This is a genomic window from Myxococcus sp. XM-1-1-1 (genome assembly GCF_020037095.1).
GTDB lineage: Bacteria > Myxococcota > Myxococcia > Myxococcales > Myxococcaceae > Myxococcus > Myxococcus fulvus.
The window spans coordinates 115,344-173,014 of record NZ_JAIQDH010000010.1 but is presented as its reverse complement, the minus strand read 5'-3'; the positions used below and the strand labels follow the sequence as shown (position 1 = coordinate 173,014).

Here is a 57,671-nt window from a genome sequence, read left to right as displayed (position 1 = left end):
CGCGGCTGAGCAGCGCGTACTCCTTCGGGATCCGGATGCGGTACTTCACCGCCAGATCCAGCAAGTCCCTCAGCAGCGAGCGCGTGTCCACCTGACCCAGCGTCGTGGGCAGGTGCTGCCCCAGGATGCTCTCGATGTCGTTGCGGAAGCCCACCAGGTTCGCCCGCGCGTCCGGCACGCCCACCCGGTAGAGGATGCGCGCCACCGAGTCGCTGTCCTTCAGCGCCACCGCCAGGCACAGCATCACCAGCGTCTCCTGCATCGGCCGCGTCAGCCGTCCCACCACGCCGAAGTCCAGCAGCGCCAGCCTGTTGCCCTCCAGCAGCAACACGTTCCCCGGATGCGGGTCGCCGTGGAAGAGCCCGTCGTCGAAGAGCTGCCGGAAGCTCGCCTCCAGGATGTGGTTGGCGATGGTCTTCCGGTCCTCGTCCGACAGCTCCGCCTGGCTGATCTTCACCCCCCGGATGAACTCCAGCGTCAGCACCGTCCGGCTCGACAGCGCCGCGTAGACGCGCGGAATCTTCATGTACGCGCGCTCCCGGTGGTTCTCCAGGAACGCGCGGACGTTGGCGGCCTCGTTGATGAAGTCGAGCTCCTCGTGGATGGCCCGGTCGAACTCGTCGACGATGCCCGTGGGCGTGTAGATGCCCGTCTCCTCCACCACGGCTTCCAAGAGACGCGCCAGGTTGCGCAGCACCACCAGGTCCGAGTCGATGCTCGCGGCGATGCCCGGCCGCTGCACCTTCACCACCACCTCGTCGCCCTCCAGCGTCACCGCCCGGTGCACCTGGGCGATCGACGCCGCCGCCAGCGGCGCCTCGTCGATGTGCTTGAACAGCTCGCGCGCATCCTTGCCCAGCGACTCGCGAATCTGCGCGTGCACCTGCTCGAGTGGAATCGGCTCCACGTTGTCCTGCAGCAGCGCCAGCTCGTCCACGAACTCCGCGGGCAGCAGGTCCGCCCGCGTGGAGAGCACCTGGCCCAGCTTCACGAAGGTGGGGCCCAGGTCGTTGAGCAGCATCCGGAAGCGCCGGGCCGTGGAGGCTCGCTGGGCCTCCGGCGAGACCTCGACCTTCTCCTGCCGCCCGAGGATGCGCCACAGCCCCGCGCGCTCCAGCACCTCGCCGAAGCCATGCCGGGCCGCGATGACCGTAATCTGCCGCACACGGTTCAGGTCCTGGAGGTTCACGGAAACGCTTTCTCCTCGCGACGACGTTAGACCGCGACCGCCGGCTTCGCCACGAAGCGCAGCAGGACATACCCCACCAGCGCCGACAGCAGCGAGCCCACCACGATGCCCAGCTTCGCTTCGTTCAGCACCGCGGGCTGGTCCCCGAAGGCCAGCCCCGCCACGAACAGCGCCACCGTGAAGCCGATGCCCGCCACCACCGCCACCCCGTGCAGCTGCGCGAGGCTCCCGCCGCCCGGCATCGACGACACGCCCAGCCGCACCGCCCCCCACGTGAAGGCGAGGATGCCCACCTGCTTGCCCACGAAGAGGCCGACGATGATGCCCAGCGGCACGGGCGACAGCAGGTCTCCCCAGCCCATGCCCGCCAGCGGGATGCCCGAGTTCGCCAGCGCGAACAGGGGGACGATTCCGTACGCCACCCAGCCCTTCCACAGGTGCTCGAAGCGGTTGAGCGGCGGCTCGAGCTCCTCCAGGCGCTCCTCGATGTAGAGCAGCTGCGCGCCCCGCATGGACTCGTCCTCGGCGCGCCCGGTGCAGTCCCGGATGTAGACGGACAGGTCGTCGAGCACCTCGCGCCCGGGCCTCGTGGGCCGCGAGGGGATGCACAGCCCTATCACCACGCCCGCCAGCGTCGCGTGGATGCCGCCGTGGTGCATCGTGAACCAGAGCGCCGCGCCGGCCAGCAGCCAGGGGATGCCATTGCGGACATAGAAGCGGTTGAGCGCGACCAGCACCGCCACCACCGCGCCCGCGGCCAGGAGCCAGCCCCCGTGCACGCCGGTGCCGTAGAACAGCGCGATGACCAGGATGCCGCCGATGTCATCGAAGATGGCGAGCGCCGTGAGGAACACCACCAGCCCGTGGCTCACGCGTGAGCCGACGAGCGACAGACAGCCGATGGAGAACGCGATGTCGGTGGCCATGGGGATGGCCCAGCCCGCCTGCGCGGCAGAGCCCGCGTTGATGACGGCGTAGAGCAGGCCCGGCACCACCATGCCGCCCAGGGCCGCGATGAGCGGGAGCACGGCGCGGGCCGGCGTGCGCAGCTCCCCGGCGCTCAGCTCGCGCTTGACCTCCATGCCGACGAGGAAGAAGAACAGCGTCATCAGCCCGTCGTTGATGAGCTGGCGGACGGTGAAGGTCGCGTGGGTGCTCGCCACCCCGAAGGACAGCCGGGCGTCGAAGAGGCCCTCATAGGACGCGGCCCACGGCGAGTTGGCCCAGGCCATGGCGAGCACGGCGCACACGGCCAGCAGGATGCCGCTGCTGGTCTGGAGCTGGAAGAAGGCCCGGAGCGGAGCAATCGCCACCCGGAAGAGCGCGGGTACGGGCGTCGGGCTGCGTGTCCTGGGGGCGGTCGAGGGGGGAGGCGACTCCATGGCGGCGCGGAAGATGCACTCGCCCATGGACGGCTGCATCCGTTTTCGCGACGGCGCGAGCGGAAATGTCGGTGGTGGATGATAGGGAAACCGGGCGGGTAGGGTCAGCGGTTCGTTGATCCAGGGGTGGGGGCATGAGAGAAGGGCGGGGATGGCCGTGACGCAGCAGATGAAGGCAGCCAAGGCAGCAGCGGTGGAGCTTCCCGTGGACCCGACGCAGGACGTCGCGCCGGACGGGGACAAGGCGAGCGAAGGCTCGGGCGCGAGGGAGATCGCGTCCCTGACGCCGATGATGCGCCAGTACCTCGAGGTGAAGGCGCTGCACCCGGACACGGTGCTCTTCTTCCGGCTCGGGGACTTCTACGAGATGTTCTTCGAGGACGCGGTGAAGGCCTCGGAGATCCTCCAGATCACGCTCACCGCCAGGGCCAAGGGCGCCGACAAGGTGCCCATGTGCGGCATCCCGTACCACTCGTCGCGCCGGTACATCGCGCGCCTCATCGGCGAGGGCCTGAAGGTCGCCATCTGCGAGCAGGTGGAGGAGGCCGGCAGCGGGCCGGGCATCGTCCGGCGCGAGGTGACGCGGGTCATCACCCCCGGCATGGTGCTGGACGAGGAGGTGCTCGAGCCTCGCGACAGCAACTTCCTGGCCGCCGTGTACTGGAACGAGAAGGGCTTTGGTGGGGCGCTGCTGGAGGCGTCCACCGGCGAGTTCCTCGCGATGGAGGCGGGCTCGGCGGCGGAGCTGGCGGAGTCGCTGTCTCGCGTGGAGCCTCGGGAGCTGCTGGTGCCCGCGGGGCAGCGCAACTCGGCGGAGGTGGCGCAGCTGTGCTCGCGGCTGCCTCGCGTGCCGGCGGTGGCGGAGGGGGAGGTCGCGGCCTTCGAGCCGGCCCGGGCGGCGGGCTACCTGCGCTCGCACTTCGCGGTGCAGTCGCTGTCGGCGTTCGGGTTGGATGACGCGCCGCTGGCCACGGGGGCTGCGGGCGCGGCGCTGCGGTATCTGAAGGACACGCAGAAGACGCCCGCGGCGCACGTGGACCGGCTGAGCCGGCAGGAGCGCTCGGGCAGCCTGCTGATGGACGAGTCCTCTCGCGCGAACCTGGAGGTGCTGCGCTCGCAGCGGGACGGTGGGCGCAAGGGTTCGCTGTTGGGGGTGCTGGACCGGACGGTGACGAGCCTGGGGGCGCGGAAGCTGGCGCGCTGGCTGGCCTCTCCGCTGGGGTCGCTCCCGGAGATCCACGCGCGGCTGGACGCGGTGGAGGAGCTGTCCGCGAAGAGCGTGTGGCGTGAGGAGCTGACGGGCATCCTCAAGGAGGTGGCGGACCTGGAGCGGCTGACGGGCCGGCTGTCCCTGGGCGCGGGCAACGCGCGGGACCTGCGGGCGCTCGGGGTTTCGTTGGCGCAGCTGCCGCGGTTGGGCGCGGCGCTGGCGCGGTGTCAGGCGCCGTTGCTCCAGTCGCTCGCGGGGCCGCTGACGGCGTTGCCGGAGCTGGCGAATCTGTTGGCGCGCTCGGTGGTGGACGAGCCTCCCGTGGCGCTGAAGGAAGGCGGCTTCATCCGGCAGGGGTACCACGCGGAGCTGGACCGGCTGGTGGAGCTGTCGACGTCCGGCAAGGACGTGCTGCTGAAGATCGAGGCGCGGGAGAAGGAGCGCACCGGCATCGGATCGCTGAAGATCCGCTACAACAAGGTCTTCGGGTACTACCTGGAGGTGACGAAGTCGAACCTGCACCTGGTGCCGGCGGACTACATCCGCAAGCAGACCACGGTGGGGGCGGAGCGGTTCGTCACGCCGGAGCTGAAGGAGCACGAGGAGCAGGTGCTGACGGCGGAGGAGCGCCGGTGCGCGCTGGAGCTGCAGCTCTTCGAGGAGCTGCGGGCGAAGGTGGCGCAGGCGGCCCCGCGCATCCGTTCCGCGGCGGAGGCGGTGGCCACGGCGGACGCGCTGCTGTCCTTCGCGCGGTGCGCGTCGGAGTACGGCTACACGCGGCCGGAGGTGGACGCGTCGGAGGTGCTGAGCATCACGGCGGGACGGCACCCGGTGGTGGAGCGGATGCTGGGGGCGGGGGAGTCCTTCGTTCCCAACGACGTTCGGATGGACCCGGAGGACGCGCAGCTGCTGGTCATCACCGGCCCGAACATGGCGGGCAAGAGCACGGTGATGCGGCAGGTGGCGCTGACGGCGCTGATGGCGCAGGCGGGCTCGTTCGTTCCGGCGAAGGCGGCGCGCATCGGCCTGTGTGATCGAATCTTCACGCGCGTGGGCGCGGCGGACAACCTGGCGCGCGGTCAGTCCACGTTCATGGTGGAGATGACGGAGACCAGTCACATCCTCCACCACGCGACGAACAAGAGCCTCATCATCCTGGATGAGATTGGCCGTGGCACGTCGACGTTCGACGGTCTGTCCATCGCGTGGGCGGTGGCGGAGCACCTGCACGACCACGTGAGCGCGCGCACGCTGTTCGCCACGCACTACCACGAGCTGGTGGACCTGGCCCGTGAGCGGTCCAAGGTGAAGAACCTGTGCATCGCCGTGAAGGAGCAGGGCGGCAAGGTCATCTTCCTGCGGAAGCTGATTCCGGGAGGGGCGAGTCGCTCCTACGGCATCGAGGTGGCGAAGCTGGCGGGCCTGCCGACGGAGGTGGTGGGTCGGGCGCGCGAGCTGCTCCAGAACCTGGAGTCCGGGGAGCTGGACGACGCGGGACGGCCTCGGGTCGCGGTGCGGCAGAACCCGAAGAAGGCGGCCGTGGCGGCGGGACAGCTGGGGTTGTTCGGTGAGCCCGTGGCCCCGGCTCCCGCGCTGCCTGCGTCGCATCAGAAGGCGCTGGAGGCGCTCAAGTCAGCGGCCATCAACAACCTGACGCCGCTGGACGCGCTCAACCTGTTGGCGAAGCTCCAGCGCGAGCTGGAGTAGTCCACCGTCTGCGCGCACAGCCCTCGGGGGTTCCAGTGACCCACGACAGATGGGGCACCGCGAGCAGGCTGTCTCGCTGCAGGTCCGCGTGGACCTACCGACACCTGGCGCGGGAGGATGTATGGCCACCCGCACTTGAACCTTGCATGCTGTGGCCTCCATGCGGACCGCACAGTCCCAGGCGCGGCAGGAGGCCGCCCGCCACCTGCTGAGTGCCCGGGATATCAGGACACTCGCTCTCGCATCCTTGGGGGGCGCGCTCGAGTTCTACGACTTCATCATTTTCGTCTTCTTCACCGTGGTCATCGGAATGCTCTTCTTTCCGGCGGACATGGTGGACTGGCTGCGGCAACTCCAGGTCTTCGGGGTGTTCGCGGCCGGGTATCTGGCTCGCCCCCTAGGGGGCATCATCATGGCGCACTTCGGCGACCGGGTTGGTCGCAAGCGCATGTTCACGCTCAGCGTGTTCATGATGGCGGTGCCGACGCTGCTGATCGGCCTGCTGCCCACCTATGCCATGGCGGGCCATGCAGCCCCGCTGGCGCTGCTCGTGCTGCGCATCCTGCAGGGGGCGGCGGTGGGGGGAGAGGTTCCGGGTGCCTGGGTCTTCGTCGCAGAGCACGTGCCGGAGCGCCGCGTGGGGCTGGCCTGCGGCACGCTCTGCGCGGGGCTCTCCTTTGGCATCCTCCTGGGCACGCTGGTGGCCACCGCGGTGAACAAGGGCATGGCGCCCCAGGACGTGCTGACCTTCGGCTGGCGGCTGCCTTTCCTGGCAGGGGGCGTGTTCGGCCTGCTGGCCGTGCTCCTTCGCCGCTGGCTCTCCGAGTCGCCCGTCTTCGAGGAGCTGCGCCAGCGCAAGGCCCTGGTACAGGAACTGCCGTTGAAGGTGGTGCTGCGAGGCCATGGCGCCGGGGTGATAGTCTCCGTGCTGCTCACCGCGCTGATTGCTGGCGGCCTCATGGTTGTCATCCTCATGGCTCCCACCTTGATGCAGAGTCTCTACAATCTGCCCGCCATCGAGGCGCTGGAAGCCGGAAGCGCGGCCACGTTGAGTCTGACGTTGGGGTGTGTCGCTTTCGGCCTCCTGGCGGACCGCTTGGGCCCTGCACGGGCGCTCGGGTTGGGGTGCCTGGCAATGGCGGCTTCCACCTATGCGCTGTATCTCGGTGTGGGCTCGACACCAGAGCGACTGACGGCGCTGTCGGTGATGGTGGGCTTCTGCGCGGGCGTGGTGGGCGTGGTTCCCACGGTGATGGTGCGGGTGTTCCCAGCGGCGGTGCGCTACTCGGGGCTGTCGTTCTCGTACAACGTGTCCAATGCGCTGGTGGGCGGGCTGACACCGCTGGTCATTACCCTCCTCATCAAAACGCACCCGCTGGCGCCCGCGCACTACATCGCGGCGCTGTGCGGGCTGTCGCTGGGGGTGTCCCTCTACCTGGGAACAGCGGGTCGGGCGAGGTTCGCGGACCTCTCCCCCCACGGCCGCCATCGCGACTAACTGAAGTTGCTCCGTTTCCGCGGAGTCCCACTCGCTATGCGAAAAGGACCCCACGATGGTCCCCTCAAGTCGGATTATTTGGTACTGCGGATTGTCCAGAGGTCAGAGGCGAGGCGGCTGTTGGTGAGGTAGGCGTAGGGCATGCGGAAGTAGCCGTCCAGGCCCCAGTTGGGGCCCCACGAGTTGCGGACGATGAATTGGCGAGCTTCGTCGTCGTAGCCAACGGCGAGTACGGCGTGGCCACCGACCGGCTGCTCGCTGGAGCGGGGCATGGGCATGATGCCTGTACGCTCGACCTCAGGACTTTCGAAGGACTCGTATACTGTAAAGCCGAAGACGAAGGGGTAGCCGGAGGCGAGGCAGCCTTTGAGGGTATTGAGTTCTTGGATGAGGCGCTGGTAGAGAACCACGAGGTGCTGTTTTGCGTTTGTAAAGGCGGCCTGCGGCGGCTTCTCGGCGAAGTTGTTGATGTCGTACGGCCAATCGGACTCAGGACATGCACCGAGATTGGCGACGCTCTTGATGCCGTCGCGGATCATGGCCCCAGAGTCGATGTTGACAGTGCCCTCGATGGTGCGCTCGTTGAAATAAATGAAGAGCCGGGAGGGAATGAACTCAGTCAACTTCTCCATCTTCTGGTCGAACTCGATAGCACCGGCGATGGCGTTCGCAGTGCAGCTGCCGAGCTGACCCTGATCGTAGACGGGTGGGCACTGCGGTGTCAGGTCGACTTTGGCCGGCAGATTGCTTTGGATTGGTGTGGGAGCCGCATAAAGGAAATCTCGCTGATCGGGAAGGTCGGGGATCCAGCCGTACTTCTTGAGCTTGTGCGATCGAATGAGAGACATGGCGTGTGTTGCTCCTTGTACGTGACCGCTTTGGCGGTCTCAGTGAGTTGTTTGGTGTGAGTTGTTGCGCAGAGAGCGGGGTCTGCGACGGAAGTTGGCACCCAGGTGTTGCCGCGAGAGCGTTTCCGTGCAGACAGTCGCTACTTTACGGTTGGCAGGCTCGACGGGGCTGCCAATGATTTGACGATGACTGCCAGCAGCCCCTCGGTGCGAAGGGTCCTGATCGTCGCCTATCCCGATGTCCAGCTCCTGGACATCGCCGGCCCATCCTCTGTGTTCCAGATGGCCTCGTGGGTGGTGGGCCCGAATGGCCCTTCCTACCAGGTGGAGATCGCCGCGACGCAGCAAGGCGCGGTGAAGACCAAGGGCGGGCTGCTCATCCATGCCACGGTCGCGCTCGACAAGCTCCGGGAGCCCGTGGACACGCTGCTCGTCCCCGGAGGGGAGATTACCCTCAAGCCGGAAGCCGTGTCAGAGCTCCCGCCTCAACTGCGACTGCTGGCCCATCGGGTCCGCCGCATCGCGTCCGTCTGTACCGGCAGTTTTCTGCTCGCTCGAGCAGGACTTCTCGATGGCCGACGCGCAACGACTCACTGGGTCGCGGGCGAGGAACTCAAACGGCAGCACCCCCTGTGCGAAGTCAGCCCGGACCAGATCTTCATCCGCGATGGCAACGTCTGGACGTCCGCAGGCGTCACCAGTGGAATCGACATGTCGCTCGCATTGGTGGAGGAGGACCTGGGCCAGAAGGTGGCGCGGCAGGTGGCCAGGATGCTGGTGGTCTACCTGCGGCGCCCTGGGGGGCAGAGCCAGTTCAGCGTGCAGATGGCTTCCCAGTGGGCCTCCAGCAACCCCATCCGCGAGGTCCAGGAGTGGCTGCCGGAGCACCTCAAGGAGGACCTGTCCGTCGAGGCTCTGGCGCGGCGCGCGGCGATGAGCCCGCGGAACTTCGCCCGTGAGTTTCACGCCCAGATTGGTGCGACGCCCGCGAAGTACATCGAACGGATTCGGGTGGAGACGGCGCGGGGATTGCTCGAGACGACACGGTGGACCGTGAAGGAGATCGCCCGTGAAGTGGGTTTCGGTACGCTGGAGACGCTGCACCGTGCGTTCAAGCGCTCTCTCGGAGTGACCCCCTCCGAATACCGGCAGCGGTTCGTTTCCGACTCATAGGGACACGACCACCCAGGGGCTTCCGCTGTCTGCAAGCCCACTTCCACGCCGCCTGCCCAAGAGTCCCTTTTGGCCTGTCCCGGTGCAGAGGGCGGCGACGCTGCGTCCGGCCCGCCCACCGCGCCTCCCACGCGTCGAGGCAGGCCTGTGCGGCCTGCAGGGACTCGAAGTGCAGGCCTTTGAGAGGCGTGCGCTACGGATGCCCCTCCGCCGACTCCACCTTGCCCTTCCTGTCCGGGTGGAGGACCGGGCCGGGCGAGGTTCGCGGACCTGCACCCGGCGCCGCAGCCCACGCGGTTACTTCTTCTTGGCGACGCTCAGGGGGACGGAGACCTGGGTGTTCTCCCAGGCGAAGTTGAGCGCGGGGGCCTTCACATCGATGGTGATGGTGAGGGCCTCGTAGGTGTCGGCGGACTTCTTCGTGGGAACGTCCACGCGCAGCACGTCTTTCGTCTTGTCGTACTTGTACGCGCCCCACTGGCCCACGTCCTTGCTGACGATGAGGGTCCACTTGTCGGCCTGGGGAAGGGTGAAGAGCGAGTAGGTGCCGGCGGCGAGCTTCTTGCCGGCGAGCTCGATGTCACCCGTGGTGGTCAGCTCCGTGGCCTGGTTCGCGCCCAGGCGCCACACCTCGCCATAGGGGACGAGCTTGCCGAAGATCTGCCGCTTCTCGCCCGTCTTGGGGTCCTGGATGCGGGGCGAGTGGTACGTCACCTTCACGTAGGTGTTGTCGTCCAGCATCTTCGCCGTCATCGCGAGGGGGCTGGCAGGTGCCTTCTCGGGAGGAATCGACTTCTGGGCCACGGCGGGCGTGGCCACGAGGAGGAACAGCGCGGCGAGGGCGGGGATGCTCAGGTGCCACGAGAGTCGATGGTTGGTCATAGGGGCGCCCATAGTACACACGTGCGTTCCGCGTGCCCGAGAGGTGGCGGGCCTCCCCTTGGAGTCAAAAAACTGCAATAATTGACTAGTCTGCTTTCTCCCAAGGGGTCCTCGCCATGACGTCCTCCTCCTCGTTTCCCCTCCTGTTCCTTTGCGCTGCCCTGATGGGGGGCTGTGACGCGGGACAGACGACCACGCCCACGAGCGAAACCAGCCGCCTGCCCACGGATGATCTGCAGACCGTCGAGAGCCGCTCGACCGTCGGCTGCTTCCCCTCACCGCAGGAGAGCTCCGTGCTTTCGCTCATCAACCAGCAACGCGCCGCCGGTGCATCCTGCGGTGGGGTGGCGAAGGTGCCGGTGCCCCCGCTCTCCATGAACGGGACGCTGGTCTGCGCCGCACGCGCGCACGCCCAGGACATGGCCACGAATGGCTACCTTGGATACATCAGCCTGGATGGTCAGACGCCTTTGCGTCGTGTGACGAGCAGGGGCTACACCCCGCTGTCATACATGGAGGAGAACATCGCCGCGGGCTACATCTCCGCGGAGGCGGTGGTGACTGCCTGGATGGCCAATCCTCGCGACTGCAACAACATCATGAGCCCGGCGCACACTCACGTGGGCGTCGGTAACTCCATCGTGCCGGGCAGCACGTACAATTATTGGGTTCAGGACTTCGGCCGGCCCTGAGGCGTTCTTTCCTGCTGGGGGAACAATGAGGGTGCATTGCGCAGCCGTGCTGCTGCTGGCCTGGGTGACAGGTTGTGCCTCGGGGCGCATGGCGCGCCTGGAAACGGGCCGGGAGCCGCCAGTCATCTTCGCGCTCTCCAGCGGCGAAGCCGCGCCGGTGGAGGTGGAGCGGCGCGAGTTCAAGGACGCCGTTGCGCGGCTGGCGCGGGCGATGCGACCTCCGGTCAATCCCGAGCAAGCCGCGCGGAACGTGATGGGAGTGGATGACCGAGGTGGTGTCTACCTCTTCAATCAGAGGACTCGGCAGTTGACGCCACTGGACGGGGCCGCAGTGGCCTCGGACATGTCCCCAGCGGAAGTGGAACTGACGCAGGCGTATCTGCGTTGGTGCGAGCGCACCGGGCGCAAGGGCGATTGTCTGCGCCTGCTGGTGGATGGCTCCGGCGTCACCGGAGACGGGCGCTACACGCTGGCTATGGCCTTGGCCCACGGCGTCGTCCTCGAAGAGATGCTGGACGCCTTCAAGAGCATGGCCGACCCGCACGCGGCGCTGTCTGCCGCGCTGTGGACAATGACCCTCTACATGGTCCTTTGGTCGGTGCCCGAGCCCGTGAGCAAGGGGCTGGCTGCGGTCATGACCGCAACAGCCATCGTCTACCTGGGAGTGGACACCTTCTGGACGCTGATAGCGGGCTTCAAACGGTTGGTGGAAGAAGCCGACCGGGCGACCACGTTTGACGAGTTGCGCGACGCGGGCGAGCGCTACGGCAACGTCATGGGCCAGAATGCGGCACGCGCCTTCGTGCTGCTGGCGACGGTGGCCGTGGGCAACACGGCGGCGGGCTTCGCCAGCAAGGTGCCCACGCTGCCCGGTTCAGCCCAGGCGGCGGCACTGGCCGGGGGCCGCGCGGGCATCCGCCTTGCGGCCGTGGGCGAGGTGGGAGCGGTGGCTGTGTCGGGCGACTCCGTCACCGTCGCACTCGCCCCCAACGCCATTGCCATGACGGCACGGGCCCTGGGCGGCACGGCTGCCGCTCCGGTAGACACGGAAGGCCATGACCACCACATCGCCACGAACAAGTGGTGGAAGTCCACGAAGGATGCAGGCCCGTGGTCACCTCAGTTTCAGGAGATCTTCGACAAGGCGGGCATGTCGCTGGACGACTCGGCCAACATTGTCCGCGTCAAGGGACACAAGGGGCCTCACCCGTCTGACTACCACAAGGAGGTTTTCCGGCGTCTGACGGACGCAACGGAGGGCTGCCGCACCATGCAGCAATGCCGCGAAGCACTGACCGCGGAGTTGCGCGATCTGGCGGGGGAAGTCGCCACGCAGGGGTCCGACCTCAACAGGCTGGTGACGGGCACCTAGGACCGTCAAAATGGCCCCCCATGCCAATGCGCTACTTCGACCTGAGCGACAACATGAGCATTCCGGGCCGTTGGATGCTCGGCACTCCGACCGACGCTCACGGCCAGAAGGTGGAGGATCCGTGGATGTTCTATCGGGGCCAGCGGCTCACGGATCTGGGGCCCTTGAAGCTCCCCGTGACGGTGCCCGGCAAGGCGCTTGATTTCTCACTCGCGGCGTTCGCGGCACCCGTAGTCCATGCCCGCGTGGCTTCCGTGCTTTCGGAACTCGCTCCGGAAGAAGTGCAAACCGTGCCTGTGGCGATTGAGGGCCAGCCCGACTCGTTCTTCATTCTCGTGTCGACCCAGCTCATTCAGTGCATTGACGAACAAGCGTCAAGGCACATCAGGAAATGGACCCCAGAAGACGGACGGCCCGAGAAGGTGGGCAAGTACAGGAACGTGCGGGGAATGCGTATCAATCCTTCGCAGGTGGGTGACGCCAAGGTCTTCCGCCCGCAGGGCTGGGCTATCGCGCTGATTGTCCGTGAGGACATCAAGGAAACCCTGGACCGTATCGGTGCAACAGGGACGACGTTTGAAGAAGTCTAGTAGACGTAGGCACCGCGGCTCAGGTCCCTCGCGCTCAGCTCCCGTGGTCGTGCAGGCACGTCTTGCACGTCTTGGAGAATGGGCTCGAGGCGACGAACAGTGAGCAATCACAGCCCATGACGAAGCAGGAGTGCGCGTTGTCGTAGCGCCCGCCGAGCGGGTGCTGCGCGAACGTCTGCATCGACACCTTGCCCACGCTGCTGGTCGGCGTGGGGAACGACGACCCTCCGTAGCCGATGAACAGCGGCTGGGGGATGGGGTCCTTCTTCAGGGCCTTCGGCCCCTGGCTGCGTGGGCTGGCCCACAGCAGCAGCTTCACCTGGGGCGCGTCGTTCTGGCCGGGGTTGGGCAGACGCACCGCCACGCGGAAGTACAGGGCCCTCGTCTCCCAGTGCTCGGGGGACTGGAAGTCCCAGAACAAGTCACTGACCGTCGCGACGGTGGGGTGGACCGAGGTGCCCTGGTACGCGCCGAGGCCCTTGTAGTTCTGGATGTGCATGACGGCCTTGGAGCAGCGGTCCATCACGAACATCCACTGCTCCTCCTCCGCGTGCTCCAGCGACGTCTGGAACTTCGCGGTGCTGGCCTTCACCTCGAAGAAGGCCCAGCGGGGACTCGTGGGCGTGTGCTTGAGCTTCGCCGTGATGTCCACGCCGTTGCCGGTGTTGTTCTGCACCGGCCCGCGGATGTCGAACCCGAGCTGCTCCAGGAACTGCATCGCGATGCGCTCGCCGATGTCTCCAATCCAGCTGCTGTCCATGTACGTGATGCTGTTGCACTGCGCCAGGAGCGTCATCTCGGTGCCGCCGGTGACCCTCGTCTCGCCCCAGGGGTAGCGGACCGCGGTGACCGGCGCGCCCTGGGTGTACTCGTCGCTCCCGAAGCGGGGCATCGACACGCGGATGAGGTGCAGCTCGAACTCCGCGCCCTTGTTCATGGCGCGCTCGACCTCACCCGCGCCCGCCAGGGCGTCGTCGCCGTATTCTCCCTTCAGCGCCCGCTTGATGCGGTCATTGACGAACTCCTGGGCGTTCTTCTGGGCCTTGGAGCACTGCGCGTCGTTCACCTTCACCTCCACGCAGTGGATGACGCGGCCTCGCTTGACCTCGATGCGCGACTTGCGGTCCCGGGAGGGGTAGCGCGAGGTGCTGACATGGACCGTCTTGGCCGCGCCGATGCAGTTCGTCAGCAGGTCGTAGTCGTCATCGCCGTTCGTGATGAAGACCAGGTCGATGCCGTTGTTCCTGCTGACGCAGATGGAGTCGATGTTCGTCTGGGCCTTGATGAAGTTGCGGAAGAGGGTCTCCGCGTAGACGCCGCCATGGTACTGGGGGACGTCCAGCTTCACCTGGCTCATGGTGATGACCCGGTCTCCCGCCAGGCCCTCGTAATGCTGCCGCGAGTAACAGTCCGCGCAGGTCGTCCGGCTGGTGCATGCCCAGAACAGCCGGGTGCAACCCGTCGTCGAGCAGGTCTTGATGTTGGAGGACTGCTTCATCGCGCAGGAGCCGCAGATGAACTGGTTGAAGTCCGAGCTGCTGAACCAGTCGCTCCCCGTCCCGTACTTCTCCAGCTCCAGCGGCGTCGTGCACACCGTGCACTTCTTCCGGTCATCCCGGAAGACGAAGCCCTGGGTGAAGGTCACCTGCGGCGTCTCCAGTTGACTGCGCCGCTTCTCCATGTACGCGATGACCGTCCCCGAGACGGTCTCGTTGCCGAAGGACTTGAAGCGCAGCGCGGTGATGGCCTGGTCGAGCTTCCAGGTCTCCGCGCAGGTGTCGATGGCGCGCGCGAGGGCGTCCTTCTGGGAGGTGTCGTCGGTCTCGTACTCGATGCCGTCGAAGGTGATCTTCATGGGAGGACTCACGCCACGCGAAAGGGTGGGGCCCCGGAGACCGCCTCCACGGGACCATGGCCCCGCTGTTGAGCAAGGGACGTACCGGCCCAGCGCCCGTGGTCCGGAGCGGTCTCAGGCCGCGCCGCGCGTTCCAGGACGACGCAGGTGCGTCACGCGGTGACGCTCGCTGGCGATGGTGCGGGGAACTGTCACTCAACCCACAGTCACGTCATGGGGGCTTCCCGGGCGCCTGGCTCGTGACGAGATCTGGGGGTCTATGAGGCTGGCCTCCATCATCCTGGGAATCTGCGTGACGGGCTGTGCGGCCCGTGGTGTGTCCTCGACGCCAGAGAGTGCTCCGGCCGCGGGCGGGTCGGGGCGGGATGTCCTCGTGTTCGAGGGCATGTGTGATGCCTCCGGGGCCGTGGCCCTCGGGGGCTCGCTGTTCGTCGTGGGCGATGACGAGGACAACATCCTCCGCGTCTACGACGCCCGGCGCGGCGGTGCTCCCGTGCAGAGCGTGGACCTGTCGCCCGACCTGGAGCTCCCCGCTCACAAGAAGAAGCCCCCCGAGGCGGACATCGAGGCGGCGACGGGGCTCGGCACCTACTCGTTCTGGCTCACGTCCCACGGGCGCAACAGCTCCGGCAAGAAGGCGCCCAGCCGGCTTCGCTTCTTCGCGACCGAGGAGGTCGACGGCAAGCCCCAGCTCGTGGGCCGGCCCTACACCCAGCTCCTCGATGACCTGCTCGCGGCGCCGCAGCTGTCGGGCCTCCGGCTCGCGGAGGCTGAGCCGCTCGCGCCCAAGGCCGAGGGGGGGCTCAACATCGAGGGCATGACGGCGATGGCGGATGGCGCGTCCATATACGTCGGCTTCCGCAGCCCCGTTCCGCAGGGCAAGGCGCTCCTCGTCCCCGTGCTCAACCCCGTGCAGATGGTGCTCGAAGGGCAATCCGCGCAGGTGGGCGAACCCCGCCTCGTGGACCTGGGCGGCATGGGCATCCGCTCGCTGTCCTGGTGGCATGGCCGATACCTCATCATCAGCGGCGGCACGGATGGCTCGGGCACCTCGCGCCTGTTCACCTGGCTGGGCGGGGACGACGCGCCCGTGCTCGCGAGCACCGTCGACCTCGCGGGCTTCAACCCGGAGGCGTTCTTCACGCCCGAGGACGCGGAGGAGATCCTCCTGCTCAGCGACGACGGCACCGTCCCTGTCGATGGCACCGCGTGCAAGAAGCTGAAGGACCCGGCGAAGAAGCGCTTCCGCGGCGTCTGGGTGAAGCTCCCCGCGCAGGGCTGACCGCGTCGACGAAAAGCCGCGCGGGGCTCACCGTCCCGCATCGAGGGCGTGACCCAAGCACCTCGCTGAGGCTCCTTTGCTCGTGCCCGTGCGCGAGCGGCTGGCGCCAAGGCGGATCGCGTGTAGGCTCGTGGCGCCATGCAGCTCGCCATCCCTCATGCACCTCGGAAGGTCCGTCTGACGCAGGTCCCCGGCGCGGTGGGCCGCCTCGCGCGTGACGCCGTGCTCGGGCTGGCCTTCGTGGCGCTGCTCGGCGCGGTGGCCCTGTGGGCCGGCCGCCACTTCGTGGAGGAGCAGGGCTTCACCTCCCGCGCCGAGGAGGTCGACGGGACCATCGTCTCCACCCGGCTTCCTCCCGTCGATGCCCGCGTCGGCGCCGAGGCCACCCTGGAGGTGCTCTACACCTTCCAGGACGTGGAGCACTCCGTCTCCGGCGTCAGGACCTTCGCCGAGGACGCCGAGGGCCTCGGGAAGGGCGCGACAGTGAAGCTGCTGGTGGACCCCGCGGCTCCGGGGCAGCCCCGCGAGGAGCGCTTCGCCCGTTCGCAGGCCCTGCGCACCAACCTGGTCCCCTGGGGCGTGCTCCTCGGGCTGATCCTCGCGGGCATCTTCTTCACCCGAGAGGCGAAGCGGCTCGTGCGCTCCGAGGTGGAGCCCCTGCGCCTGGGCGCGCTGGTGTGGCTGACGCCGGACGGGCCGCTGCCGGAGGAGGGCGGCGAGGTCGTCTTCCCCGCGCATTACTTCCGTCAGGACGTGAAGATGGAGGTCCGCGCGCGGGTACGGCCGGGCAGGGCGCCCGTGCGCAACGGCACCAAGGTCCTCGCGGCGGTGGTGCCCCGGGAGCCCGGCTGGGCGCGGGTCATCGACCAGGACCTGGCCGGCGTGCTCGGGTGGCTGCGCTGACGAGCCCTCGGAGGGGGTCGAAAATTTGCCGGTGACGTGGGGCTGTGTGACACACGCCTGTAGCTCCCAGCCCGCCGGAGGTTCTTCATGTCCCCACGCCTTTTGCTCGCGCTGATCCTCCTGCTGCTCGTCCCGGGCACGGTGGGCGCCGCGAAGCGGAACGAGGCCGAGGACGCCTACCAGGGAGCCCGGCGCGCCTACTACGCGCTGAAGGACGACGCCGCCCGGCGCAAGCTGCGCCACCACTGGCTCAACGTCGTGCACAAGTTCCAGGCGGTGGCCAAGGCCCACCCCAAGTCGGACCGCGCCCCGGATGCCCTCTTCACCGCGGGCGAGCTGCTCCAGGAGCTCAGCCGCATCTCCTTCGTCGAGGAGGACCTCAAGGCCGCCATCGCGGACTACGACAAGCTGCGCACCGAATACCCCAAGCACCGGCTCGCCGATGACGCCGCCCTGGCGCTCGCGCGCATCCACGTCCACCGCACGGATCGCCCCGAGGAGGCCCGTCGCGTCCTGACCGAGATGCTCGCCGTCAACAGCAAGGGTGACCAGACGAAGGAGATGAAGGCGCTGCTCGCCTCGCTCCCCGCGTCCAAGGTCACGCCGCCCCCCGCGCGCAAGCCGACCCCCACGCCCGTCCCCGCGAAGGAGGACAAGGGCACCGCCGTGGCCCACGTCGAGACACCGGCCGAGAAGCCCGCGTCCGCGCTCGTCGGCGCCATCGAGAAGCTGGCCCGCGAGCCGTCCCCGATCATCCCTCGCCTGGACCCCACCACCCCCGTGGGCGGTGAGCCGTCCGGTGAGAGCAAGGGCGGCCTCGACGCCGCCGTCGCCTCGGCGCTGGCCGCCAAGGAGTCCCAGACGTCGAAGCCGGTGGAGACGGGCAAGGTCGCCTCCGTGACGAAGCCGGCCGAGCCGGCGTCGCAGCCCACGCCCGCGGTGGACGTGAAGCCGTCCGCGCCGGTGGAGGTCGCCTCGGCGAAGTCGGAGACGCCTCGCGCGCAGGAGCGCCGTCCGGAGCCCGAGCCCGTCAAGGTCGCAGAGGCCCCGAAGGCCGAGCAGAAGAGCCCGGTCGAGCCCCCCAAGCCCATCACCCGTCCCGTCGACGACGAGGTCGCGCAGGCGCGCCTCAAGGCCGTGGCGAAGCAGTCGCGCCGCGCGGAGCTGACGCTGGCCGAGCAGCTGGGGCTGAAGGTCCGCCGCGTCATCATCGACCCCGGTCACGGTGGTCACGACACGGGCGCCATCGGTAAGGAGGGGACGCGCGAGAAGGAGGTGGCCCTGTCCATCTCCCTCAAGCTGGCGGACCTGCTGCGCGAGAAGGGCCTGGAGGTGGTGCTGACGCGCGAGGATGATCGCTTCATCCGCCTGGAGGACCGCGCGAAGTTCGCCAACACCGAGCGCGGTGATTTGTTCATCTCCGTCCACTGCAACGCGGCCACCAGCCGGAAGCTGCGCGGCATCGAGACGTACACGCTGAACACGTCCGCGGACCGCTACTCCATCCGCCTGGCGGCGCGCGAGAACGCGTCGTCGGAGAAGGGCATCAGCGATTTGCAGTTCATCCTCGCGGACCTGGCGACCAAGGCGAACACCGAGGAGTCCTCGCGGCTGGCGAACCAGGTGCAGCGCAGCCTGGTGACGGAGCTGTCCCGCAAGTACTCGGACATCAAGGGCCTGGGCCACAAGGAGGCGCTGTTCTACGTGCTGCTCGGCGTGAAGATGCCGGCCATCCTCGTGGAGACCGCGTTCCTGTCCAACCCGGAGGAGGAGAAGCGGCTGGCCTCGGGCGCGTACCAGACGGACGTCGCCAAGGCCATCGCGCACGGCGTGGAGGAGTTCCTCGGCGACCGCAACCGCGTGGCGAAGGTGGACTGACGCCTCAGTCCCGCGACAGCACCAGGCTCACCAGCGCCCCCAGGCACGCCAGGGTCCGCACGTGATTCCAGGCCGTCCACTCCGACTGGTAGCGCGCCCAGTACGCCGGTGCCTCCGCGCTCTGTGCGGAGAGCCTCGCCAGCGCATCGTTGCGCGGGACGTTGAACCCGGCCGTCACCCCGAAGCAGCCCACCAGGTACAGCATGCCGCCCAGCAGTCGCAGGCGCGCGGCCGGCTGGGCCCAGGTGAACACCGAGCACACCACCAGCCCCGCGCAGGCGAGGGCGGTGGCCATGAACACCCCCAGGAACACGCTCGGCATCACGGCGGTGTTGATGCCTTGCATGGCGGCGATGCCCGTCGCCGGAGGCACTCGCTCCAGGCCCTTCATCACGAAGGTGGAGAAGGCGAAGAACACGCCCGCCATCAGGCCGCAGCCGAGCAGGGACGCCCACGTCAGGAGGGGCAGCAGGGTTTCGAGCATGGTGTTCACCGGAGCGTGGCGACGAAGTCCTCGAACCGCGTCGGGGTCGTGTTGTCGGGAGTCCTGCCCGCGCGAGGCTGGATGCGCCCCGTGTTGAAGGCTTGTGTCATCTCGACATAGAGCCCGGCGAACGTCTCGGAGATTCCGGCCTGCATGAGCGCCTGTTGCATCGCCTCGGGCGGGAGCTGCACGTAGTCGAGACCGGGGCGACCCAGTCGCTCCCCGAGGATGCGGGTGGCCTCGCGGTAGCTCAGGTCCCGGGGACCGAGCAGCTCGCGGACGACGACGCCCGTCCAGTCGCGTCGAACGAGCGCTCGGGCAGCGACCTCCGCGATGTCGCGTGACGCAATCATCGGCAGGGCGAGGTCCGGCGTGACGGAGTCCGCGTTGACGCCCTCATGCTCGATGACGGGGAGCGCGTCGAGGAAGTTCTCGAAGAAGGACACCGGACGCAGCAGCAGCACGTGCGTGTCCTTCAGCGTCCGGAGACGCTGCTCCTGCGCATGCAGCGTGGCGAGCAGACCCGTACCCTCGGCCAGGTCCGCGCCCAGGCTGCTCAGCGCGACGACGTGTCGCACGCCGCTGTCACGCAGCGCCTGGACGATGGCCTCGCCCTTGCGGCGCTGGGCTTCGTGGTAGCTCGCGGACTCGCGGTCCGTGGGGAGCAGCGTGTAGACGGCCTCGGCGCCACGGAAGGCCCGCGTCAGATACGCCGAGTCCTCCGAATCGCCCGCGAGCACCTTGGCGCCTTTCGCCGCCAGCTCGCCCAAGCGCTCCTCCGAGCGTCCCAGGGCCAGCACGTCCTGGCCCGCCTCCAACAACAGCTCCACCACCTTCTTGCCGGTGTTCCCGGTCGCTCCCATCACGGTCAGCATGTGTTCTCCCGGGGCCCGAGGCCCCACGGCATTGGCTTGCCTGGAGTCCAATATCGGGCCCAGGACCGGGACTCTCAATGACACCAAGTCGCTGGTTCATGCTCGTTCGTCCAGGAGGGGCTGGACTTGGAGGAGGGCAGGGCGCATCGTCACGACATGGCTGAACTCAGACCCCCGGTCGACGCGCTGGGCGAGGCGCTGCACTTCCTGCGGATGAGCGGCACGTTCTATTGCCGCTCGGAGCTGACGGCGCCGTGGGGGCTCGATCTGCCCGCGACGGAGGGGAGCCTCATGTTCCACGTCGTCACCACGGGACAGTGCTGGCTCGAGGTCGAAGGCGTGGAGGCGCGGCTGCTCCAGCCGGGCACGTTCGCGCTCGTGCCGCACGGCGCGGGACATCGATTGGTGCACGAGCGAGGCGGACCCGCGCGCAGGCTCGAGGAGCTCTCCGAGGAGCTGGTGAGCGAGCGCTACTCCATCCTGCGACACGGTGGCGGTGGCGCGCCCACGACGCTCATCTGCGGTGCCGTGCGCCTGGACCATCCCGCCGCGCGACACCTCATGTCCCTGTTGCCGGGCATCATCCTGGTGGAGCCGTCGAACTCGCCGCGCATGGACTGGCTCCAGAGCACGCTGCGCTTCATGGCCGCCGAGGCCCAGGAGCTGCGGCCCGGCGGAGAGACGGTCATCACGCGGCTCGCGGACGTGCTCGTGGTGCAGGCCCTGCGCGAGTGGATGGCGCAGGACTCCCAGGCGAAGTCAGGTTGGTTGGGCGCGCTTCAGGACCCCGACGTGGGCCGCGCGCTCGCGCTCATCCACCGCGAGCCCACGCGTCCGTGGACGGTGGCCTCGCTGGCGTCGAGCGTGGCCATGTCCCGCTCCGCGTTCTCCGCGCGCTTCACTCAGCGGGTCGGCGAGCCGCCCATGCACTACCTCGCGCGGTGGCGGATGTACGTCGCGCACTCGGCGCTCAAGGACGAGCGCCCCGGACTGGGGGAGCTCGCCACGCGCATGGGCTATCAGTCCGAGGCCGCGTTCAGTCGCGCCTTCAAGCGCTTCATGGGCGTGTCTCCCGGCGCGGTCCGGAAGACGGGCTCGCCCACGCTCCGGGCCTGAGGTCAGAGGCCGATGGCGCTCATCGGGATGCGGTACATGTCCCCGGTGCCGTTGCCGATGCCCTGGAGGCTTGCATCATCCCTGGGCGTGTCGAAGCGCTCGCCCACGTCTCCGGAGAACGGCCGCGTGCTGCTGAAGTAGAGCCACTTCCCGTCCGGCGACACGCTGTGGTTGTACTCGCTGTCGCGCGTGTTGATACCCGCGCACAGCCTCCGCGCGGGCTCCCACTTGCCGTCGACCTTGCGGCTGAGGAACAGGTCATATCGGCCCAATCCATCGGGTCGGCGCAACGCACTGAAGATGAGGTAGCTCTCGTCCGGGGCGATCCACGGCTCCAGCTCGTGCATCGAGGAGTTGATGGCGGCCCCCAGGTTCTCCGGCGGTTGGTAGGCCCCGTCGACCCAGCGGGAGACCCACAGGTCGCTGCCTCCGTGCGTGCCCGGGAGGTCTCCGCCGAAGTAGAGGTTGCCGTTCGCGGCGACCGCCGGAGACCACTCGTCACGGCTCTTGTCGTTGACGGGCGCGGGCAGTCGGCGTGCGTCCTCCCACTCACCATCGGCGCCCAGGGACGCGGACCAGATGTCGTAACTGGCACGAGGTCCGGGCTCGCCCGGCTCGGGGCGGTCCGAGATGAAGAAAACCGTGCGCCCGTCCGGCGACAGATGCGGGTCCGCGTTGCTCCACTCCCTGGCGAAGCGCGGGAGCTCCGGCCGCGACCAACGTCCCTTGGCGTCGAGCCGCGTCTCGTACATCGTGAAGCGCTCGAAGGCATCATCCGCGCGGCCGAAGATCACGCGCCGCTGGTCCGGCGAGAAGGCCATGAAGAAGTCCCAGGCCCCGGTGGTGAAGAGGCCCGCGCCGTAGAGCTCCGGCGTGCAGCTGTCGGCGCGCTTCGCCGCGGTCATTCGCTCACCGCCTGGGTGCGCGCCGCACCCCAGGCCCAGCAATCCCAACGTCACCAGCACGCCGCGCATCGACCCCACCATGTGCCACTCCTCCTGAACGACGGTTCCGTCCCTCGGAGGTCGGAGTAGCATCGGCCCATGACGCGGAACTTTGGGAATCTTGCCGTGCTCCCCGAGCGCGCCCCCGGCTACCACGTGCTGGGGGAGGGCGAGGCGTTCGACGTCAGCGACTGCGTCTGTCGCGCGGGCTGCCACAGCCCCGTGGTCGAAGGCGCGCACGCGCGGGTCTGCGTCAGCGTCGTGCTGTCCGGAGCCTTCCACGCGCGAGGCCCCGAAGGGGACGCGGTGGTGGGGCCGGGCGCGCTGCTGCTCGGCAATCGCGCCGCGCCGTATGAGTTCCGCCACGTCGATGACGGAGGAGATCGCTCGCTCGTCATCGAGTACTCGGACGCGATGCTGGACGAGGCCCTCCTGGGTTCGCGGGCGGAGGACACGCGCCCCTTCGAGCGGACGAGCGTCCCCGCGTCGCTCGGGTCGCTGGAGGCGGTCCTCCTGGCGCGGCAGGCCCTGGAGCCGGGCGACGCGGAGGAGCTGCGCGAGGTGGTGCTGTCCGTGCTGGACGTCGCGCTGCGCCTGGGCGGTGCGCCCGCCGCGACACGGGTGGAGCTCTCCGAGCGACAGGCCCGAAGCGTGGCGCGCGTGCTGCGCTACCTCGAGGACCATGTCTCGGACGACTGCTCGCTGGAGACGCTGGCGAGCATCGCGGGGCTGACGCGCTTCCACTTCCTGCGCGTGTTCCGAGCGGTGACGGGACAGACGCCCCGGCAGTGGGTCATCGCCATGCGGTTGCGCCTGGCGGCGAATCTACTCAGGGCAAGTCGGACCCGGGTCACGGACATCGCACTGGAATCCGGCTTCGGTGACCTGTCCCATTTCACGATGAGCTTCACGCGAGCGTTCGGTATTTCACCTCGGGCCTACCGGGTGCGTGCACTTGAACGCGGGTGAATCCCCGCCTTGGAATCCATCGGCACCGGCGGGATGATTCCCGGGCACCCTTCGAGATGTGAGGATCCGTGGCGAACCGTGCCCCGTCGTTGGATGAGTCCGTGTCCCGCCTTTCCTCCTCGGACCCGCGAGGCGTGTCGGAGGCACTGGAGACGCTGGGCGACGCGCTCTGCGCGGAGGACCATCAGGTCCGTGAGCGGGTCGCGAGGCTGCTCCTGAAGGAGCTGGAGCGTCCGGAGGCGACGAAGGCCTATGCCCCCATCCTCCACCTGCTCCAGACGACCTGGTGGCCGCCGCCCGTGTCCCTGACGCAGCCCGCGATGGAGGCGGTGCTGTCCGCGGTGTCCCGCCTGGATGCGGAGGCGCCCGCGCTGGATGACGCCGCGCTGCTCGTGGCGAACCTGTACCGCATGGCGCCCTTGCCGCTGAGCGCGCTGGAGCAGGCGCTGGGGCACGAGCAGCCCTCAGTCCGACGCGTGGCCGCCGGCGTCGTGGGCCGCGTGGGCGAGTCCGCCGTGTCGCTGCTGCCGCGCCTGCTGACCGCGTTGGAGGATGTGGAGCCGGTGGCCGGGGCCGCGCTCGAGTCGCTCGGTTCGCTCGCGCCCGCGGCGCCGCGGCTGGCCGTGCCCGCGCTCGTGGACCAGGTGGGGCGCGCCGAGGGCACGCGTCAGTACCTGGCGCTGATGTCCCTGCGCAGCCTGCTGGAGGACGACCGCCGCGAGGGCCAGGCCGCGCCCGAGCTGGCCGCCCTGGAGCCCGTGCTGCTGAAGTCGGCCGAGGACCCGCAGGCGCCCATCCGGTTGGAGTCCGTGTCGTTGCTCGGACTGGGGCGACTGTCCTCGCTCGCGACGGTGGCCACGCTGCGCAGGCATCTGCTGGACGAGAGCCCTCGTGTGGCCGCCAGCGCCGCGGTGGCGCTGCTGCGGGTCGGCGCGCCTCCGCTGGAGGCCGCCACGCTGCTGTCGACGCTGCTCACCTCGGAGGACTCGGAGAAGGACACGGCGGCGCTCACCGCGCTGGAGGGCGTGGAGTCCGCCACGCTCGGGCGCATCCGGGACTCGCTGGAGCAGGCCGCGAACAAGGCGAAGGGGCTGGTCGCCGAGGCCATCCGCGAGCTCCTGCTGGCCTGAGATATTTCCGGAAATTCACAGAATCCTGCTTCAAGTCCTCCGCGTGAAGTGATGGAGTCCCGGGTCGCAGCGCCCGGCGTGTGTCCGCGACCGACCGGCCGGGAATCACCCGTGGTCGTGGGGGCGAACGTCATGCGCCAGCAAGCGATTCTTCGTGTCGTGGTGGGCAGTGCCTCGCTGTGCCTGGGAGGCTTCAGTGATGCGGCGTGGGCCGGTGGGCCGACCGCGGAGCCCGCCAGCAGTAGCAGTGCCGCGCGTCCTCGGACGTTGGATGAGGCGCTGCTCGAGGTGGAGCGCTCGGCGCCGGGCTTCGCCGGCATGTACCACGATGAGAAGGGGCGTCTGGTGGTGCGGCTGGTGAATGCCTCCGCGGCCCCGGCGGCGCGCGGCGCCATCACCTCCGTGTTCGGCGTGGACAAGATTCCCTCGGCGGGCGTGGTGACGGAGCCGGCGACGCGGACGTTCTCCCAGCTGAAGGCGATTCAGGAGCGACTCACGCCGGAGGTGCTCGCGCTGCCGGGCGCCGTCTTCACGGACGTGGACGAGAAGTCGAACCGCGTGGCCATCGGCATCGAGCGCGCCGAGTCGCGTGCCCGCGTCGAGTGGACGCTCGGGCGGCTGGCGGTGGACCGCGACGCGGTGGACGTGGTCGAGGTCGGCCCCGTCCGTCCCGCCAGCGTGCAGGGCGGATGGACGCCCGTGGCGGGCGGACTTCAGATTGAAACGCCGGGCAAGTACTGCACGCTGGGCTTCGCGGCGCTGCAAGGCGGGACGCTGGGCTTCGTGACCAACTCCCACTGCACCACGGTGCAGGGGGGCGTGGAGTCGACCCTCGCCTATCAGGCCGTGTACCCGTGGCAGGTGGGGACGGAGACGACGGACCCGTTCTACGCGACGGGAGGCAGCTGTCCCGCGGGGCGTCGTTGCCGCTACAGCGACAGCGCCTTCTTCCGCGCGGATGCGGCCATCAGCTCCCGCGTGGTGCAGACGCCTGGGGCGTTCAACCTGAACATCTCCGCCTGGAATGAGGTGACGGGGAAGGTGCTCTATCCGTCGCAGGGGCAGACGGTGTTCAAGACGGGCCGGACCTCGGGCACCACCAGCGGCACCATCCAGTGGGCCTGCGCCACGGTGAACGGCGGCGGAGTGCCCGACACGTTCTACTGCAACTACATCGCGACCAGCGGCGCGCAGAATGGCGCGGGCGGTGACAGCGGCTCTCCCGTGTACGTCTTCACCGCCAATGGCGTGGCGCTGACGGGCCTCATGTGGGGCGCGGGCTCCAACCCCTGGAACTTCGCCTTCGCGCCCCTGGGCGGCGTGGAGTTCGAGCTGGGCATCGTCCCGTACTGCTGGGGCAACGTGGGCTGCTGAGCCCCCGGAACGACACGGGCCCGGGACGTCCTTTCACGGACGTGGCCCGGGCCCGTGGGCCCTTCATCGACGCGTGACGCGAGGACTCAGCGAGGGCGCTTGCTCTCCTGGAACGTGACCTCGAGCGGCAACTCCTTGCCGTCGCGAATCACGCGGGCCTCCACCGTCTCACCGGGCTTGGAGGCGTTGAGGACGAACATCAGGTCCTCCACGCCGCCGATGACGTGCTTGCCCAGCTTCACCAGGACGTCGCCGCGCAGCATGCCGGCCTGGTCCGCCGCGCCACCCGCGCGCACGCCCGCAAGCAACATGCCCTTCAGCCCGTTCGGTGGGCCCGCGTAGTCCGGCACCGTGCCGAGCGACGCGTTGAAGCTGCGCAGGTCTCCGCGCGGCGTGGGGGAGGGGACCTTGCGGTACGTCAGCGTGGTGGCACCATCCAGGCCCAGCGCGACCCCGGACGCGACCTGCGCGACCTGCGCGGTGCCCACGGCGTTGAGCCCCTCCACCGTGTCGGAGGGCTTGTGGTAGTCCGTGTGCGTCCCCGTGAAGAAGTGCAGCACCGGCACGCCCGACGCGTAGAAGGGCGAGTGGTCGCTGGGGCCGTAGCCATCACCGCTCGGGTTGCACGCGACGCGCGCCTCGGCGCACGCGCGGGTGAGCAGCGGGGCCCACTCACTCGCGGACTCGGCGCCCAGCACGGAGAGCCCACCGGAGCGCAGCCGGCCCACCATGTCCAGGTTCAGCATCGCGGCCACCTGCTTCATGCCCGCGTCGCCCCGCTGACGGGTGAAGTGCGTGGAGCCCAGCAGGCCCGACTCCTCACCCGAGAAGGCCAGGAACAGCACGTCGCGCTTCAGCGCGGCGCGGCGCTCCTTCAGCGTGCGGGCGATCTCCAGCAGGCCCGCGACGCCCGAGGCGTTGTCATCCGCGCCGACGTGCGGCTCGTGCCGGTCCGGCGTCAGCGAGCCACGGCCCCCGAAGCCCAGGTGGTCATAGTGCGCGCCCACCACGACGACGCCGGGCGCCTTGCCCTCGCCAGCCTCCAGCAGGCCCGCGACGTTGAACGCCGAGCGCTGCTCGACCTCCAGCTTCACGCCGACCGCCGCGTCCACGCGCTGGCCCTTGGTGAGCGAGGCCCACACCGGCTCCAGCGCCGCGCGCTTCACCACGACGACCGGCAGCCCCGCGTCGCCAGGACCCTCGGGGTGCAGCGCGGGCAGGGTCGCCTCGGGCGGCATCTGCCACTCCTTGGGCGTGGGCGTCGGAGCCTGCGGCCAGTCCACCACGATGAGCGCCTTCGCCCCCCGCTGCGCCGCCTGCCACGCCTTGTAGCGGAGGTCACCGAAGCGCCGCTGCTTGTCCGTGTCGGCGAACGCCGCCGTGTCCGGGACGAAGCGCCGCACCACGACGATCTTCCCCTTCACCGACAGCTTCGCGTAGTCGTCCACGGAGAGCGACGGCTCGACGATTCCGTAGTTGGCGAACACCAGCGCGCCCTGCGCCTGCTGCTGCGCGGAGAAGCCGAGCACGCTGAATGCATCGCCCGTCAGCGCCGTCTTGCCGATGCGCACCTCGGTGCCGACGACGGGCTTCACCGCGGTGACGACGGGGAACGCCTGACGGAAGGAATCCGAGTCCCCCGCGGGCTTCAGGCCCAGCTCCTGGAAGCGCTTCTCGATGTAGCCGCCGGCGGCCTCGATGCCATCCGTGCCGATGCCGCGGCCCTCGCGCTCGGACGCGGCCAGCCAGGTGACGTCCTGACGGACGCGGTCCGCGGCGGACGCGGTGGTGGACACGGGCTTCGCGTCCTCGACCCACCGGGCGATGAACAGGTTGGTGTCGCTCTTGCCCGGCGCGGTGGCGCGGTTGCTGGAGAACGCCAGCCACTTGCCGTCCGGCGAGAACATCGGGAAGCCATCGAAGCCCGGCGCGTGGGTGATGCGCTCCAGGTTGGAGCCGTCGATGTCCACCGCCCAGATGTCGAACTCACGGCCCTTCGGGTCGCCGTGGTTGGACGAGAACAGGATGCGCCGGCCGTTGGGGTGGAAGAAGGGCGCGAAGGCGGCGCCGTTCAGCCAGGTGATCTGCCTGGCCTCGGAGCCGTCCGCGTTGGCCACGTACAGCTCCAGCTTCGTCGGCCGCACCAGCCCCTTGTCGAGCAGGGCCTTGTAGTCGTCCAGCGCCTTGCCGGGCGCCGGCCGCGACGCGCGCCAGACGATCTTGGAGCAGTCCGCGTTGAAGAACGCGCCGCCGTCATAGCCGGGCGTGTGCGTCAGCCGCTTCACGTTCTTCCCGTCGCGGTCCATCCGGTACAGCTCCAGGTCTCCATCCCGCACGGACGTGAAGAGGATGGAGCCGTCCTTCGCGCAGACCGTGCCCTCGGCGTCGTAGCCCGGCGTCTGGGTCAGCCGCGTCAAGCCGGAGCCATCCGCGTTCGACTTGAAGACGTCGTACGAGTCGTAGAGGGCCCAGACGTAGCCCATCGAGTGGTCCGGCTTGGGAGGGCACGTGGCGCCTCCCAGGTGCGTGGACGCGTAGATGACCTCCTGGTCCCCGGGCAGGAAGTGCGCGCACGTGGTGGCGCCCTCGCCGCTGGAGACGGGGGACACCTTGGCGGCCGCGCCGCTCGCCGGGTCCACCTCCATGCGGTAGATGCGGTCGCACCCCATGCCCTCGTGACGGGCCTGGAGCGAGAGCTGCTTGCCATCGAAGGACCAGTACGCCTCCGCGTTCTCACCGCCGAACGTCATCTGCCGCAGGTCCGCCAGCCGGACCTCTTCCGGCAACGCGGGAACCTGCGACGCGGTGGAGTCCGAGCCCGGTGCCGTGGTGCTCGAGGAGGTGGCGCACGACGTCAGTGCCAATAAGGACAGGAGTGAACGCTTCATGGGGCGCGACCATGTCAAAGGCCGCGCCCACACTCAACGTTCCGCCCCGGTTTCGTGAAGCGTCCCTACTGGAGCACCGCGAGCAGGTCACCGCCCTGGACCGCGGCCTTCAGCGTGGTGGCCACCTCCGCGATGGTGCCCGCGCGAGGCGCGCGCACCACCGTCTCCATCTTCATCGCCTCCAGCGTGACGAGCGGCGCGCCCGACTCCACGCTGGCCCCGGCCTTCACGTGCACCGCGATGACCGTGCCCGGCATGCTCGCGGCGACGTGGTTGGGGTTGGCGCGGTCCGCCTGCCGACGGGCCTCCACGCGCGCGGCGCGGCTCCGGTCTCGGACCTGCACCGTGCGGTTGTGGCCGTTGAGCGCGAAGTAGACGGTGCGCAGGCCATCCTCGTCGGGCTCGCCCACCGCGGACAGGCTGATGACCAGCGTCTTGCCCGGCTCCAGGTCCACCCAGATCTCCTGGCCCACCTCCATGCCGTAGAAGTAGTTCGGCGTGTCGAGGATGGACACGTCCTCGAACCGGCCCGCGTCGTCCAGGTACCCGGCCATCACGCGCGGGTAGAGCGCGCTGGAGATGGCGTCCGCGTGGGAGATGGGCTGGCCCGTCTTCTTCGCCAGCTCCGCGCGCAGCGCCTCCAGGTCCAGCGCGGGCATGCTCGCCGACGGGCGGCCCTCCACGCGCGGCAGGCCCTTGAGCACCGCGGCGCGCAGGTCCTCGGGGAAGCCGTTGGGCGGCTGGCCCAGCTCGCCGCGGAAGTAGCCCACGACGCTGGAGGGGAAGTCGAGCCGGGGCGCCTCGGCGATGAGCTTCTGGTGGGTGAGCGCGGCCGCCTCCGCGAGCGTGGCCGCGCGCACCATCAGGTCGTTCTTCAGGAGGAAGATGGCGAAGTCGCCCACCATCTTCGACGACGGCGTCACCTTGGGGATGTCCCCCACCAGCACGTTGACCAGCGCGAACGCGTCCTTCACGTCGTTCCACCGGCTCAAGAGCCCCATCTCCGCCACCTGCGGCCGGAGGTTGGAATACTGACCGCCCGGAATCTCGTGGTAGTAGACCTCGCTCGTCGTGCTCTTGAGGCCGCTCTCGAAGGGGGCGTAGTACTCGCGCACGTCCTCCCAGTAGTTGGCGAGCGGCTGCAGGCGAGCGTTGGCCAGGCCCGTCTCGCGCGGGTGGCCGCGCAGGGCGCTGACCAGCGCGTTGAGGCTGGGCTGGCTGGTGAGGCCCGCCATGCTGCCCAGCGCCACGTCGACGATGTGCACGCCGTGTTCAATCGCCTCCAGGTAGCTGGCGACGCCGTTGCCCGCGGTGTCGTGCATGTGCAGGTGGATGGGCAGCTTCGTCACCTCGCGCAGGCGGTCCATCAGCATGGCCGCGGCGCGGGGGCGCAAGAGGCCCGCCATGTCCTTGATGCACAGGAAGTGGGCGCCCGAGTCCTCGATGCGCTTCGCCAGGTCCGCGTAGTAGTCCAGCGTGTACTTCTTGCGCTTGGGGTTGGCGACGTCGCCCGTGTAGCAGATGGCCACCTCCGCCACCTTGCCCGTCTTGAGCACGCGCTGGATGGACACCTCCATGCTGCCCAGGTCATTGAGGCTGTCGAAGATGCGGAAGACGTCCACGCCCGCCTCGGCCGCCTCGTCGATGAAGGCCTCCACCACGTTGTTCGGATAGCTGGTGTAGCCCACGGCGTTGGCGCCGCGCAGGAGCATCTGGAGGAGCAGATTGGGCGCGGCCGCCTTGAGCGAGCGCAGGCGCGCCCACGGGTCCTCGTTGAGGAAGCGGTAGGACGTGTCGAACGTGGCGCCGCCCCAGCTCTCCAGGCTGAACAGCTCCGAGGCCAGGTGCGCGGTGGCCGGCGCCACGCGCAGGATGTCGCGCGTGCGCATGCGCGTGGCCAGCAGCGACTGGTGTGCGTCCCTCATGGTGGTGTCCGTCAGGAGCACGCGCTTCTGCGCGAGCACCCACTCGGCCAGCCCCCGGGGGCCCTTCTCCGCGAGGATCTGCGCGGTGCCCTTCGGCACGGGGCCGGGCGGCGCCACCGGCACGCGGGGCTCCATGAACTGGGTGGGCTTGAGCCGCTGGTGCTTCTTGATGGTGGGGTGGCCGTTGACGATGACCTCGGCCAGGTACGTGAGCAGCTTGCTCGCGCGATCCCTGCGCGGCGTGAGCTGGAACAGCTCCGGCGTCTCGTCGATGAAGCGCGTGTACGTCTCACCGGCCTGGAAGGCGGGGTGGCGCAGCACGTTCTCCAGGAAGGGCAGGTTGGTCTTCACGCCGCGGATGCGGAACTCGCGCAGCGCGCGCTGGCCCTTCATCACCGCGCCTTCGAAGGTCGGCGCGTAGGCGATGACCTTCACCAGCATGGAGTCGTAGAACGGCGAGATGTGCGCGTTGGTGTAGCCGTTGGAGCCGTCCAGGCGGATGCCGAAGCCGGTGGCCGCGCGCCACGCGGTGATGATTCCCGCGTCCGGCATGAAGTTGTTGGACGGGTCCTCCGTGGTGACGCGCAGCTGCACCGCGTAGCCGCGCGGCTGGAGCGACGCCTGCGAGGTGATGCCCACCTCCGGCGAGCCGAGCGCGTACCCCTCCGCGATGCGGATCTGGCTCTGCACCAGGTCCACGCCCGTCACCTGCTCGGTGACGGTGTGCTCCACCTGGAGCCGCGCGTTGCACTCGATGAAGTAGAAGTGGCTGTCGGAGACGAGGAACTCCGCGGTGCCCGCGCTGCTGTAGCCCGCCTCGCGCGCCAGCCGCACCGCCGCGTCGCAGATGGCGCTTCGCAGGGCAGGGGCCAGGTTGGGCGCGGGGGCGATCTCGATGACCTTCTGGTGCCGGCGCTGCACCGAGCAGTCGCGCTCGTGCAGGTGGACCAGGCCGCCATGGAGGTCACCGAGCAGCTGCACCTCGATGTGGCGCACCCGCTCCAGGAACTTCTCCAGGAACACCGCCGAGGAGCCGAAGGCGCTCTGGGCCTCGGAGCGCGCGGACGTGAGCGCCGCCTCCAGTTCCTTCTCCTCGCGCACCACGCGCATGCCGCGCCCGCCGCCGCCGTGGGCGGCCTTCACCAGCACCGGGCCGCCGTGCTCCTGGAAGAACCGGCGCGCCTGGGCGAGCACGCTCGCGTCGTCGCCCTCCAGCGTGGTGCCCGGCACGGTGGGCACGCCGACCTGCTTCGCCAGCTGCTTGGCGGCGACCTTGTCGCCCATGGTCCGCACGACGGCGGAGGTGGGGCCGATGAAGCGGATGCCCCGGCGCTCGCAGGCCTCGGCGAACCCAGCGTTCTCCGACAGGAAGCCGTAGCCGGGGTGGATGGCGTCCACGCCGGCGCGCTCGGCCACGTCGAGGATTTCGTCGATGCCCAGGTAGGCCTCCACGGGGCGCTTGCCTCGGCCCACCAGGTAGGCCTCGTCCGCCTTGTGGCGGTGCTCGTGGGTCCGGTCCTCGTCGCTGTAGATGGCGACGGTGCGGATGCCGAGCTCGTTGCAGGCCCGGAACACGCGGATGGCGATCTCGCCGCGGTTGGCGCACAGCACTTTCTGGATGGGTCGGATGGAAGAGGGAGCCATGGCTTGGGTCCAGGGGATAGGGCGGCTGGGGGGCCCGGTGCAACCGGCCCGAGGGCGGACGTCGGGTTCAAGTCAGTGGGGCCACCTTGACGGCCCGGAGGTGACCGGCGCAAATCGGGCCATGGACACCTCCGTGAACTCATCCTCCGGGCGCCGCGTGGCCGGCCCCCGGGGACTGCCCGTCCTGGGGAGCTTCTTCCCCATGCTCAACGAGCCCCTGGCGCTCGCGAACAAGCTCCATGCCGAGTACGGCGACGTGTCCCTCGTCCGGGTCTACGGCACCCCCATCGCGTTCCTGCGAAACCCCGTGGACGTCAAGCGGGTGCTCATCGACGAGCCGCAGCTGTTCCCCAAGCCGCGCATCGAGAACCCCTTCAACGGCAATGGGTTGACGGTGAGCCGGGGGGACCACTGGAAGCGCCAGCGGCACATGGTCCAGCCGCTGTTCAGCAAGGAGAAGGTGCGCCTGTGGTCCGGGCTGTTCTCGGACGAGCTGCACAAGGGGGTGGAGCGGTGGATGGCGCTGGGGGCGAAGGGGGAGTCCTTCGACATGTACACGGAGGCCGCGCGCCTGATGTTCGGGGTGATGTGGCGCACGTGCTTCGACGAGAACCCCCGCGAGGAGCACTTCGCGCGCATCATGGACGCCATCGACGTGTTCGGCCGGCGCCACACGCCGTGGGGCGTGCTGTTCTACAAGCTCCTGCCCCGCTTCGACCCCAAGGCCCCTCGCATGGGCATGGCGCTGTGGCTCATCAACGGGTGGATCTACGGCCGGCTGAGCAAGCGCCGGGAGCGCGGCACCCGCGACGGCGACATCACGCTGCTGTCCATGCTGGTGGAGTCGCGCGCGCGGGAGACCGGCGAGTCGATGAACGACAAGGAGGTGCGCGACGAGATCGTGAACCTCTTCGGCGCGAGCTTCGAGATGATCGCCACGTCGCTCACGTGGGCCGTGCACGCGTGCACCCAGTACCCGGACGTGGTGCGCCGCATCCGCGAGGAGGTGCGGGAGGTGTGCGGCGACGAGGCGCCGAAGTACGAGGACGTGGCGAAGCTGACGTACACCACGCGGGTGGTGCAGGAGATCAACCGGCTGAGCCCTCCGGCGTGGACCATCCTGCGCGAGACGGCGGAGGACGTGGAGGTGGGCGGCGTCATGCTCCCGAAGGGGACGCAGCTGCTCATGTGCCCGTACGCCATCCACCGGCACCCGGACCACTGGAAGGACGCGGAGACGTTCGACCCGGACCGCTTCCTGCCGGAGCGGCAGGTGGGGCAGCACAAGTGCGCTTACGTGCCCTTCGGAGCGGGTCAGCGCATCTGCGTGGGCCAGCACATGTCCCAGGTGGACACGGTGCAGACGCTGGCCTTGCTGCTGCAACGCTGCGACGTGGAGTACCTGGGTCGCACGCCGGTGGAGTGGCAGACGCGGCTGACCTTCGTGCCCAAGCGCGGCATGCCCGTGCGGGTGCGCGCGCGCCAGGGCTGAAGGGGCCGCTTCAGGAGGCCTGGGGGCCAGCGCTCGGCGCGGTAGCCGCGTCGGGGCCGGTCTCCTCGTAGTCGAGGTCGCGGTGGAAGGTCTCCTCGATGCGGGTGAGGGCGAGCAGGGCCAGGCCGAAGCAGATGCTGCCCACGGTGAGGGCGGCGGCGGGCACGCTGATGTGGCCCTTGAGGACGGCGAAACCGCTGGCGGCGATGGCGGCGGAGCCCCGGACGAAGTTGGGCACCGTCGTGGCCACCGTGCCGCGGATGTTGGTGCCGAACTGCTCGGCGGCCATGGTCACCAGCACCGCCCAGTAGCCCACCATGATGCCGATGAGGAAGCTCAAGATGTAGACCATGGTGCTGGTGAGTCCCGGCACCAGCCCGTAGACGAGCATCAGCAGGAAGCCTCCGACCAGGTTGAGCGCCACGGCGCGCTTGCGGCTCTTGAGCCACTGGCTGAAGAGGCCCGCGAGCAGGTCGCCAATCGTCAGGCCGATGGAGCCGTAGAGGATGGCGTTGCCGGCCGTCACGGTGCCCTGGACGTTGAGGCCCGCGGTGAGCTCCGGCGCGAAGGTGAAGAGGATGCCCGTGGTGAAGTAGATGGGCACGCCGATGAGGATGCAGCAGATGTACTTGAGGAAGCGGTTGCCCTGCAGCAGCAGCAGCGGATTGGCGCGCGACGGGTCCGTCTTCTTGGTGAACAGCTCCGACTCGGAGACCTTGAAGCGGGCGAACAGCAGCGCGATGCCCATGATGCCGCCGGTGAAGTAGGCCACCTTCCAGTTGAGGTGCTGCCCCACGAAGGCCGCGGCGACGATGCCGAGCATGCCGAGCGTCGCGACGATGGTGGTGCCCAGGCCGCGCTTCTCCTTGGGGAGCGACTCGGCGACCAGGGTGATGGCCGCGCCCAGCTCCCCCGCGAGCCCCACGCCGCCCAGGAAGCGGAACACCGCGTAGCTCGTCACGTCCCAGGCGAAGGCGTTGGCCAGGTTGGCGAACGAGTACAGCAGGATGGAGCCGAACATGACGGAGAGCCGTCCGCGCTTGTCGGCGAGCACGCCCCACAGCAGGCCGCCCACCATCATCCCCACCATCTGGCAGTTGTAGATGAGGATGCCCTTCGACAGCACCTCCTCCGGGCTGGTGATGCCGATGTCGCGGAGCGAGGCGGCGCGCACCACGCCGAACAACGTGATGTCGAAGAGGTCGACGAAGTAGCCGAGCCCCGCCACCAGCACCGTCAGGTTCAGGACCGAGCGCAGCTCACGCAGGAATTTCATGAGCACCATTCAATGGGTTGGGTCGCCCTGCGGCAAGGCCGATTCTTTCGACGCAGCGCGTGGAAAAGAGGCCCGCTTGCAAGGGGCTGGAAAATATGAACTTTGATTCAGGTCTCATCCCCGGCGGGGGCGGTTTCGTCCCGCCCGGGGGCGGTTTCGTCACTCTCCTCCCGGTCGTTTCCCGGGGGGCCGGTATCTCCGTGGACCCCCGGAGCCCCATCAACGGGGCCCGTGGCGGGTCGAAGGAGAGACACCATGAGAGGCGTGAACGCGGTAGCGGGGTGGGCGTTGTTCGGCGCGCTGGCGCTGGGGGGCTGCCAGGGTGGGGAGCCACCTGCCGACGGGCCCCAGGAGGAGCTGACGAGCTCGGCACAGGCCCTCGACAACTGCGTCAACATCCTGCCGGTGATGACGAGCGCCACCAGCCCCTCGGGCATCGTCACCAGCTCCGGCGGGTGGACGTCGAACCCCACGATCTACGAGGCGTGGAAGGCGTTCGACAACACGAGCGCCTTCTGGCTGTCCACGAAGAACGTCGCGCCCGCGTGGCTGGCGTACGAGTTCCCGGGGCTGCCGCGCATCGTTCGGCGCTACGCGCTCAGCTACAACAACGGCGGCATCACCTCGCGGGCGCCACGCAACTGGACGTTCGAGGGCTGGAACGGCAGCGCGTGGGTGGTGGTGGACACGCGCTCGGCGCAGACGGGGTGGGCGGGCGTCGAGCGGCGCCAGTTCGACGTGGCCTCCCCGGGTGCTTACAAGAAGTACCGGCTGAACGTGACGGACGACAACGACGCCCGCGCGGGCATCGAGACCATCTCGCTCAACCTGATGGAGATGTACGAGTGCCGGGCCTTCCCGTCGGTGGATGACCTGTGGACGAACACAGCCGGTGCCACGGGCGGCTTCACCCGGATCCACGACATGGCGGGCGACCCGGCGGCGCGGACCTACGTCACGGGCATGACCAACGTGGGGCTGCATGGCTCGCCGCTGGTGGGCGGCATGGACGCGTTCCTCACCGCGAGGGACTGGAATGGGAACGTCAGCTTCCACAGGCAGCTGGGCGTGCCGAACGGCATCGTCGTGGGCGAGAGCGTGGCGCGCAATCGGCGGTTCGAGGAGATCTACGTCGCCGGGTACACGAGCGGCTCGCTGCAGGGGGCGCCGCTGATCGGGACCAAGGACGCGTTCCTGCTGTGCTACCGCTACACGGGGGTGCACGGCTGGACGCGGCAGGTGGGCGCTCCCGGAGTGGGGACGGAGGGGCTTGGCGTGTCCCTCGACCACGTCGACAACGCGTTCCTGGTGGGGCAGACGGACGGGGCGCTGCCGGGCAATACGAAGACGGGCATCGCGGATGGGTTCGTCAGCAAGTTCAACGCGGCGGGCACGCTGCTGTGGACGCGGCAGTTCGGCGTCGCGGGGCAGCGCACGCGGGCCAATCGGGCCGCCGCGGATGACTCGGGCAACGTCTACGTCGCGGGCATCACGGCGGGCAACCTGGACGGCCAGGTGCTGACCGGTCCGGAGGATGCGTTCATCATCAAGTACGACGCGGATGGCGTGAAGCAGTGGACGCGGCTGTTGGGGGCGCCGGGCACGAACGCGAGCCTCCGGGACGCGGCGGTGGACACGAACGGCCAGCTCTACGTGACGGGGTACAGCGGCGGCGGCATGGATGGGCTGCCGGTGGGCACGCCCCAGGTCGCGACCTTCGTCGCGCGCTACAGCCCGGCGGGCACGCGGCAGTGGGTGAAGGAGCTGGACTCCGGCGCGGGCAACTTCGCCTGGAGCCTCTTCAGCAACCCGTTCGACAACTTCCTCTATGTGGCGGGGACGGGCCACGGGGACGTGGGCTCGCCCACGGACACGGCGGGAGGCGCGGGACATCCGTTCGTCTTCAAGATGGACACCGCGGGTGCCATCCAGTGGATCCGGCAGACGGCGCCGGCGGTGCTCGGCGGCGTGGAGAAGCCGGTGTACCCGATGGGCGTCGTGCTGGACGAGGACGACAACCTGTACCTGGGTGGCTACCTGGAGGGGAACTACGAGGGCAACACGCTCCTGGGCAATCCGGACGGGTTCGTGACGAAGCTGCCCGCGATCGTGCCTTGAGGCTCACTCCTCTTCGTGGGCACCGATGTTGAGCACCACGGCGCGGGCGCGGCTGATGCGCTCGCCGTCGGGGTCCTCCTGGCGGAAGGCGGCGAGACGCGCACGGGCCTCGGCGTAGCGGCGCAGGCCGACGAGGGAGGTCAGCTCCGCCTCCCTCGCGTAGCGCAGGTCGTTCTTCTGCGCGGGGGTCGTCGCGCTGGCGCTCCAGGTCTCGTAGTACGCGCGGCATGGAGCCAGGACATGGACGCGGAAGCGCGGGTGGTTGTTGTGCTCCAGGCACCGACGCAGCGCGATCTTGCGGTGCTCCTCCTGCGTGGGCTTGCCCTTCTTCTCGAGCTCGCTGATCCGCAGGGCCACGGCCTGTTCCTCCGCGGCGAGGTCCGCGCGCATCTTCTCGAAGGCCCGCTGGCCGTCCGCCACGTTGCTCGCGGTGGTGCGCAGCATCAGGTCCACATAGGCCGCCAGGGGGCTGAGCGGCCAGCGGCGCAGGAAGTCCTCGCCCGCGACACGTTGGGCGTCCCAGTCGTCGAGATAACCGAAGGCCTGGAAGCGGTAGAGCGAGGCCTCCTCGGACGGACGGCGACCGAGATGCGCGGACAGGTCGAGCGCGAGGATGCGCTCGGAATCACGGATGAGCGTGCGCCAGCGTCCGCGCGCGCGGGACAGGTTGAGGAGCTGGAGGGCCGCGGCCGAGCGCTCGTCCGCGGGGCTCTTCGGGTCCTCCATGACGCCACGCAGGCGAGCCTCTTCGTCCTTCACCTCGGGCTCTGCCTCGCGCGCGAGATCGGCCAGGCGCTGGTCCATCCGGGACAGCTCCTCCTGGGCGTAGGCGAAGTCCGGCGATCCGGACAGCGTCGCGCGCAAGAGCCACGCGCGCTCATCGGGCGAAGTGGTGGCCATGGCGCGGCCGTAGGTCTCGAGCGCGAGCACGGCCGCCTTGCCCGAGGGGCGTCCCGCGCGTGGCTTCACGGGCTCACGGAGCAGCCGGCCACAGACTTGGTCCTGGAGGGCGAAGATGCGCTCCAGGGGGCCGGTGACCTTGGCGGTGTCGAGGACGACGCCCGTCTCCACGTCGATGAAGCGCGCGTTGATGCGGACCTGATTCTCCGCGCGCTGGATGCTGCCGAGCACCAGGATCCGGGCGCCGACGAGCCGGCCCACGCGGACGGCCGAGGATTCGGTGAGCTGTTGTCGCTCCTGGGCGTTGAGTTCGGCCAGCGCCGCCTCGAGCTGCTCGCGCTCGACGACCTGGACGCGTCCGCTGGCGCGCAGGTCGGAGATCAACGTCTCCGTCATGCCGCGCGCGAGCCAGTCCATGGCCATGTCGCCGTTGAGGTTGCGGAACGGCATCACCGCGGCGGGACCGGGAGGAGGCTTGGACGGGGTGGCCGCGAGCGCGGTCTGGGCGCAGAGGAGGAGGAGGAGCAGGAGCGCGCGAGCGGGGCTCATGGGCGCAGCCTCGCGGACAGTGCCGGGAGCAGGGCGCGCACCCGCGTGGTGAGGGCGTCCTGCACCTCGAAGGGCTGCTGTGCGGGGCCTTCGACGCGCGCGGTGTCGAGCACCTCGCCGGTCTCCACGTGGACGAACCGGGCGGCGACGCGGAGCAGGGGACCGGAGCGCTGGATGCTGCCGAGCACGACGACCTCGGCGCCGATGAGGCGGCCCAGGCGAGCGCGCGTCTCCGGGTCCACTCGGTCCGACTGGTGGAAGTCTTGTTCCTTCATCGGGAGGTCGAGCTGCTCGCGCTCGACGACGCGCAGGCCGGGATGCGCGCCGATGTCCGTGATGACGGCCTCGGCGAGGGCAAGCTCGAGTGACGTGTCCTCGTTGACGTCGCGGAACTTCAGGACGCAGATGCTCACGGGGCCCGTGCGTGGGACGGGGTTCGCCACGGAGGGCAATGGCTCGCTCGCGGTGGTCGGCGGTTGAGGTCGGAGCAGGTTCGCGACGCCCCCCGGGAGAGCGAGCCCCACGGCGATGAGCAGGGCGGTCCCCGTGTTCCGCACGAAGCCCCCGCGTGGGGCTGGTGCCTCCGTCACATGCAGCGTGCGAGCTCGCTCGGGAGAGGTTCCAGGAGCGTGGGAGCGGGAGTCATCGGGCGCGGAGCCCGGGGGCGTCGTGTTCACGGAGTCGGAGGAGCATAGCCGAAGGCTCCGTCACCCACGCGAGGCCCGCACGCGGGTCATGACAGGCCTCGCGTGTTCAGCGGCTACTCGAAGTCGGCCTGCTCGTAGAACAGCACCGTCCCCGAATGGGCGAAGAGGATGACGTAGGCCTGGTAGTACCGGGGGAGCCGATGGTGCTGGTAGGCGGCGACGAAGACCTCCTCCTCACCGTCCCACCAGTTGTTCAGGTAGGCGTCCGCCAGCGGCTGGAAGGGGTAGTAGAGCCGCGTCGCGAACTGCTCGTACGTGATCGTACCGGCGCTGACGAGGTTGGGATTGAAGCCCGGCATCGCCTGGATGGCGCGCGCGGCCATCTCCACCGTGGGCGCGTCCTCGAACTCCCAGTCGAAGGTGAAGACTCGCGTCCATCCCTGGCATTGGCCGAGACAGCGATTGTAGCCCTGCATCTCCAGGTCCTGGATGTCCCCAGGTGTGAACTGCTCGTCCAGCTCCAGCGCGTACCCCGGGGGCGCCGTCTGGGCATGCGCGGCGAGCGGAGACACCATCAGGAACAGCGCCACACAGGTGAGCGACAGGCTGCGATGCATGCGTTCTCCTCCGATTGTGCTGTGGCGAGGATGGTCTCACGCAACATGCCCAGCCAGAAAGAGCAGGAACCGTGACATCTCGGTGGCCCTCCGGAGAAAACGCCGGGCGCCCGCGAAATAGCTCGCGCCGAGCGTTCGTTGTGCCAGCGGGGGGCAACCGACCACACGGAGCCGTCTTCTTCTGAGTGACCTCATCGTCGTTCCAGGTCGTGTCTTGATGATCGTCGGCCACGTGGATGGCGAGCCCTACGTCATCCAGGACCTCCCGTTCGCGGTGTTCAAGGATCCGGCAACGCAGCAGCTCCGCAAGACGAAGCTGAACCAGGTCGCGGTCATCCCGTTGCTGCCGCTGTATGCCGACAACACCACTCTGTACGTGGACGCGATGACGAGCCTCGTGCACGTCACGAGCCCCTAGGCCCGGCCGCCGGGCGGGATGCCACACCCAGGCCGGGGGCGCTCCATCCGAGCAGGGCCGCGGCTTGGGTCCGCATCTCGAGTGTGGTGAAGTCGCGTGCGCCCAGCGACAGCCTGGAGCAGAGAGGGGGCGCACCGTGAGCCGAGCCTGGTGGTGGGGGATGGGGCTTGGCCTGCTCGCGGCGTTGCCGCAGGCGCTGACCGCGCAGGTGCGTGACCGGCAGGGCTTCGTCTCGGCGCTGGTTCTGGCGCTGATTCCCTACAGCGTCTGGGCCCTGCTGGCGCCGCTCGTGCTCATGACGTTCCGTCGGGTGTCGCGCGATGCCCCGCTCGAGGCTCGGACCGGGGGATGGCTCATCGCGCTGGGTGGCGGCTTCGTCCTGGCCCATTCGGTGCTGCTCTCGCTGGCGCTCTCGGTGCTCGAGTCGTGGTCGACTCGCGAGCTCACGTTCACCGACGGGTTCCGCAGACTCCTGCTGGAGCGAGGCGTGCTCGGGTCCTTCGAGTACCTGCTGTTCCTCGCGGCCTGGGCGACGCTGGGCGCGTTCCGTCGAGCCCGTGAGCGGGAGCTGGGCGAGTCGCGGCTCGCGGCACGTCTGGCGGAGGCGCGGCTGGAGGCGCTCCGGGCGCAGCTCGACCCGCACTTCCTCTTCAACACGTTGAACGCCGTCGTCTCTCTCGTTCGACAGACGCGGAACGCGGAGGCCGAGGACGCGCTCGTGGAGCTGAGCTCGCTGCTGCGGGCCAGCCTGGACGGACGCAACGAGCAGGGCATCACGCTGTCCGAGGAGCTGGAGCTGGTCCGCCGCTATCTCGGCATCGAGCAGCTCCGCTTCGGCAGTCGCCTGCGCTTCCACCTGGAAGCGGAGCCTGAGACGCTGGGGGCACGCGTGCCCATGCTCGTCCTTCAACCCCTGGTCGAGAACGCCATCAAGCACGGCACCTCCCGCCGCGCGGCCCGAGGGAACATCTGGGTCCGCACCCTGAGACGGGGCGAACGGCTGGTGCTCGAGGTCCGCGACGACGGCCCCGGGCTCCGTCCAGGGAGCACACCCGGAACGGGAATCGGCGTGGCGAATACCCGCGAGCGCATCCAGCAACTCCATGGCGAAGGCTATGGTGTGACCCTCGAGGACGCACCGGGCGGTGGCGCCCTGGCCCGCGTGGAGCTTCCGTTCCAGGTGTCCACGGTCGAGCCGTCACCGCAGGGGAGGGCAGCGAATGGGTGAGGGGAGCGAGGCAGGCTGGCGGGTGCTGGTGGTGGACGACGAGCCGCTGGCCCGCGACAACGTGCGCCACCTCTTGTCCCGTGCCCCCGACGTCACGGCGCTCTGGGAATGCGAGAGCGGCGGCGACGCGGTGGACGTCATCCTCCGAGAGAGGCCGGACCTGGTGTTCCTCGACGTCCAGATGCCCGAGGTCGACGGCTTCGACGTCCTGCGCGAAGTCGGGCCCGAGCTGATGCCGCCGGTCATCTTCGTCACCGCCTTCGACCAGCACGCCGTTCGCGCCTTCGAGGCGAACGCCCTCGACTACCTCCTCAAGCCCTTCAGCGCGGCCCGCTTCCAGGAGGCGCTCTCGCGCGCACGCAAGCAGCGTGAGCAGGGCCGGGAGCGGGCGCTCCTCGAGCGACTGTCGTCACTGCTCGCGGGCTACACGCCGGCCAACGCGCCGCCCGCGGACACCGGACAGTACCTGGAGCGCATCGCGGTGAAGACGGACGGCAAGGTGGTCGTCGTGCCCGTCGCCGAGCTGGACTGGTGCGAGGCGGAGGGCAACTACGTCGTGCTGCACTCCGGCGCGAAGAGCCCCATGCTGCGCGAGACGCTCAACCGGGTCGAGCAGTGGCTGGACCCGAAGTGCTTCGTGCGCGTCCACCGGTCCACGTTGGTGAACGTCAGTCGCATCAAGGAGCTGGAGCCCGACGTGGACAAGGGCTGGGTCGTCATCCTGCGCGACGGCACCCGGCTGCGCCTGAGCCCAGGACGCAAGGCCGCGGTGGAGGCCGTGCTGCGCCAGTCGTTCTGAGACCTCACTCGCCCGCGCGTTGGAGCCGCTGGCGGTACTCGCTCGGCGACTCTCCGGTCCACTGCTTGAACGCTCGCGAGAAGATCTTCTCGTCCGCGTACCCCACGTCCAGCGCCACGTGTTTGATGGGCACCGAGGAGCGCCCGAGCAGCTCCAGCGCGTGGCGTCGCCGCACGTCGTCCTTGAGGTTCTGCAGCGACGTCCCCTCGAGCGCCAGCTGTCGATGCAGCGAGCGCACCGACACGTGCAGCGCGGACGCCACGTGCTGCGCGGTGGTCCCCGAGGCGCGAGGGTCGCTCAGCTGTGAGCGCACCCGCTCGACCAGCCGCCGGTCCCTCCGGTACTGCCGCACCGTCAGCGGCAGCGCCCGCTTGAGCATCGCCCGCAGGGCCTGCTCGTCACGCTTGGCCGCCAGCTCCAGGTAGCCCACGTCGAAGCTCATGCTGGCGCGGGTGGCCGAAAAGCGCACCGGCCCCGGGAACAGGAGCGGGTACACGGACTGGTGCGCCGGCGTCGCGAAGGGGAACGTCACCTCGCGCAGGGGCAGCTGTGAGTTGACCAGCCAACAGGCGTACCCATGCACGTAGCGCAGGCTGCTGAGCAGACAGAACTCGCGCATGGCCCCCAGCTCGTGCCGCTCCTCGATGGCGAGCCGCGCCGTCGTGCCCTCCACCTCGAGTGAGAGCAGGATGTCCTCGGTCAGCAGCCGGTGGTGGCGACACCAGCGCTGCAGCGCGATGCCCAGCGTCGGCGAGCTGAGCGAGGCCCGGCAGAGCATCCCGTACGTCCCCCAGGGGAGCCGGCGGGTGAACCACCCCAGGGCCTCGTCATCCAGCTCCTGCATCGCCGTGGCCGAGAGCGTCTCGAACTGCCCGGCGTTGATGCGCGCCGACACCCGGCCGAGCTGCGCGCGGGTGATCTCCGCCTTTCGCAGTGCGTCGTGCGGGTCCACACCGTACTTCTCGTACGCGAGCACGATGGCCCGGACGAACGCCATGGGCGTCTCCGCGCGCGGCAGGGGTTCGGGGGAGCGCTGGAGGCGTCGAGGCATCGGCGAGCAGCATGGCCGGGTTGGCACGATTTGCAACCACCCTGGCGCACGCGAGCCCTCCCTCGTACCTAATGTCCGCCAGCCACCTCGAGACGCTGGTTGGGAAACGACTTCATGGCTCACTTCGCAGAGCTGGGCTTCGCGCTCGGTGAATCCGTCGAGATGTTGCGCAACACCGTGCGCGCCTTCGCCGCCAAGGAGATTGCTCCCCGGGCGGCCGACATCGACCGGGAGAACCTGTTCCCGGAGGACCTCTGGACGAAGCTGGGCGCCCTGGGCGTCCTCGGCATGACGGTGAGCGAGGAGTATGGCGGAGCGGGCCTCGGCTACCTGGCCCACATCGTCGCCATGGAGGAGATCTCCCGCGCGTCCGCGTCCGTCGGCCTGTCCTACGGCGCGCACTCGAACCTGTGCGTGAACCAGGTCTACCGCAACGGCACCGACGCCCAGCGGCGCAAGTACCTGCCCGGGCTCCTCAGCGGCGAGCACGTGGGCGCGCTGGCGATGAGCGAGCCGGACGCGGGTTCGGACGTCGTCAGCATGAAGCTCAAGGCCGAGAAGCGCGGGGACAAGTACATCCTCAACGGCGCCAAGATGTGGATCACCAACGGCGCCAACGCGAAGGTGCTGGTGGTCTACGCGAAGACGGACGAGGCGCTGGGCCCCAAGGGCATCACCGCCTTCATCGTCGAGGGCGGCTCCAAGGGGCTCAGCTTCGGCACCAAGCTGGACAAGCTGGGCATGCGCGGCTCCAACACGTACCCGGTCTTCTTCGAGGACTGCGAGGTGCCGGAGGAGAACGTGCTCGGCGGCGTGGGCGCGGGCGTGAAGGTGCTCATGTCGGGGCTCGACTACGAGCGCGCGGTGCTCGCCGGTGGGCCCCTGGGCATCATGGGCTCCTGCATCGACGTGGTGCTGCCGTACGTCCACGAGCGCAAGCAGTTCGGGGAGAGCATCGGCCAGTTCCAGCTCATCCAGGCGAAGCTCGCGGACATGTACACGTCGTGGTCGGCGTGCCGCGCGTACGTCTACGCGGTGGGTCAGGCCTGCGACAAGGCGGACCACGCCAGGACGCTGCGCAAGGACGCCGCGGGCGCCATCCTCTATTCCGCGGAGAAGGCGACGTGGATGGCGGGACAGGCCATCCAGATCCTCGGCGGCAATGGCTACGTCAACGAGTACCCCACGGCGCGCTTGTGGCGCGACGCCAAGCTCTATGAGATCGGCGCCGGGACGTCGGAGATCCGCCGCATGCTCATCGGGCGCGAGCTGTTCGCCGAGACCGCATAGGGAACACCACCATGGCCATCCTCAAATCAACCACGGATACCCGCTCCGCCGACTTCCGCGCGAACGCGGAGGCGATGCAGAAGCTGGTCGGAGACCTGCGCGAGAAGGTGGCGCTCACGGCCAAGGGCGGCGGCGAGAGCTCCCGCCAGCGCCATGTCTCCCGAGGCAAGCTGCTGCCCCGGGATCGCGTCGAGCGCCTGCTGGACCCCGGCTCGCCGTTCCTGGAGATCGGCCAGCTGGCGGCCTGGAACATGTACGGCGGTGAGTCCCCGTCCGCGGGGATGATCGCCGGCATCGGCCGCGTCCAGGGCCAGGAGTGCATGATCGTCGCCAACGACGCGACGGTGAAGGGTGGCACGTACTACCCGATGACGGTGAAGAAGCACCTGCGCGCGCAGGAGATCGCCCAGGAGAACCGCCTGCCGTGCGTGTACCTGGTGGACTCCGGCGGCGCGTACCTGCCGCGCCAGGACGACGTGTTCCCGGACCGGGAGCACTTCGGCCGCATCTTCTTCAACCAGGCGCAGATGAGCGCGGCGGGCATCCCGCAGATCGCCGTGGTGATGGGCTCGTGCACGGCGGGCGGCGCGTACGTGCCGGCGATGAGCGACGAGACCATCATCGTCAAGAACCAGGGCACCATCTTCCTGGGCGGCCCGCCGCTGGTGAAGGCGGCCACCGGCGAGGTCGTCACCAACGAGGACCTGGGCGGCGGTGACGTGCACACGCGCATCTCCGGCGTGGCGGACCACCTGGCGGAGAACGACGCGCACGCGCTGTTCCTCGCGCGGCGGATCGTGGCGAACCTGAACCGCACGCGGCCGCACACGGTGGCGCTGGAGCGCTCCGAGGAGCCGCTCTACGACCCGAGCGAGCTGGGCGGCATCATCCCGTTCGACGCGCGCAAGCGCTACGACGTGCGCGAGGTGATTGCCCGGCTGGTGGACGGCTCGCGGCTGGACGAGTTCAAGGCGCGCTACGGCACCACGCTGGTGACGGGCTTCGCGCACCTCTACGGCATCCCGGTCGGCATCATCGCCAACAACGGCATCCTGTTCGGCGAGTCGGCGCAGAAGGGCGCGCACTTCATCGAGCTGTGCTCGCAGCGCGGCATCCCCCTGGTGTTCCTGCAGAACATCACCGGCTTCATGGTGGGCCGGAAGGTGGAGAACGCGGGCATCGCGAAGGACGGCGCGAAGATGGTGACGGCCGTGGCCACCGCGCGGGTGCCCAAGGTGACGATGCTGATCGGCGGCAGCTTCGGGGCCGGCAACTACGGCATGTGCGGCCGGGCGTATTCGCCGCGCTTCCTGTGGATGTGGCCCAACGCGCGCATCAGCGTGATGGGCGGCGAGCAGGCGGCGTCGGTGCTGGCCACGGTGAAGCGGGACGGAATCGAGGGCCAGGGCGGCACGTGGGCGAAGGAGGCGGAGGAGGAGTTCAAGGCGCCCATCCGCGCGCAGTACGAGGAGCAGGGGCACCCGTATTACGCCACCGCGCGGCTGTGGGACGACGGGGTCATCGACCCCTCGCAGAGTCGTCGCGTGCTCGGCCTTTCACTCTCGACCGTGTTGAATGCTCCGATTCAGGAGACTCGATTCGGCGTCTTCCGGATGTAGGACTCGACCATGTTCGAAAGTCTGCTCATCGCGAATCGCGGCGAGATTGCCTGCCGCATCATCCGCACGGCGCGTCGGCTCGGTATCCGCACGGTGGCCGTCTATTCGGACGCCGACGCGGGCGCCCGTCACGTCCGCCTGGCGGACGAGGCCGTCCGGCTGGGGCCTCCCGCCGCGCGCGAGTCGTATCTGGTGGTGGAGAAGCTCATCGACGCGGCGAAGAAGACGGGCGCCCAGGCCATCCACCCGGGCTACGGCTTCCTCTCGGAGAATCCCGTGCTCGCCGAGGCCTGCGCGGCGGCGGGCATCGTCTTCGTGGGGCCGAACGCCGAGTCCATCCGGGCGATGGGCTCCAAGTCCGCGTCCAAGGCGTTGATGGAGAAGGCGAAGGTGCCGACGACGCCGGGCTACCACGGCGACGAGCAGGGCGTGGAGCGGCTCAAGGCGGAGGCCCAGCGCATCGGCTTCCCGGTGCTCATCAAGGCGAGCGCAGGTGGCGGCGGCAAGGGCATGCGCCGGGTGGACCGCGCGGAGGACTTGGAGGCGCAGCTGGCGTCGTGCCGGCGCGAGGCGCTGGGCGCGTTCGGCTCGGACCTGGTGCTCATCGAGAAGTACGTCGAGCGGCCGCGACACATCGAGGTGCAGGTGTTCGGTGACACGCACGGAAACTACGTGCACCTGTTCGAGCGGGACTGCTCGGTGCAGCGGCGTCACCAGAAGGTGCTCGAGGAGGCACCGGCGCCGGGGATGACGGAGGCTTTGCGCGCGAAGATGGGCGAGACGGCCATCCTCGCGGCCAAGGCCGTGAACTACGTGGGCGCGGGCACGGTGGAGTTCATCGCGGACCCCGCGGGGAACTTCTACTTCATGGAGATGAACACGCGTCTCCAGGTGGAGCACCCCGTCACGGAGGAGATCACCGGCCTGGACCTGGTGGAGTGGCAGCTGCGGGTGGCCTCCGGTGAGCGGCTGCCGAAGACGCAGGCGGAGCTGTCCATCCGGGGCCACGCGATGGAGGCGCGCATCTACGCGGAGAACCCGGACGCGGGCTTCATCCCGTCCGTGGGTCGGCTGGTGCACCTGGTGCCGCCGGAGACGTCGCGGCACGTGCGCGTGGACACGGGCGTGGAGCAGGGGGATGAGATCTCCACGCACTACGACCCGATGATCGCGAAGCTGATCGTCTGGGGCGAGGACCGGGAGGCGGCGCTGCGGCAGATGCGCGAGGCGCTGGAGCGCTACCAGGTCGTCGGCGTGGCGAACAACGTGGAGTTCCTGGGCCGCCTGGTGAGGACGGCGTCGTTCTCCCAGGCGAACCTGGACACGAGCCTCATCGAGCGTGAGCGCGAGGCGCTGCAGCCGCCCAAGGGGGAGATTCCCGACGACATCTGGCGGCTGGGCGCGGTGGCGGTGCTCTCGCGGGCGCGTGACGAGGCCGCGAAGGCGGAGCCGGGCTCGCCGTGGGCGCAGCTGGATGGCTTCCGGCTGGGCGCGGTGGCGCCGTTCCTGGTGACGCTGCGTCACGGGGACGTGGTGCGGGAGATTCGCGCGGAGGCCTCTGGCCCTGGCACGTATGTGATGCGGGTGTCCGCTCCGGGGGGGCAGGACAGCGCGGCGCGGGTGCCGGTGCGGTTCACGGTGGGCGAGCGGGACGCGGTGACGCTGGCGTCGCCCGAGGGGACGGTTCACGCGACGGTGGTCCCGGTGGGGGCGCGCTGGAGCGTGTTCGCGCGAGGCCGGCGGTGGGAGCTGGAGTCGTTCGATCCGCTCGACGTCGAGGCGACGGCCCCGGAGGCGGAGGGCGGGCTGCGCGCGCCGATGCCCGGCAAGGTCATCGCGCACCTGGCCGAGGTGGGGGCGAAGGTCTCCAAGGGCACGCCGCTGCTGGTGATGGAGGCGATGAAGATGGAGATCACCATCTCCGCCCCGCGCGATGGCGTGCTCGCGAGCTTCCGTCATCACCCCGGTGAGCAGGTGAGCGAGGGGACGGAGCTCGCGGTCATCGAGGAGAAGGTGGCCTGAGGACAGCGGGGGCAGCGTCGTGGGTCTCCGACGCTGCCTTTGGTTCGTCGTGGAGTGAGGCTCGTGTCGTGGCCCGGCGCCGGATTCTCGCCGCCGCCTGGCGTCGCGGCACGCGCTCCCCCTGAACAGACTCTCAGGGGTTTTTCACGGGAGCCGACTGGAGTCGGATCCGCGCTGGGCGGCCGCCCGCTTGCGGAAGTCGATGATCGGCGACGCGTCGAGTCGCCACACCCCGTCGATGCGACGGAGCTCCATCGGGATAGGAGAGTCGGAGCCCTTCATGAGGACCCACTCGAACTTCTCCTCGATGCGGACGATCTTCATCTCGCGGTAGTGCTTGCCGAGTTCCTCCGCCACGTCCGCGGGGTAGGCCCCTTCCGACCATAGGATCGCCGCGTCCGGGTGGTCGATGAAGAGGGGGCGGATGGCCTGCTCACTGCCCGTGAGGTTCGCGAGCGCGAAGCGCCGATAGACATCCTCCGGAGAGCCGGGGACCTCAGGCTTCTTCGCGCATCCCGCCGCCATCACCAGACCCAGACTGAGCGCCACCATCACGGTCGTCGTACGTCCGCTTTGCATCTCGATATCTCCTGAAGCCTACTGCCATGATGTTCAGTGGTTTTTCGCTGCGAGCCTTGGCTGGGATGGCACGCATTGGATGTGCAATGCCTACATGAACAACTTATCAGCTACTTTTCGAGGGCCTGTCACCCTCGCGAACAGGATCCTGGAGGCCAATGCCTACATGAACAGCCCTTCAGCCATTTCCAGCCCTCTCGAGCAGCGATCATACAGGGGCCGTGACTCGTGCCTACATGCACGAACCATCAGGTAGGCCCGCATGAGAGGAGAGCAATCCAAGACAAGACAGACATGTCTATCAATGCAATGACAGACATGTCTGTCTTTTGGTTCGTCGCGGAGCTACTCGCCCGCGCGCTGCTGGTTGAGCCGGTCGTAGTGGCGGTAGCCCAGCTTGTCGAGCGCGCTCGGCGGCGCGAGGCCGATGTCCACGAGCGTCTTGATATCATACGTCCCCGCGAGGACCGGCGGCGCGTAGCTGCGGATGGCCGAAGGCGTGCGGAACTTCTCCAGCGGGAACAGCACCGCGCTGGTGTGCACATGCACGAAGTGCGCGGCGGACTGACGCTGCCAGCCCGCGACTCCGGGCGCCGTAATCACGTGAGGCGTCGCCAGGAACGTGCCGCCCGTGAGGATCTCCAGCTGCTGTCCCACCTGCGCCACGATGCAGCCCGCCGGCGCGGTGCCACGGACCTTACGGCCCTGCGGATCCTCGTCCGTCGCGCGCGTGCGCAGATACAGCCCGCTCTTGTCATCCGGGCTCGGCGCCGGCTTGCCCTCGGGGTTCAGGAACCGGCCACCGGGCAGCAGCGTGAGCAGGTTGAAGTCCGTGTGCTCCTCGCCCCAGACGATGTCCGTGTTCACCTGCTCCGGACGCAGTGGCAGGTACTGGAGCGCGCGGGTGATGTGCGGAGCCCGCTCGCAGAGCGCGGTGAAGGTGTCCTCGGGCAGCCCCAGCGCCACCGCCGAGCCTCGCAGCAGCTTGAGGCCCGCCTCGTGGAGCGAGCGCCCCAACGTCACGATGCCTTCCTGGAAGTACTCCGGCGCGTCGGGCGGCCAGACGTTCTCCGGATACAGCTCCGGGAACTCCATCGCCGCCACCTCGTCGTTGGGGTAGGGCGCGACGAAGTAGCACTCCTTGAAGTCCGGCTGCCCATTGCCGGCGACGGCCACCTCGGTGTTCGGCGGCGTCCAGCCCCGCTGGTACCAGAGCTCCGCGCGACCGTAGGGCTTCTTCGCCTCCGCCGAGCGCGCGATGAAGGCCGCGAAGGCGTCGTAGTAGCGATGGAGTGCCTGCGTGTCGACGCCGTGGTTCTTGATGTACACGAGACCGAAGACGCCAAACGCCTCACGCAGCGCCGCCGCGGCGCGCTCGATGCGGCTCGCCTCGCCGGAGGCAAGGTCTGCAAGGTCGACAGTGGGGATGTTCAGCGAAGAGGTCTCGGCCATGGTGCCCCCAGGTTTATCGCTCCTGGCGACCAAAAGGGAGGGCCTCGTGGGTGCCACTACCCCTGGTATCAGCGCCCCTCCCCAGACAGGGCCGAACCACCAGGGCCCGCACTCACCGCACCACGGGCAGCGGGAAGCTCCAGGGCTTCCCATCCGAAGCCACCGCGTGGCCCGTCACCTCCGCCGCCCCATGGCCCTGTCGCTGCGGCTTGAACGTCGCCTGCGGATTCCTCGCGGACGCCTGCCCTCCATGGAACACCGCGAAGCGCGCGGCCACCGCCCCCACCGTCGTCAGCACGTCCGCCGCCACCTGCTTCCAGCGCTGCCGCCCCGGGAGGGCATCCACCACCAACCCCGCCACCGAGCAGGCCCGGGAGGTCTTCCAGAGCGCCCCCGAGAGGCCCTCGGACAGCGGCCGGGCGACCTCCGGGGCACGGCGAGCGTCGAGCTCCACTGCGTGCGCCATCACCACCTCCGCGGCCTTGCCCGCGAGGCGATACGGCCGCAGCACGTCCGCATCACGCTCCGTGTGCGGCGCCAGGGACAGCAGGCTCCCCGCGCTCGCGCTCGCCGACGCCATGAAGAACAACGGCAGGGTGCGCCGCGTGGACTGCCACAGCGGCACCGCCGTGTTGTTGAGCAGCACCGCCGTGTAACCGGCCAAGGGCATCCCCAGCATGGCGGCCGAATACCCCGCGACCTTGCCGGTGACGCCGAGCACACCTCGCGACTTCCCCAGCACCAGTCCCACCGTGTTGAGCGCACCCGACAGCGCCAGCACCCACGAACCCACGCTCATCGGCGACGTGGGCCGGAACACTCGCAGCATGTTCAGGAAGCGCGTCGGGCGGCCCAGGTCGGCGATCAACAACCCCGCGCTGACCATGTCCCCCGCGGTCCCCAAGATCCGGCAGCGCCGCGCGAGCGGCTCCATCGACTTCTCGCCAAGCACGTCGATGGCCAGCCCCAGCAGGCTCGCCGCGCCCGCGACGCCGCCCACGAAGAGATACGCGGGCACCGTGGCGATCCACACCGGCTGCTTGATGGCGGCCAGCCCGTGGTAGCTCGGCGCATCCACCGTGTCCGCGACGAAGTGGGAAGGAACCCGAGCCTGGAACCCATGGGTCGGATTGGCGCTGTCCAGGTCCATCACCCGCTGCTGTGCGCCCTCGCCGAGCAAAGTCCCCAGGTCCGGGTTCACATTGCGGCCATCCGAGCGCCGCTGGAGCTTGTCCAGGAAGGTGTCTTCGGCGTCACGCGCGCTCATGGGTTCCCCCGGCGGCCGAGCAGCACCGCGCCCACGGCCATGGCCGCCATCCCCAGCGCCCCCACGGCCACCGCGCCCCAGGCCTGTCCGGCCTTCATCGTCGGGACGACGGGGTCGGGCGGCAGGTTGTAGACCTCCGGGCGATCCACGAGCAGGAAGAAGGCGTTGAGCCCGCCCGTCCCCGGCTGGTTCGTCGCGTCCTTCCCGTAGAGATAGGCGCTGATGATGCCCTGCGAGTGCAGCTCACGCAGGCGGTTGTCCGCGCGCTCGTGCAGCACGTCGAGGTCTCCGTAGACGATGGACTCGGTGGGACACGCCTTCGCGCAGGCTGGCGTCATGCCCTCGCCAATCCGGTCGTAGCAGAGGGTGCACTTCCAGGCCCGACCGTCATCCGGTCTCCGGTCGATGACGCCGAAGGGACAGCCCACCACGCAGTAACCGCAGCCATTGCAGACATCCGGCTGGACGTAGACCGTGTCGAACTCCGTGCGGACGATGGCGCCCGTGGGACACGCCTCCAGACACCCCGCGCGCTGACAGTGTTTGCAGACGTCCGACACCATCAACCACGAGAAGTCGCCCACGCCCGTCGAGTGGCCCGGCATCGGCACCGGCCGCTCCACGAAGGCCACGTGCCTCCAGGTCGAGCAGCCCAGATCCCCGGTCTGGTCATAGGACATCCCGGTGAAGTGGAAGCCGTCATCGGGGAGCTGGTTCCATTGCTTGCAAGCCACCTCACAGGCCTTGCAGCCGATGCACACCGTCGAATCGGTGAAGAAGCCCTTGCGACTCATGCGCTATCGCTCCTCGTCCTTCTTCTCCTGCCAGGGGACATGGTCGACGTCGCCCGCGGCGAGGCTGTCGCGTCGGTGCGGCGCCAGGTCCGAGGGCAGGGCGGGAGGCGTGGCACCCGTCGCCGCCCGGGCCCGCGTGGCGTGGCGGCCCGCGATGAGGTCGCAGGTGAGCGCCTTCGACTCCTGGATGTCCACGTTGGGGTCGGCGACGAAGCCCAGCAGCTCATTCGCCCCATCCCCGCGCGAGCGGCCCGTCACGCCCCAGTGATACGGGATGCCCACCTGGTGCACCGACGTGCCGTTGAGCTTCAGCGGACGCATTCGCTCGGTGACGAGCACGCGGCACTCCAGGTCTCCGCGCGCTGTGCGCAGCGTGGCCCAGCCGCCGTTGCTCAGCCCCCGCTCGCGCGCCAGCTCGACGGAGACCTCGCAGAACTGCTCCGGCTGGAGCTCGCTGAGCCAGGACAGCCAGCGACTCATGCCGCCCGCCGTGTGGTGCTCGGTGAGCCGGTACGTGGTGAGGATGAAGGGGTAGCGCGGGTCACCCCACGCGCGGTGGTAGGGGTTGCCCTTGCGGTGCCACTCCAGCCGCGTCGGATTGCACTGCTGCCCGTAGAGCGCGTTCTTCACCGGCGACTCCATGGGCTCGTAATGCGTGGGCAGGGGGCCATCGAGCATCCCGCTCGGCGCGAAGAGCCAGGCCTTGCCGTCGGCCTGCATGATGAATGGGTCATCTCCCGCCAGGGACTCGATGCCCTTGGCGCCGGGAGGAGGGCGATGGTCCGGAGGTCGGTCCGCGATGCAGTCGGGGACATCCTCGCCGGTCCACTTCCGCTGCGTCTCGTCCCACCAGACGTACTTCTTCCGCTCGCTCCAGGGACGGCCCTGCGGGTCCGCGGAGGCCCGGTTGTAGAGGATGCGGCGATTGGCGGGCCACGCCCAGCCCCACTCGGGCGCCACCCAGGTCTGCTCGTGCCCTGGCTTGCGGCGCGCCGGCTGGTTCACGCCCTCCGCGTAGGCTCCGGAGTAGATCCAACATCCGCAGGCGGTGGAGCCGTCGTCCTTCAGCGCGGTGAAGCCGCTCACGGGCTGGCCATCTGTCACGGTGTAGCCGTTGATCTCCCGGAGCACCGCCTCGGCGCTCGGTTCCTCGAGTGCGCCGTGGGTCGGGTAGTCCCATGTCAACTGGCGCAGGGCCTGGTCCCTGGGCGCTCCCGAGGCCGCGTACAGCCGCTTGAGCCTCCGGCCCAGGTGGAAGGTGAAGTGCAGCTCGCTGCGCACGTCCTCGCGGGGCTCCACCGCGGCGTGGTGCCACTGGAGCATCCGCTGCGTGTTGGTGAAGGAACCGTCCTTCTCCGTGTGCGCGGCGGCCGGGAAGAAGAAGACCTCCGTGCGGATGTCCTCCGTCTTCACGTCGCCGCGTTGGACCTCGGGGGCCGTGCGCCAGAACTCGGCCGTCTCGATGAGCGTGAAGTCGCGCACCACCAGCCACTCGAGCTGACGCAGGCCCTTGCGCTGGAGCGCCCCGTTCATGGATCCCACCGCGGGGTTCTCGCCCATCACGAAGTAGCCCTTGATGCGGCCCTCGGCCATGTCGACCACCGTCTGCATGTGCGAGTGATTGCCGGTGAGCCGGGGCAGGTGCCGGAAGCCGAACTCGTTCTCCTCGGTCGCCGCGTCCCCGAACCAGGCCTTCAAGAGCGAGACGACGTACTTGGGGAAGTTGTTCCACCAGCCCGTGCTGGACGTGTGGGACGCCAGGTAGTCGGCGAGGGCAGGGGACTGCGTGGCGCTCGGCATGGGCAGGTAGCCGGGCAGCAGGTTGAACAGGGTGGGGATGTCCGTGGAGCCCTGGATGGACGAGTGCCCGCGCAGCGCGAGGATGCCGCCGCCGGGCCGGCCGATGTTGCCCAAGAGGAGCTGGAGGATGGTCGCGGTGCGGATGTACTGCACGCCCACCGAGTGCTGCGTCCAGCCCACCGCGTAGCAGAACGCCGTGGTGCGCTCGCGGCCGGAGTTGTCGCAGAGCGTCTGGGCGACCTTCAGGAACTGCTCCTCGGGGACGCCGCAGACCTTGGCGACGATGGCCGGGGTGTAGCGCTGGAAGTGGCGCCGGAGGACCTGGAACACACAGCGCGGGTGCTGGAGCGTGGGGTCCTTGATGGCCTCGGTGATGAGGGTGGCGTGCGTCTCGCCTTCACCCGCGCCGGGCTCCGCGTAGAGTTCCTTGTGGCCGGACGCGGGAGTGGGGCCCTCGACGCCCTCGTAGCTCCAGGAGCTGACGTCGTACTTGTTCTCCTTCGGCAGGAAGCCGCTGAAGAGCCCGTCCAGGTCCTCCGTGTCCTGGAAGTCCTCGCGCACCAGGTTGGCGGCGTTGGTGTAGTGGACGACGTACTCCTTGAAGTAGCGCTCGTGCTCGAGCACGTAGCGCACGAGCCCTCCCAGGAACGCGATGTCCGAGCCGACACGGATGGGCACGTGCTGGTTCGCCACGGCGCTGGTGCGCGTGTAGCGAGGATCCACGTGGATGACCGTCGCCCCCCGGGCCTTGGCCTCCATCACCCACTGGAAGCCCACCGGGTGACACTCGGCCATGTTGGAGCCCTGGATGAGGATGCAGTCAGAGTTCCGCAGGTCTTGTTGGAAGGTCGTGGCTCCGCCACGTCCCAGCGTGATGCCCAGACCGGGCACCGTCGATGAGTGTCATATGCGGGCTTGATTCTCCACCTGGACGATGCCGAGGGCGGTGAAGAGCTTCTTGAGGAGGTAGTTCTCCTCGTTGTCGAGCGTGGCGCCGCCCAGGTGCGCGAGGCCCAGCGTGCGCTGGACGCTGAAGCCGTTGACGTCGGTGTCCTCCCAGGTCTCGTCGCGGGTGCGCTTCACGCGCTCGGCGACCATGTCCATGGCCTGCTCCAGCGGGAGGCGTTCCCACTCGGAGCCGCCAGGACGACGGTAGAGCACGTGCTGGACGCGGTGGGTGCCGGTGACGAGCTGGAAGGTGGCGGAGCCCTTCGGGCACAGGCGGCCCCGGGAGATGGGCGAGTCGGGGTCGCCCTCGATGTCGATGATGCGCTCGTCCTTGACGTAGATGTCCTGTCCGCAGCCCACGGCGCAGTAGGGGCAGACGGATTTGACGACGCGGTCCGCGCGAGCGGTGCGGGGCTCCAGCGTCCGGCTGCGCTCCGTCATGGCCGTATCACCGAGCGCCTTGACGTCGCCGCGCGCGATTTGACGCAGCACGGGCCAGCGGAGCATCAGATCGAGGATTCCCACGGCGGACCTCCCGGTCGGCGTCATGCCGGCGCGCGTCCGGATGATGGGGGCGAGCGCGCATGAAACAGTGGCTCTGAGCGGCGCGGTCACCCGCACACGTCAGGGGCCTGACGGTTCCGAGGATGAGTTGTCTTCAGTTGGATGGCTGTTTCAGGTCGACCCCGCACCCGGCTGTCGTCATCCCCCGCACCGCACGGGAATGAGAGTCGTTCCGTCGGACACCCTTCGGGTTGTTGCTGAACATTGCGCTGATTATCGTGCGTGGATGCGAGCAGAGATTCCGCGGATAGGCATTCCCTATCCGTCTGACATCAGCCCGGATGCGGAGGCCTGTCGCGCGCACACCTCGCGGTGGCCGTCATCGACTTCATGGCCTGGGGCCTCATCTTCGACGCCCCGTTCGACGGACCGCTGGGCCGAAACATCGAGGCCAGCCGCGCCTTCGAGGAGGCCGTTACAGCGACTCCGAGCAGCTCCGCTCCAAGGACGGCGCGTGGCCATGGGGCTCGCTGCTCCACCCTTCTCGGGAGCAAGCCAAGGCGTCGTGACGACAGCCAACAGGAGGGTTCCATGCACAGCCGCGTTCCTCGAATCGACCTTCGCTACGTCGCGGGCATCAGCCCTGACGTCGAGGCCACTCGGGCGCATACCCTGCATTGGCTGGCCTTCCAGGGACTCATCGTCCAGCCCGAAGCCCTGCGGACCTATGACGCGAGCCGGTTCGACCGGCTGTCCGCGAGGATGTGTCCGAACAGCCGGGGGGCGGGCCTCGACCTGGTGAGCGACTGGATGGGGTGGCTCTTCGTCTTCGACGACCAGTTCGATGGACCGATCGGCCTCGACCTCGAGGCGACCCGCGCCGTGCTGGACGAACTGTTGGCGGTGATCCAGGGCTCGACCCCCCAGCGGTACCCCTCATCGCGCCTGGGCGCCGCCCTGCTGGAGTTGTGGGGGCGTTCGACCGCTGGCGCGAGTGCGTCCTGGAAGGCACGGTTCACCCAGGACCTCGCCGGGTACTTCGAGTCGTACTACCAGGAGGCGCGTGAGCGCACGCAAGGATGGCCCGTGGACCTCGAGACCTATCTGCGCACGCGACGGCTCTCGATCGGCGTCCTGCCGAGCCTCGACATCTGTGAACGCTCCGAGGGACTCGACGTTCCGCCCGCCGTGCATGGCACGGAGGACATGACGACGCTGCGCTCGCTGTGCACGGACGTCGTGGTGATGGTCAACGACATCTATTCAGCGCCCAAGGAGGCCGCGAGCGGGCAGATGCACAACATGGTGCTCCTCCTGATGCATCACGAGGGCTGTGGGCAGGCCGCCGCCATGGACCAGGTCGAGGGTGAGATCGCGAAGCGGGTCGAGACCTTCGCCGCCGTGGAGCAGCGGATACGAGGGGGCGTCCAGTGCATCGAGACCTGGAGCGTCATCGACCGCGACATCGCCGCGATCAAGAACCTGATGCAAGGCACCACGGACTGGACCCGCGAGACGGCTCGCTACGCACAGCCGTCTCAGGGGGCTCGGGAGAGGGTGACGGGATAGGTCCTCGTGTCGCGCCGGATGATCAGGATGGCGGGGCTGCCCGGCGCCCCCAACTCACGCTCACGTGCCTCTCCCGCCGTCAGCACCGTGGCGCCATCGATGGACTGGACGATGTCTCCCACGCGAAGCGCATCGCCGTGCATGCTCTCGAGCACGCCGCGCACCAGGACGTCGTCTCCGGCCATCCCGAAGAAGATGCCCAGCCGCCCCGGCTCGATGCGCGGCGGCCCGAGCTTCCAGTCGCCCACGTCCTGGGACTTGCCCACCGCCAGGGTGAGCTTCTTCTCCGCGCGCTCCGTCTTCTCGCTCCAGGCGATGACCCGGTGCTGGCCCGGCGCGACATCCTCCACCCGGAAGCGCCCATCCGCGCCCGTGGGCGCCGAGGTCAGGCCATCCACGTCCACGAACGCCTGGGCAATGGGCTTGCCTGCCTTGTCGACCAGCCGGCCCGAGATGGCACTGCCCGGCTCCACCACGACGTCGACCGGGGTCGTCTGGCCCGCGACGCTCATCGTGTCCGCCTTGCCCGCGCGACCGTCGGGCAGCGTCACGGACACCGTCACGGCGCCTGGGTTGACGTCCTCGACCACGAAGCGATCTCCCGCGAGCTCCAGCTCCTGTCGCGACAGGAAGTCGTCCTCGCTCTTCGTCGCGGAGACCACCAGGCGGAAGCCCTCGATGCTCCGGCCTCCCGCCGAGCGGACCGCCCCCGTGAGCCGCCCTCCGGGCTGGAGCTGGATGACCAGCGACCTCTGCGTGGCCGGCACGGAGGGCAGGTCGCCCCGGCGCCCGCCATTCGTGGCCCAGATGTGCAGCGGCTGGGTGCCCAGTGAGTCGGCGACCAGCGTCACCTGTCCCGAGGCATCCGTGGAGTCCTCGAGGAAGATCTCGTTCTTGCCCGCCTCCGCCCCCATGACGGTGG

General features: G+C 69.0%; 43 protein-coding genes (2 of these 43 cut by a window edge). 22 read left to right on the top strand and 21 right to left on the bottom strand.

Going from position 1 to position 57,671, the window contains the following annotated elements; genetic code table 11:
• A protein-coding gene (locus tag K8640_RS21120; RefSeq protein WP_141324077.1) for an AarF/ABC1/UbiB kinase family protein crosses the window boundary here: on the bottom strand, positions 1 to 1,189 show its 5' portion. Its footprint begins 503 nt before the window's first position; 1,189 of the gene's 1,692 nt are visible here — the first part of the coding sequence; it begins with the start codon at positions 1,187 to 1,189; its stop codon lies off the left edge, out of view.
• A gap of 26 nt (positions 1,190 to 1,215) precedes the next feature.
• Positions 1,216 to 2,571 carry a Na+/H+ antiporter NhaA gene (nhaA, locus tag K8640_RS21115; RefSeq protein WP_223748780.1) on the bottom strand — a complete coding sequence of 452 codons (1,356 nt, stop codon included), beginning with the start codon at positions 2,569 to 2,571 and terminating at the stop codon, positions 1,216 to 1,218.
• 151 nt (positions 2,572 to 2,722) lie between these two features.
• On the opposite strand from nhaA, the gene mutS reads away from it, so the two are divergent.
• Positions 2,723 to 5,488, top strand: a complete 2,766-nt coding sequence (gene mutS / locus K8640_RS21110; protein WP_223748664.1) for a DNA mismatch repair protein MutS — start codon at positions 2,723 to 2,725, stop codon at positions 5,486 to 5,488.
• Positions 5,489 to 5,648: 160 nt separating this feature from the next.
• Positions 5,649 to 6,986 carry an MFS transporter gene (locus tag K8640_RS21105; protein WP_223748663.1) on the top strand — a complete coding sequence of 446 codons (1,338 nt, stop codon included), beginning with the start codon at positions 5,649 to 5,651 and terminating at the stop codon, positions 6,984 to 6,986.
• Between the two features lie 74 nt (positions 6,987 to 7,060).
• On the opposite strand, the gene K8640_RS21100 is transcribed toward K8640_RS21105, so the two are convergent.
• Complete coding sequence (locus tag K8640_RS21100) at positions 7,061 to 7,834, bottom strand: C1 family peptidase (RefSeq protein WP_223748662.1); 774 nt, start codon at positions 7,832 to 7,834, stop codon at positions 7,061 to 7,063.
• Positions 7,835 to 7,939: 105 nt separating this feature from the next.
• Here K8640_RS21100 and K8640_RS21095 point away from each other — a divergent pair, with 105 nt between their 5' ends.
• On the top strand, positions 7,940 to 9,007 hold the full coding sequence (locus K8640_RS21095) for a GlxA family transcriptional regulator (protein ID WP_223748661.1): 1,068 nt from the start codon (positions 7,940 to 7,942) through the stop codon (positions 9,005 to 9,007).
• A gap of 297 nt (positions 9,008 to 9,304) precedes the next feature.
• Here K8640_RS21095 and K8640_RS21090 read toward each other — a convergent pair whose 3' ends face one another.
• Positions 9,305 to 9,889, bottom strand: a complete 585-nt coding sequence (locus K8640_RS21090) for a DUF2911 domain-containing protein (RefSeq protein WP_223748660.1) — start codon at positions 9,887 to 9,889, stop codon at positions 9,305 to 9,307.
• Between the two features lie 116 nt (positions 9,890 to 10,005).
• Here K8640_RS21090 and K8640_RS21085 point away from each other — a divergent pair, with 116 nt between their 5' ends.
• The 3 genes from K8640_RS21085 to K8640_RS21075 are packed head-to-tail and all read left to right on the top strand — an operon-like array spanning position 10,006 to position 12,543.
• Positions 10,006 to 10,581 (top strand): CAP domain-containing protein, encoded by a 576-nt coding sequence (locus K8640_RS21085; RefSeq protein ID WP_223748659.1) that lies wholly within the window; start codon positions 10,006 to 10,008, stop codon positions 10,579 to 10,581.
• A gap of 46 nt (positions 10,582 to 10,627) precedes the next feature.
• Positions 10,628 to 11,953 (top strand): AHH domain-containing protein, encoded by a 1,326-nt coding sequence (locus K8640_RS21080; RefSeq protein ID WP_370640368.1) that lies wholly within the window; start codon positions 10,628 to 10,630, stop codon positions 11,951 to 11,953.
• Between the two features lie 20 nt (positions 11,954 to 11,973).
• Positions 11,974 to 12,543: an imm11 family protein gene (locus K8640_RS21075; protein ID WP_223748657.1), complete on the top strand. Its 570-nt coding sequence runs from the start codon at positions 11,974 to 11,976 to the stop codon at positions 12,541 to 12,543.
• Between the two features lie 34 nt (positions 12,544 to 12,577).
• On the opposite strand, the gene K8640_RS21070 is transcribed toward K8640_RS21075, so the two are convergent.
• Positions 12,578 to 14,398 (bottom strand): hypothetical protein, encoded by a 1,821-nt coding sequence (locus K8640_RS21070; RefSeq protein WP_223748656.1) that lies wholly within the window; start codon positions 14,396 to 14,398, stop codon positions 12,578 to 12,580.
• A 259-nt stretch (positions 14,399 to 14,657) separates the two neighbouring features.
• Between K8640_RS21070 and K8640_RS21065 the strand changes: the two genes are divergently transcribed.
• From K8640_RS21065 to K8640_RS21055, 3 genes are all read left to right on the top strand, one after another.
• Entirely contained in the window at positions 14,658 to 15,680 is a 1,023-nt protein-coding gene (locus K8640_RS21065) for a DUF3616 domain-containing protein (protein WP_223748655.1), read from the top strand.
• A 138-nt stretch (positions 15,681 to 15,818) separates the two neighbouring features.
• A complete protein-coding gene (locus tag K8640_RS21060; protein WP_223748654.1) occupies positions 15,819 to 16,583 on the top strand; it encodes a DUF3592 domain-containing protein in 765 nt (254 codons plus the stop codon).
• 87 nt (positions 16,584 to 16,670) lie between these two features.
• The gene (locus K8640_RS21055; protein ID WP_223748653.1) at positions 16,671 to 18,461 is read left to right on the top strand and encodes an N-acetylmuramoyl-L-alanine amidase; all 1,791 of its coding nucleotides are present in this window, start codon (positions 16,671 to 16,673) and stop codon (positions 18,459 to 18,461) included.
• A gap of 4 nt (positions 18,462 to 18,465) precedes the next feature.
• On the opposite strand, the gene K8640_RS21050 is transcribed toward K8640_RS21055, so the two are convergent.
• Entirely contained in the window at positions 18,466 to 18,945 is a 480-nt protein-coding gene (locus K8640_RS21050) for a DUF1772 domain-containing protein (protein ID WP_223748652.1), read from the bottom strand.
• 5 nt (positions 18,946 to 18,950) lie between these two features.
• Positions 18,951 to 19,820: an NAD(P)H-binding protein gene (locus K8640_RS21045; protein ID WP_223748651.1), complete on the bottom strand. Its 870-nt coding sequence runs from the start codon at positions 19,818 to 19,820 to the stop codon at positions 18,951 to 18,953.
• A 156-nt stretch (positions 19,821 to 19,976) separates the two neighbouring features.
• Here K8640_RS21045 and K8640_RS21040 point away from each other — a divergent pair, with 156 nt between their 5' ends.
• The gene (locus K8640_RS21040) at positions 19,977 to 20,936 is read left to right on the top strand and encodes an AraC family transcriptional regulator (protein WP_223748650.1); all 960 of its coding nucleotides are present in this window, start codon (positions 19,977 to 19,979) and stop codon (positions 20,934 to 20,936) included.
• Between the two features lie 2 nt (positions 20,937 to 20,938).
• Here the strand turns inward: K8640_RS21040 and K8640_RS21035 are convergent, their stop codons facing one another.
• Entirely contained in the window at positions 20,939 to 21,922 is a 984-nt protein-coding gene (locus tag K8640_RS21035; protein ID WP_223748649.1) for a Xaa-Pro aminopeptidase, read from the bottom strand.
• A 57-nt stretch (positions 21,923 to 21,979) separates the two neighbouring features.
• Between K8640_RS21035 and K8640_RS21030 the strand changes: the two genes are divergently transcribed.
• The 3 genes from K8640_RS21030 (at position 21,980) to K8640_RS21020 (ending at position 25,353) form a co-directional block, all read left to right on the top strand.
• Entirely contained in the window at positions 21,980 to 22,849 is an 870-nt protein-coding gene (locus tag K8640_RS21030; protein WP_223748648.1) for a helix-turn-helix domain-containing protein, read from the top strand.
• A gap of 101 nt (positions 22,850 to 22,950) precedes the next feature.
• Positions 22,951 to 23,979 (top strand): hypothetical protein, encoded by a 1,029-nt coding sequence (locus K8640_RS21025; RefSeq protein ID WP_223748647.1) that lies wholly within the window; start codon positions 22,951 to 22,953, stop codon positions 23,977 to 23,979.
• A gap of 132 nt (positions 23,980 to 24,111) precedes the next feature.
• The gene (locus tag K8640_RS21020) at positions 24,112 to 25,353 is read left to right on the top strand and encodes a S1 family peptidase (protein ID WP_223748646.1); all 1,242 of its coding nucleotides are present in this window, start codon (positions 24,112 to 24,114) and stop codon (positions 25,351 to 25,353) included.
• 86 nt (positions 25,354 to 25,439) lie between these two features.
• Here K8640_RS21020 and K8640_RS21015 read toward each other — a convergent pair whose 3' ends face one another.
• Positions 25,440 to 28,241, bottom strand: a complete 2,802-nt coding sequence (locus K8640_RS21015; protein WP_223748645.1) for a M20/M25/M40 family metallo-hydrolase — start codon at positions 28,239 to 28,241, stop codon at positions 25,440 to 25,442.
• A 65-nt stretch (positions 28,242 to 28,306) separates the two neighbouring features.
• On the bottom strand, positions 28,307 to 31,810 hold the full coding sequence (locus K8640_RS21010; protein WP_223748644.1) for a pyruvate carboxylase: 3,504 nt from the start codon (positions 31,808 to 31,810) through the stop codon (positions 28,307 to 28,309).
• A 133-nt stretch (positions 31,811 to 31,943) separates the two neighbouring features.
• On the opposite strand from K8640_RS21010, the gene K8640_RS21005 reads away from it, so the two are divergent.
• The gene (locus tag K8640_RS21005; protein ID WP_223748643.1) at positions 31,944 to 33,302 is read left to right on the top strand and encodes a cytochrome P450; all 1,359 of its coding nucleotides are present in this window, start codon (positions 31,944 to 31,946) and stop codon (positions 33,300 to 33,302) included.
• Positions 33,303 to 33,312: 10 nt separating this feature from the next.
• On the opposite strand, the gene K8640_RS21000 is transcribed toward K8640_RS21005, so the two are convergent.
• A complete protein-coding gene (locus K8640_RS21000) occupies positions 33,313 to 34,578 on the bottom strand; it encodes an MFS transporter (protein ID WP_223748642.1) in 1,266 nt (421 codons plus the stop codon).
• Positions 34,579 to 34,833: 255 nt separating this feature from the next.
• Here K8640_RS21000 and K8640_RS20995 point away from each other — a divergent pair, with 255 nt between their 5' ends.
• A complete protein-coding gene (locus K8640_RS20995) occupies positions 34,834 to 36,696 on the top strand; it encodes an SBBP repeat-containing protein (RefSeq protein ID WP_223748641.1) in 1,863 nt (620 codons plus the stop codon).
• 3 nt (positions 36,697 to 36,699) lie between these two features.
• Here K8640_RS20995 and K8640_RS20990 read toward each other — a convergent pair whose 3' ends face one another.
• The 3 genes from K8640_RS20990 to K8640_RS20980 form a co-directional block, all read right to left on the bottom strand.
• The gene (locus K8640_RS20990; RefSeq protein WP_223748640.1) at positions 36,700 to 38,145 is read right to left on the bottom strand and encodes a FlgO family outer membrane protein; all 1,446 of its coding nucleotides are present in this window, start codon (positions 38,143 to 38,145) and stop codon (positions 36,700 to 36,702) included.
• Entirely contained in the window at positions 38,142 to 38,588 is a 447-nt protein-coding gene (locus K8640_RS20985) for a CsgG/HfaB family protein (RefSeq protein ID WP_223748639.1), read from the bottom strand. The genes K8640_RS20990 and K8640_RS20985 overlap by 4 nt, the downstream gene beginning before the upstream one ends.
• 317 nt (positions 38,589 to 38,905) lie before the next feature.
• A complete protein-coding gene (locus tag K8640_RS20980) occupies positions 38,906 to 39,409 on the bottom strand; it encodes a hypothetical protein (RefSeq protein ID WP_223748638.1) in 504 nt (167 codons plus the stop codon).
• Between the two features lie 214 nt (positions 39,410 to 39,623).
• Between K8640_RS20980 and K8640_RS20975 the strand changes: the two genes are divergently transcribed.
• The 3 genes from K8640_RS20975 to K8640_RS20965 all read left to right on the top strand — a co-directional run bounded on the left by K8640_RS20975 (position 39,624) and on the right by K8640_RS20965 (position 41,854).
• Positions 39,624 to 39,827 (top strand): hypothetical protein, encoded by a 204-nt coding sequence (locus K8640_RS20975; protein WP_223748637.1) that lies wholly within the window; start codon positions 39,624 to 39,626, stop codon positions 39,825 to 39,827.
• Positions 39,828 to 39,963: 136 nt separating this feature from the next.
• Positions 39,964 to 41,055 (top strand): histidine kinase, encoded by a 1,092-nt coding sequence (locus K8640_RS20970; protein WP_223748636.1) that lies wholly within the window; start codon positions 39,964 to 39,966, stop codon positions 41,053 to 41,055.
• Complete coding sequence (locus K8640_RS20965) at positions 41,048 to 41,854, top strand: LytTR family DNA-binding domain-containing protein (RefSeq protein WP_223748635.1); 807 nt, start codon at positions 41,048 to 41,050, stop codon at positions 41,852 to 41,854. Before K8640_RS20970 ends, K8640_RS20965 begins: the two co-directional genes overlap by 8 nt.
• Positions 41,855 to 41,858: 4 nt before the next feature.
• On the opposite strand, the gene K8640_RS20960 is transcribed toward K8640_RS20965, so the two are convergent.
• On the bottom strand, positions 41,859 to 42,851 hold the full coding sequence (locus K8640_RS20960) for an AraC family transcriptional regulator (protein WP_223748634.1): 993 nt from the start codon (positions 42,849 to 42,851) through the stop codon (positions 41,859 to 41,861).
• A 168-nt stretch (positions 42,852 to 43,019) separates the two neighbouring features.
• Between K8640_RS20960 and K8640_RS20955 the strand changes: the two genes are divergently transcribed.
• The 3 genes from K8640_RS20955 to K8640_RS20945 are packed head-to-tail and all read left to right on the top strand — an operon-like array spanning position 43,020 to position 47,836.
• A complete protein-coding gene (locus K8640_RS20955; protein ID WP_223748633.1) occupies positions 43,020 to 44,195 on the top strand; it encodes an isovaleryl-CoA dehydrogenase in 1,176 nt (391 codons plus the stop codon).
• 11 nt (positions 44,196 to 44,206) lie between these two features.
• Positions 44,207 to 45,814: a carboxyl transferase domain-containing protein gene (locus K8640_RS20950; RefSeq protein ID WP_223748632.1), complete on the top strand. Its 1,608-nt coding sequence runs from the start codon at positions 44,207 to 44,209 to the stop codon at positions 45,812 to 45,814.
• Positions 45,815 to 45,823: 9 nt separating this feature from the next.
• Positions 45,824 to 47,836, top strand: a complete 2,013-nt coding sequence (locus K8640_RS20945) for an acetyl/propionyl/methylcrotonyl-CoA carboxylase subunit alpha (protein ID WP_223748631.1) — start codon at positions 45,824 to 45,826, stop codon at positions 47,834 to 47,836.
• A 144-nt stretch (positions 47,837 to 47,980) separates the two neighbouring features.
• Here the strand turns inward: K8640_RS20945 and K8640_RS20940 are convergent, their stop codons facing one another.
• From K8640_RS20940 to fdh, 5 genes are all read right to left on the bottom strand, one after another.
• Complete coding sequence (locus tag K8640_RS20940; protein WP_223748630.1) at positions 47,981 to 48,415, bottom strand: hypothetical protein; 435 nt, start codon at positions 48,413 to 48,415, stop codon at positions 47,981 to 47,983.
• A gap of 345 nt (positions 48,416 to 48,760) precedes the next feature.
• On the bottom strand, positions 48,761 to 49,867 hold the full coding sequence (locus K8640_RS20935) for an isopenicillin N synthase family oxygenase (protein ID WP_223748629.1): 1,107 nt from the start codon (positions 49,865 to 49,867) through the stop codon (positions 48,761 to 48,763).
• A gap of 112 nt (positions 49,868 to 49,979) precedes the next feature.
• Positions 49,980 to 51,134 carry an NrfD/PsrC family molybdoenzyme membrane anchor subunit gene (nrfD, locus tag K8640_RS20930; RefSeq protein ID WP_223748628.1) on the bottom strand — a complete coding sequence of 385 codons (1,155 nt, stop codon included), beginning with the start codon at positions 51,132 to 51,134 and terminating at the stop codon, positions 49,980 to 49,982.
• Positions 51,131 to 51,928 (bottom strand): 4Fe-4S dicluster domain-containing protein, encoded by a 798-nt coding sequence (locus tag K8640_RS20925; RefSeq protein WP_223748627.1) that lies wholly within the window; start codon positions 51,926 to 51,928, stop codon positions 51,131 to 51,133. The genes nrfD and K8640_RS20925 overlap by 4 nt, the downstream gene beginning before the upstream one ends.
• 3 nt (positions 51,929 to 51,931) lie before the next feature.
• A complete protein-coding gene (gene fdh / locus K8640_RS20920; protein WP_370640373.1) occupies positions 51,932 to 55,183 on the bottom strand; it encodes a formate dehydrogenase in 3,252 nt (1,083 codons plus the stop codon).
• A 588-nt stretch (positions 55,184 to 55,771) separates the two neighbouring features.
• Here fdh and K8640_RS20915 point away from each other — a divergent pair.
• Entirely contained in the window at positions 55,772 to 56,749 is a 978-nt protein-coding gene (locus tag K8640_RS20915; protein WP_223748626.1) for a terpene synthase family protein, read from the top strand.
• Here K8640_RS20915 and K8640_RS20910 read toward each other — a convergent pair.
• Positions 56,719 to 57,671, bottom strand: partial view of a carboxypeptidase regulatory-like domain-containing protein gene (locus K8640_RS20910; RefSeq protein ID WP_223748625.1) — the end only. 1,930 nt of this gene lie beyond the right edge of the window; the window shows 953 of its 2,883 coding nt (coding positions 1,931–2,883); its start codon lies off the right edge, out of view — the gene reads right to left on this strand; it ends in the stop codon at positions 56,719 to 56,721. The two genes, K8640_RS20915 and K8640_RS20910, sit on opposite strands and share 31 nt — an antisense overlap.

What these genes read in the sequence shown, in the direction of transcription:
- K8640_RS21060 (WP_223748654.1), top strand. Translation starts at nt 15,819, where the DNA reads ATGCAGCTCGCCATCCCTCATGCACCTCGGAAGGTCCGTCTGACGCAG.
- K8640_RS20940 (WP_223748630.1), bottom strand. Translation starts at nt 48,415, where the DNA reads ATGCAAAGCGGACGTACGACGACCGTGATGGTGGCGCTCAGTCTGGGT.
- K8640_RS21105 (WP_223748663.1), top strand. Translation starts at nt 5,649, where the DNA reads ATGCGGACCGCACAGTCCCAGGCGCGGCAGGAGGCCGCCCGCCACCTG.
- nhaA (WP_223748780.1), bottom strand. Translation starts at nt 2,571, where the DNA reads ATGGAGTCGCCTCCCCCCTCGACCGCCCCCAGGACACGCAGCCCGACG.
- K8640_RS20995 (WP_223748641.1), top strand. Translation starts at nt 34,834, where the DNA reads ATGAGAGGCGTGAACGCGGTAGCGGGGTGGGCGTTGTTCGGCGCGCTG.
- K8640_RS21085 (WP_223748659.1), top strand. Translation starts at nt 10,006, where the DNA reads ATGACGTCCTCCTCCTCGTTTCCCCTCCTGTTCCTTTGCGCTGCCCTG.
- K8640_RS21040 (WP_223748650.1), top strand. Translation starts at nt 19,977, where the DNA reads ATGGCTGAACTCAGACCCCCGGTCGACGCGCTGGGCGAGGCGCTGCAC.
- K8640_RS20950 (WP_223748632.1), top strand. Translation starts at nt 44,207, where the DNA reads ATGGCCATCCTCAAATCAACCACGGATACCCGCTCCGCCGACTTCCGC.
- K8640_RS21065 (WP_223748655.1), top strand. Translation starts at nt 14,658, where the DNA reads ATGAGGCTGGCCTCCATCATCCTGGGAATCTGCGTGACGGGCTGTGCG.
- K8640_RS20980 (WP_223748638.1), bottom strand. Translation starts at nt 39,409, where the DNA reads ATGCATCGCAGCCTGTCGCTCACCTGTGTGGCGCTGTTCCTGATGGTG.
- K8640_RS20935 (WP_223748629.1), bottom strand. Translation starts at nt 49,867, where the DNA reads ATGGCCGAGACCTCTTCGCTGAACATCCCCACTGTCGACCTTGCAGAC.
- K8640_RS21070 (WP_223748656.1), bottom strand. Translation starts at nt 14,398, where the DNA reads ATGAAGATCACCTTCGACGGCATCGAGTACGAGACCGACGACACCTCC.
- K8640_RS20960 (WP_223748634.1), bottom strand. Translation starts at nt 42,851, where the DNA reads ATGGCGTTCGTCCGGGCCATCGTGCTCGCGTACGAGAAGTACGGTGTG.
- K8640_RS21075 (WP_223748657.1), top strand. Translation starts at nt 11,974, where the DNA reads ATGCCAATGCGCTACTTCGACCTGAGCGACAACATGAGCATTCCGGGC.
- nrfD (WP_223748628.1), bottom strand. Translation starts at nt 51,134, where the DNA reads ATGAGCGCGCGTGACGCCGAAGACACCTTCCTGGACAAGCTCCAGCGG.
- K8640_RS21010 (WP_223748644.1), bottom strand. Translation starts at nt 31,810, where the DNA reads ATGGCTCCCTCTTCCATCCGACCCATCCAGAAAGTGCTGTGCGCCAAC.
- K8640_RS21035 (WP_223748649.1), bottom strand. Translation starts at nt 21,922, where the DNA reads ATGGTGGGGTCGATGCGCGGCGTGCTGGTGACGTTGGGATTGCTGGGC.
- K8640_RS21100 (WP_223748662.1), bottom strand. Translation starts at nt 7,834, where the DNA reads ATGTCTCTCATTCGATCGCACAAGCTCAAGAAGTACGGCTGGATCCCC.
- mutS (WP_223748664.1), top strand. Translation starts at nt 2,723, where the DNA reads ATGGCCGTGACGCAGCAGATGAAGGCAGCCAAGGCAGCAGCGGTGGAG.
- K8640_RS21015 (WP_223748645.1), bottom strand. Translation starts at nt 28,241, where the DNA reads ATGAAGCGTTCACTCCTGTCCTTATTGGCACTGACGTCGTGCGCCACC.
- K8640_RS20965 (WP_223748635.1), top strand. Translation starts at nt 41,048, where the DNA reads ATGGGTGAGGGGAGCGAGGCAGGCTGGCGGGTGCTGGTGGTGGACGAC.
- K8640_RS21050 (WP_223748652.1), bottom strand. Translation starts at nt 18,945, where the DNA reads ATGCTCGAAACCCTGCTGCCCCTCCTGACGTGGGCGTCCCTGCTCGGC.
- K8640_RS21045 (WP_223748651.1), bottom strand. Translation starts at nt 19,820, where the DNA reads ATGCTGACCGTGATGGGAGCGACCGGGAACACCGGCAAGAAGGTGGTG.
- K8640_RS20915 (WP_223748626.1), top strand. Translation starts at nt 55,772, where the DNA reads ATGCACAGCCGCGTTCCTCGAATCGACCTTCGCTACGTCGCGGGCATC.
- K8640_RS21000 (WP_223748642.1), bottom strand. Translation starts at nt 34,578, where the DNA reads ATGAAATTCCTGCGTGAGCTGCGCTCGGTCCTGAACCTGACGGTGCTG.
- K8640_RS21055 (WP_223748653.1), top strand. Translation starts at nt 16,671, where the DNA reads ATGTCCCCACGCCTTTTGCTCGCGCTGATCCTCCTGCTGCTCGTCCCG.
- K8640_RS20990 (WP_223748640.1), bottom strand. Translation starts at nt 38,145, where the DNA reads ATGAGCCCCGCTCGCGCGCTCCTGCTCCTCCTCCTCCTCTGCGCCCAG.
- K8640_RS20955 (WP_223748633.1), top strand. Translation starts at nt 43,020, where the DNA reads ATGGCTCACTTCGCAGAGCTGGGCTTCGCGCTCGGTGAATCCGTCGAG.
- K8640_RS20925 (WP_223748627.1), bottom strand. Translation starts at nt 51,928, where the DNA reads ATGAGTCGCAAGGGCTTCTTCACCGATTCGACGGTGTGCATCGGCTGC.
- K8640_RS21090 (WP_223748660.1), bottom strand. Translation starts at nt 9,889, where the DNA reads ATGACCAACCATCGACTCTCGTGGCACCTGAGCATCCCCGCCCTCGCC.
- K8640_RS20945 (WP_223748631.1), top strand. Translation starts at nt 45,824, where the DNA reads ATGTTCGAAAGTCTGCTCATCGCGAATCGCGGCGAGATTGCCTGCCGC.
- K8640_RS21030 (WP_223748648.1), top strand. Translation starts at nt 21,980, where the DNA reads ATGACGCGGAACTTTGGGAATCTTGCCGTGCTCCCCGAGCGCGCCCCC.
- K8640_RS21020 (WP_223748646.1), top strand. Translation starts at nt 24,112, where the DNA reads ATGCGCCAGCAAGCGATTCTTCGTGTCGTGGTGGGCAGTGCCTCGCTG.